Genomic DNA, 57,671 nt, shown 5'->3' with positions numbered 1-57,671 from the left:
CCCGGCAGCGAGGACTGAGCCGAGACATGATGTTTGCTCAAGTGACGGAAGGATTGGTGTCTGACTGGTTTGGGTATTGGGCTGACTCAGTACCGCGATTCAGTTGTCTGCATTAATACCCTTCCTCCGTCTGTCCGTAAATTTGACTCTCAATGAAACCTTGCGCACAGATTTTTTCTCCACCTTCCTACGTACTTCATAGATATGACGAGGTGAGAAGATGAAAGCTGTCGTATTCCATGGCGTGGGGGACATCAGGCTGGATGAAGTCCCAGAGCCAACAATCCAGTCACCCACGGATGCCATCGTAAAAATTACCGCGTCGGCAATTTGCGGAACGGATCTGCATTTTATCCGGGGAAGTGCTCCGGACATGCAAACAGGCACCATCCTTGCCACGAAGGCGTAGGTATCGTCGAAACGCTTGGGGCAGACGTGCGCAATCTAAAAATAGGTGACAGGGTCTTGATCCCTTCGACCATCGCCTGCGGTAACTGCTCGTATTGTCGTGCTGGATATTTTGCCCAATGTGATATTGCGAATCCCAATGGCAAAACAGCAGGTACCTCCTTTTTTGGCGTCCCTAAAAACACTGGCCCGTTCGATGACCTCCAAGCAGAGAAAGCCCGCATTCCTTTCGCCCATATAGGTTTGATCAAGCTCCCAGATGAGATCACCGATGACCAGGCGATTGCAATGTCGGACATTTTTCCGACAGCTTGGTTTGGCGCTGAAATGGCTGGGATCAAAGATGGCGATACCGTTGCTGTATTCGGTTGCGGCCCGGTGGGGCTTTTTGCAATTGTCAGCGCCAAGCTGATGGGCGCCGGCAGGGTGTTCGCCGTTGATTGCTTTGACGACCGACTCGCTCGTGCACAGGAGCTTGGTGCCGAATGCATCAATTTTGAAAAGGAAGACCCGGTCAAAACCATCGCTCGTCTGACCGCCGACATCGGCGTCGATCGGGTTATTGATGCGGTCGGTATTGATGCCAATCATGCTCACCATGGCGAGGTGCACGAGACTGCGCAGTGGCAGCCTGGCGATGAGCCCTCCCAAGCGCTGCAATGGGCCGTAGAAGCTGTGGCCAAGGCGGGTACGATATCGATTATCGGGGTATATCCTGCCGGGTTTGACGTTTTCCCAATCGGCGCTGCGATGAACAAAAACGTCCGCATCAATATGGGCAATTGTCATCACCGAAAATACATCCCCAAGCTCATCGAGATGACGCTCGCAGGACGAGTTGATCCTGCAAAAATCCTCACCCAGACCGAACCGCTGACGGATGCGATTTCCGCCTTCAAATCATTCGATAAACACCAATCGGGCTGGATCAAAGTCAAGCTCGAACCGTCTGCGTCTTCATAACAAGAACTCAGGATCAGATTTTTCGATAACCAATTGATGCGATGTTGAAGTGCATTCAATGAATGGCAGGCTGCTCATTCATGGCGTTGGCTCGGTCAAACGATGGCAGGAGGATTTCAATGAACAGTTATCCCGTGCCACCCTTCAAACCTCAGCAACAACCTATTCCCGGTGACCAAAGCAGAATGGAACCGTACCCCGATTGCGGAGAGAATAGCTATCGAGGATCAGGCCGACTTGGCAATAAAATCGCGTTGATTACCGGTGGTGATAGCGGTATTGGGCGCGCAGTCGCCACGCCTTTGCGCGTGAAGGGGCTGACGTTGCTATTGCCTATCTGGATGAACACGAGGATGCAAAGGAAACCGCACGCAGGGTAGAAGACGCTGGACGTCAATGCATTCTATGCCGGGAGAACTGGCGACCCTTACGAATTGTGCCGGGGTCGTGAACGGCACCGTGACGGAGTTCGGGCGCATCGATATCTTGGTTAACAATGCAGCATTTCAGATGACTCATGAAACGTTGGAAGAGATACCTGACGAAGAATGGTTAAAGACGTTCGACGTCAATGTCACGGCGATGTTTCGCATCTGCAACGCCGCGCTACCCAACATCGCAGCCAGCAGTTCCATCATCATCGCCAGTTCCGTCAATTCCGACGCACCAAGTCCCAGCCTGTTGGCGTATGCCATCACAAAAGGCGCCATCGCGCACTTCACCGCTAGTCTTGCCCAGATGCTTGGCAAGCGTGGTATTCGTGTTAATAGCGTCCCCCCGGGCCAGTTTGGACACCCATGATTGTGTCCACAATGTCCGAAGAGTCGGTGTAAAATTTCGGATCAACAACCCCTCTAGGTCGTCTAGGGCAACCTGTCGAGGTCGCGGCGATCTATGTCCTGCTTGCGTCAGATGAGGGCAGTTATATCTCAGGCGAACGCTACGGGGTAACCGGTGGCAAACCCATTTTGTGAGCTTCAGCGAGGGGCCTGTGAGACTTGATTGCATGCGCCGATTAGCATTTTCAGCGGGGGCAGTTAGCATAGAACGCATTCCGTTCCAAGGCCTCTAGTGCTGTACTGATGACTGCTGGCTCGCAAAACCCGCTACAGCGACGGCACTGCCATACCCATAAGACGTCCACTCAATACCGCCGACTCGTCCATCGAAGGAACCGGAAACAGATAATGAAACACCGAAACAAAACAATGAGGGCGATGATTGAACTTCAGCGCCTACATTTTCAGCATCATTTTTCAATAATCATTCGGGTAAGTCCCGTTGGGCGTGCCACCGGGACGAAGACGCATAATACTACTCATACAAAGGAGATGGCGTGACTCCGTCTTGAGGATGTAGGTAAATACTGACCTACAATCGGCGTCGGAAGCCGGTCGTGAAAAATGACTAATTTATTCTTTGTATTGGTTAGTGACGTGGCGCAGCGCACTAACTAGAACGGATGAAAGCTCATCTATTGAATAAGGTTTTCGCAAAACCTCAAATCCAAAGCTCCCCTCTTGGGCAAGAATATCGCTGTAGCCAGACGTAAGTACGACAGGTAAAAGCGGATAAAATTTTCGAATCGCCTTGGCTAAATCTATCCCATTCATCCCTGGCATGACGACATCAGTCAGTACAATCGCGAAGCGATTCTCACAGCCGGCCAATTGCTCTAAAGCCGTCTCAGCATTCGATGCCAAGACGGGCCGGAAGCCAAGTTCTGAAAGAATATTGAGGCAAAATGCACCTACGTCGGGATTGTCCTCAACCAGGAGGATGCACGTTCCATGGTTTGCGTTCAGGCTTGCGGGTTCAGAAGTTCTGTCTAACTGCACATCTGTTTGCGCGTCCACGCGTGGAAGAAAAAGCCTGAAAGTAGTACCTTCGCCAACCTGACTTTCCACCAAAATTTCCCCCCCTGACTGCTTGGCGAACCCAAAGACTTGAGATAAGCCCAAGCCAGTGCCTTTTCCTTGCTCTTTTGTGGTAAAAAAAGGCTCAAATATAGTCTCCAAAATATCTGAAGAGATCCCGCTACCGGTATCGGTGACTGATACAACAACATAGTGACCAGTTAAAACCGGCTGTCGTCCGTCTGCGGGAATATGGTCGACGGATTCTACGCGAATACAAATTTTACCTAATCCGCCCATCGCATCACGAGCGTTAAGTACTAAATTCACAAGCGCAGTATCAAACTGATTAGCATCTGCAAAAATGAAACATGGTTTTTCTGATATTTCCATCACGATCGCGATCGTACTGCCTGATAGAGTTTCGAGCATGTCTCCTAAACCTTGGATGCTTTCACCTGCGGCGAACACCTCCGGTTTCAATGTTTGTCGCCTTGCGAATGCCAGAAGCTGTCCGGTAAGTCTTGAGGCGCGGTCGACCGTACTGGAAATAGCATCGGCGTACCGTTGGCGCTTATCTTCAGAAATTGTGGGACGCTTAAGCAAGTCACTGCAGGATTTTATTACCGTGAGAAGATTATTGAAGTCGTGGGCCACGCCGCCAGTAAGTTGTCCCACGGCTTCGAGCTTTTGCGCTTGCCGCAGGGCTGATTGAACAGCTTCAAGCTCAACCCTGGATTTGATCTCGTCAGTTACGTCGTGCGCAAAATAAAATGCGCCGATCACCCTTCCTGTTGAATCCAAGAGGGGTGTATAAGAAAAGTCGAAGCTACGTTGGTTAATCCCTTTTTCGCCAAATTCAGCAATCACGCGAAAAGTCTCTCCGTTCAAAGCACGGGCCATATGCGCATGGAGGCTGGCTCCTTGTACCGGGGACATCATATCCGGTAAAACCTCTCCATCCTTGGGTCGCACTCCATGTAACCGTTCAAATACGTCGAGATGCGCACGGTTAAACGCAACCTGGCGGAAATTAGTATCAAATACGCAAGTTGGAACCGCGTTAGCTTCAATGACGTCTCTGAACAAACGTAGCTTTGCTGTCCTTTCGGTAATTATATTTTCTAAGTTAGAATTGAGAATTCGAAGCTGTGCTTCACTTTCTAGTAGCGCCGCTTCTGCACGTTTACGGTCAGTAATATTGGAGGCCGCGCCCAACCATCCGGTGATGGCGCCGTGCTGATCGATCAACGGCACGGCACGCACATGCGCCCAGCCGACCGTTCCGTCTACTTGATTGACCGGATGCTCTATATGGTAGGTCGTTCGGGTTTGAATCGCGCGTTCGTATTCTGTGCGCACGGCATCCCGCGCATCGGCCGGAATATATTTCTCGAGCCATTTAGAGTTCGTGTCGTCGGTATTGGGAATGAAATCGCCACCGGTCAGCTGATGCAGTTGGCTCCAATCGGCGCTAATAGAGAAGCGCACCTCAGAGGACGATCTGATCAGTGCATCAAGCCTTTGCTCACTATCCATAAGAGCAAGAGTGGCTCTAACGTGATCAGTGGTGTCTTTGGCAAAACAGAGGACGCCTTTGATGGATCCGGCGTCGTCCCGGATAGGTGAGAACGAATAGCTCCACCAAGTGGTTATCTCTGCGCCACCCCTGACTGTGATGCTGGGAGTATCTGTCATTCGGTTAGCGCGGCCCGCAAGCGCTTCCGCCATTGAGTCCTGAACCGAGCTCCATACATTCTCCATTGAAACGGGGAATGGTGTTCCTACGGGATCCTGTAACCGCATTTCCTGAGCAGCACGATACGCATCATTACAAAAAAATAACAGCTTAGGCCCCCAGACAAGATACATGCTATCGCAAGAGCTGAGCATGAGTCCGAGGGCGTTACGAAGCGCACTAGGCCAACGTTCTGGAATGCCTATCGAGGTAGCAGACCAATCGTGACGGCGGATAAGCTCACCACTTTTGCCGCCTCCGATCAAAAATTGCCGTTCATGTTCTGGATTCACGTTGATCAGTCCCTTGTTGTCGAAAAAGGTCAAAGTGAGTTCTACCCATTCTAAATGCAGCGACGGACAAGCTGTAGGTTTTGGGCCGGAAGTGGGCAGGTAAAGCGGTTGCCGCCATGTTTACTACGTGACATTTTGTTTTCGCAGCTCAGGTTGCAGCGAACAAAGATGGAGCGTGTAGTCTGGCTTGGGAGAGGAGCCCGTCGCTGCCGGAATCTGTAATCTGCGCTCTTGAGTAGCCAGACTGGAAGCTTAGCTCGCCCGCCAGCTCACATCAGTTATGCCGTATCTCTCGGCCAGAGGCTTGGATATCATTTTCAACGGCGCCTTTCCTGGCTTTGGTATCGGGGTGATGCCCGCATCGCAGCTTGCCCAATGCCAAGCGTCTGCATTCTGCATCGTTTTGCTGCGGATGATGAAAGACTTGGGTTTCCCATGGAGCTTGTAGTCAATATGAAAGTTACTGGTCATAAGCTTCCGTGTTCCCCAGACGCAGATAATTAGGTCTAAATGATACGGGTCGAGCTTAGTATCAAGCGGTGATCCAAAAAATCGTCCCATCACCGTTTTAGACCATTTTCTCCGTTGCGGCTATCAGGGCATTTGGCCACTATTTTTTCTATCTGACCTTATTTTTAAATCTCATGCGCTCTTCTCTGGATGGTGGGGTGAGAAGCTAAGAGGTGCGCATAGCGGACGAGTAGGTGTAAGCAAAAGTCGTCACGAGCTCTTTTTCGGGGGCGTTCAGGTGCTGAGCTAGGACGGCGAACGTATCAGGCCAAGTTCCGTTTATGTTACCGTTGCGGATCGTCACCAAAAAGCGACTTGAGACGGAGTAAGGGTGACGCGTGGGCCGAAGCCATGCCGCGTCCGACTAGCTGTCGACGTATCGTGTCGCTAAGCTGCGGTAAAATATGCGCTACGATTATAGGTGGTAGTCTTTCAGGCGCGTTGAATACCGGCGCTGCAGGTCTGGCGGCAAGCTGAGGGAACGTGTGTCGCGGGATCTGGGCAGATGCTCAGTACAAATAATGGTGCGATCAACTAATCGATGGATTTCCGGTGGCTCCGTCTTACAGACGAAACCGACCAGAAGCAGCTAACCACATTCAAGGCCTGGGAATAGTCAAACGGGGTGCAACATAAATGCGATAGCGCCTATCAGATCTTCCATCGACCAAGGCTTATGTAGATAGATGGCCGTTGCCGGTATCGTCGCCGGGTCTATCAGATATCCTGATGTCAGAATGGCAGAAATACTAGGCCACCTTCCTTTGATCATCTCGATAAAATTCAGTACCTTGAATTTGCCCTAGCACCCTATGATCTGCAATCACAAGTCTACACTGACCATGTGCCTGCAACAGATAGGTTAACGCCTCGTCCGCCGTTTCAAACACCACTGCGCTTGCGCCCAGCTCCACCACGATATCTTTCATCAACGAGCGCAAAGTCGCATCGTCTTCGATGACAATCACCTCCCTTAGATTGGCGGTAGGCCTTCCAAATTTAGCTTCATTTGTCATTCCTCAGTCTGAGAACGAATCGGCATCTTTGATCAACGCCAGAGTCCAGGCCCTATGCTGAAAAGCCACACTCAGAACGATTCGTTTCGGTGCCTAGGTCAACGGATCCGTATTTGTTACAAGCCGAAGGTTGCCACTCATTGTTGATTTACTCGCTACGGGCCGAGGTATGCCGGGTCAAAAGGGCGACTTTTCCTAAGCGTCATGCAGCGAGCCAAAATCTCAAAGGTCTCACATTTTTCATGCAATTGGTGCTCTCGTGACCGGGTAACGAAAAGATCTGCACCTTGGTCAGCCGTCTTCTTGGTCTCCTTAACGTCGTATCCATTGGTCTGGAAGATCTCAACCAGGAAGGCTTCAAACTGAAATCCATCCATGGCATCCACTAGGTACATGGTGATGAACTGGTTGGGATTGAAATGCTCCAGCTGGGATCCCAGCCGCTCGACGAGAATAGGGAGATCCATTCCGGTTGCCAATGGCAGTCCCTGATCACGCCGGTGCTGGCCACCGCGCTGGGTGTGAAAGAAGAACAGGTCACTATCCGCGCCTACATGCTGGGTGGTGGTTTCGGCCGTCGCCTTAACGGTGACTACACCATTCCGGCGGCGCTGGCGTCGAAGGCGCTGGGTGGCAAACCGGTAAAAATGGTCATGAGCCGTTCACAGGATATGCAGTTCGATAGCCCGCGTTCCGCATCGGTGCAGCAGTTGAAGATGGCGTTCGATGCGGACAAGCGCGTGATTGCCACGGAACACCACGCGACGGCGGGCTGGCCCACGCAAGTGATGGTCCCGGTCTTTATGCCCAAAGGTATCAATGGCCAACCGTTCGACCCCTTCGCCATCGCCGGTGCCGATCACTGGTACACGGTGGGCGCACAGAGGGTTCGCGCGGTATCCAACGACCTGGCCAACGCTTCGTTCCGTCCTGGCTGGCTGCGCTCGGTAAGCGCCGGCTGGACCGGCTGGGCTGTGGAAAGCTTTATGGACGAAGCGGCCCACCAAGTCGGCAAGGATCCGCTGGTATTTCGCCTGGATTTGTTGACTGCCGAAGGTCGCAATGCCGGCAGTGGTCCGATAGCCATTGGTGGTGCTTCCCGTCAGGCTGCCGTGTTGAAAAAGGCCGCTGCCATGATTGGCTGGGGGACGCAGCAGCCGACAGATACAGGGTTGGGTATTGCCTCGATCTTTGGCCAGGAAAGGGAGATGCCCACCTGGGTTGCCTGTGCCGTGCAGGTGCATGTCGATAAAGTCACTGGCCTGGTCGATGTACAGAAGCTCTATATCGTCGTGGATGCCGGTATTATCGTCGATCCCGATGGGGCCGAAGCCCAGTGTCAGGGCGCGGCACTATGGGGGCTATCGATGGCGTTGTTTGAAGGCAGCGAGTTGGTGAAAGGTAAATTCAAAGACTCCAACTTTGATACCTATACGCCGCTGCGTATGTTGCAGACGCCACCAGAGATCAAAATCGAGTTTATATCCAGCAAGGCAGCACCGTCCGGCTTGGGTGAGCCTGCCGTAACGCCGGTGGCCCCAGCCATTGCCAATGCCATTTACAACGCGGTAGGTGTACGTTTACGCAAATTGCACATGACGCCGGATGATGTGAAGGCGGCACTAAGCAAGGTGTAAACCAGTAAAGCCCGGTGATTTCATCGGGCTTTTTCATGGTGCGCCAGGCATGACGCGTAGCGCCGTGACTGGCGCTGTTCAGCTCATTATGGTGATGAGTTGGATGACTTGGAGGTGGAAGTCCTCTACACACCCGGCAAGGGGAAGTGTTAGCCGAAGGCAAGGGTGTCGCGGGCGACTGCGAATCTGAAGGAAGCCTTAGGCAAAATGCTGGCCTGACGAACAGGAAGCGGATGAGGCTGCGTAGCGGGGTGAGATGGCCATAATCATCAAAGCCCAATACTTGCACGGAACGCTACGACGTATATCCGACAGGCATAAGCAGGAAGGCCGCGCGAATTACCCTTGGAGATCTGCACGTTTGCCAGTGTGCTACCGAGCGCCGCGAGGCGACGGGATGAGCGTGCAGAAGTCAGCCGAGGCCGTGGTAAGTGGCAAGTAACTCTGCCACCAAGGGCCGCGCCAGTAGGCGTCAGAGTCTCGTCGAATACCGAAATGCAGAAATTTCTCCCAGAGAAGACTGTTACTCCGAATCCCGGACTGAATCCGAGGATGACGGCTGACAGCGCACAGGTATCGACGGCGTCTGTGACGTGGACGAACGCGGAGCCGGACACGCTGATGGAGCGGGTGCTTGCACCCGCCAACCTCAAGCGTGCCTATCACCGCGTAGTCAGCAACTAGGGCGCGCCAGGTGCCGATGGCATGACGAGGGTTGGCCGGGATTCGCGCCAAATTCGCCAAAATGCAATTAAGCTTATGATTTAAAAGCTAAAACTGAATTTTGTAATCAATCGGTTTGATCTTCCGATCGAGGTCCAGGGCGTAGTCGCCAAAACGATTGATGTGGCTTGTCCGGTACGGCGATAGCGCCTTTAGGGGAGCCCGCAGAATTCTGAAAAGTGCGACACGAAGTCGCTTGCAGAAGTTGTTCCCACTTAAGTGGAGGGAACCGTCCGTGTCACCGGGTGAACCTACGGGCCTGAATCAAGAGCGGCCCGGACAATGCAACGAAGCGCCGGAAGGCGTGGGGTACCAATCGTGAGATGCGTACCTTTCTGGTAGCCATAAACTGGATGAGTGCTAGGTAGTTGGTATGGTGAAAACATTTGAACCCGCGTTAAAGATCGTGAATTCTAACAAGCGGAAATGGCTAACACGCTTGAGCCAAACGGCAATGGAGGTGGGAAGAGCGCCTTTTTCCTGCGCCTTCGTGACCCATATACCTTCCGGTCAATAGCGGGCACCTAACCCGACACACTTCAGCAGGCGGAACGTGGAAACTCCGTATCGCTCCCATGTGGGACAGCGGACCGTAAGGTCTACTTATGGCGGTGCGGAAACAGGAATGAGGACAAAGCGAATGCCGCCCTGTAGCGGGGCGGATAGGGGTTGAAACATCATCCCACGCGAAAGCGGGCCCACTTCCTTATGGTCTTTCTTCACCAGAGAATCTGTAGAACCACCTTAGCGGAAGGAAAGCAAATGAAGGCTGCATCTCGAGCTTGTGCACCCTCCGGCGTGGCCTGGGACGGCATCAATTGGCTCGAAGTCCAGCGTCAGGTAAGGCGGCTGCAGACCCGTATGGTGAAGGCTGTACAGGCCGGCAGACACAATAAGGCGAAAGCCTTGCAGTGGCTGTTGACCCACTCATTTTGCGGCAAAGCACTAGCCGTTAAACGGGTGTCTGAAAACAAAGGCAAGAACACCCCCGGAGTTGACAAGGTCACTTGGAAAACACCGGCGGCAAAGACCAATGCGATCGCGTCATTGAAGAGGCGGGATTATTCGACTCTTCCGCTTCGGAGGGTAATGATTCCGAAGAAAAACAGCAAAAAGACGAGGCCTCTCGGCATACCCGTGATGAAGTGCCGCGCCATGCAAGCATTACATCTGCTAGCTCTGGAGCCTATCGCGGAAACCACTGCAGACCTGAATTCCTATGGATTCAGGCCAAAACGCTCAACCGCTGACGCTGGAGAGCAATGTTTTACTGTTCTGGCGCAAACCGCGAGTGCGCAGTGGGTGCTGGAAGCCGATATTAGAGGCTGTTTTGACGAGATCAGTCACGACTGGATGGCCGCCAACATCCCTACGGATATGGTGGTTTTTAGGAAGTGGCTCAAGGCGGGATACGTTTATCAGAACGAGCTCTTCCCTACCGATGCCGGAACTCCGCAAGGAGGACTCATTTCACCGGTGGCAATGAACATGACATTGGATGGCCTCGAAAGGAGACTGGCGGAGAAGTTCCCGACAGTGAAACGAAAAGGAAAAGGCTTGAAAATGAACATGGTACGGTATGCGGACGACTTCATTATTACCGGCAGCTCGAAGGAATGGCTGGAGCTGGAGGTGAAGCCCGTCGTGGTGGAATTTTTGGCGGAACGTGGGCTCGACCTGTCGCCTGAAAAAACCAAAATAACGCATATCGGGGAGGGGTTTGACTTTCTCGGATGGAACTTCCGCAAGTACAACGGCAGGCTACTGATTAAGCCGTCGAAAGCAAATGTCAAAGGGCACTTAGGAAAAATCCGGGAAGTCATCAAGGCCAACAAGACGTCTAAACAGGCAAATTTGATAAGACTGCTTAATCCCATATTACGGGGATGGGTCAATTATCACTGTCACGTAGTCGCTAAGGCAACCTTTCAATCGAGTTGATTCAATAGTCTGGTCAATGCTGTGGCAATGGGCATTAAGACGGTATCCGAACAAGGGAGAGCGCTGGGTCAAGAAGAAATATTTCAAGTCCCAGGGCACCCGCAACTGGGTGTTTTCTGCAACTGAAAAAGATGAAGATGGGACTAAGGGGGAGCGCAGTCCGGCGTTTTTCAAGGTAGTTGTCGCGTCCACCGTCGTGCTAAGCGACCTTTACGACCACTTTCAGCTCCCTCTCGGGGTTCAGGTACACCGTCCCGATCGGGTTCCAGTTACGTGTCTCACCTGACCATCGTTCCGGTTTTTTTTCCCGGGCCTGCCCGTAAATCATATCGCGCCGGGCCAGGATCTCCCGGTCTTTCCCCTCGTGACGTTGAGCCGGTGTCACGAAGCGGATTTTGCTATGACGATGCACGGTGTTATACCAGACCATAAAGTTTCTGACCCAGATACGCGCGTCCTCCAGGCTGCCAAACCCATCCTGCGGCCACTTCGGGCAGTACTTCAACGTCCTGAACAGCGATTCGGAGTACGGGTTGTCATTGCTGACACGCGGTCGCCCACGTGAAGGCGTGATGCCCAGGTCGTACATCTTGGTCAGCAGCGTCACTGACTTCATAGGAGCGCCGTTATCTGAGTGAAGCACCAGTGGTTGGCGCCAACACTGCTCTTGAGTCACGCTTCGTTGCAGTAACGCTGCTGCTTTTTCACCGCTCTCAGCTTTGTAAACCTCCCAGCCGACAGCCTTGCGGCTGTAGATATCCTCGATCAGGTACAGGTAGTAAAACTTCCCTCGAACCGGCGACGGCAAGTACGTAATATCCCACAACCACACCTGGTTGGCGGCTGTGGCCGCATAGGTGGTAGGCGCTTCATGACGATGCGGTCGTTTGGCCCGTGAGCGATGTTGCTGCTGACCTGCGGCATGTAATACCCGATAAAAAGTGGCCTCTGGAGGCCATGTAACAGCCCTCGTCAGCCAGCTGTGGCACGATCTGACTTGGCGGCAGATGGGCGTAGGCCTTGCTATTGCACAGCGTCACGATGTTCTGTCGCTCCAGCTCGCTCAAAGCATTTTTCGGCGTTGGCCTGACCGTTGTAGTACGTCCATCTGCCAGAATTTCCTGCGCCACACTCCAGCGCTGCAGCGTTCGTAGCGAAATGCCGACTTCCAAACAAGCAGGCGCCCTGCGGGCGCCCGCTGCGATGGCTTCATTGAGCCAACCGACGAGTAGATACCGTTCTGGCAACAAGGTCAGCTGTCCTCGTCGTCGCTCCCCCAGTAGGCATTGAGCTTTTTTCGCAGCACCAGCAAAGCCGCGGTTTCGGCCAACGCCGCATCCTTGCGACGCAACTCACGCTCAAGCTCGCGGATTCGATTTTTATCATTCTTCGACTGGCCGACGACTACATTTTTGACCTTTGTGTGCTGACTACTGCTGGCAATAAAGGCGTTGCGCCAATCAGTAATCTGCTCGGGAAATATCCCCTTGCGTCGGCAATACTCGCCCAACTCCAGCTCCGATAGGGCTGAAGCCTCGATAATGACAGCCAGCTTGGATTCGGCCGACCAATTGTCGACAGGTTGCTTGGCTTCGGACAATGGCGTACCTCTGGCAGCAGCTTGCTTGCGCCAATAATGGAGAGACATATCGCTGCAACCTTCACGGCGCGCGACCTCCGCCGCCGAAAGGCTCAGGGGCGGAAGCATCATTTTCAGCAGCGCAGCTTTACGTTCTTCTGAATAGAAAGGCATGACCATATTCTTGCCGCCCCCGGAATGCTTTTAAAAAGCGGGGGACACGACAACTACCCTGACACCGGGGGCACGAGTGGCACCTATAGGCCACTGAAAGACCCAAACCCTGGCATTTTTGCGCCATTAGAATGACCAATATTGGCATTCTTAAGTCAGCACAACGGGACGTGTGACCAAGGGGGCAGATATGAAGGAATCAGACCATGACCTGAGCACCCAAAAGCGCAATGGTCATTGCCCAACTTTACAGCTTGGCCGAGACGATAAACCCAACGGCGAGCCCTATGCATAGCTACGCCACGCACTCGACGGCTGCCAACGGCGACATCGGTTGAAGATTAGGAAGCCCTGCTGCCGTAGAGCTGCACACCAGAATCGCCCAGCCAAGCACGCAGCCGATTTTGAGGTCTCGGGGTTCATGGAGCGCTTACGTTTGAATTCATAGACAGACAGGCTATAACCAGTAGAGCAGAGCCTTTTCCCACGCTGTTTATCCATCGATTTCGACAAAAAATTATTTGAACCATCTCCCTTTAGCCAGACACTAACTCAGGTGCTTATAAATCGCACCACGCATTAAACCTTCAGGAGCACTACTAATGAAAGCCATTATTTATAACGGGCCTCACGACGTCAGCATTCAAAACGTTCCCGATGCAAAGATTGAAAAAGCAACTGATGTACTGGTCAGAATTACCACGACCAATATTTGCGGCTCTGACTTGCACATGTACGAAGGGCGCACCAGCTTTGAAACTGGCAGAATCCTGGGCCATGAGAACATGGGTGAAGTCATCGAGGTTGGTGCAGCAGTTGATCGCGTGAAAGTGGGCGATATGGTCTGTCTGCCGTTCAACATCGGTTGTGGTTTCTGCGAAAACTGCGAACGGGGCCTGACTGGCTACTGCCTGACCGTTAACCCCGGCAGTGCGGGTGGTGCCTACGGTTTTGCGGACATGGGCCCTTACCAGGGCGGCCAGGCTGAACTGCTGCGCGTGCCTTATGCGGACTTTAATTGCCTGGTGCTCCCTGAAGACGCCAAGGAAAAAGAAGACGATTACGTTATGCTCTCGGACATTCTACCTACCGGCTGGCACGCGACTGAATTGTCCGGGCTGTTACCGGGTGAGAGCATCGCCATCTACGGTGCAGGTCCCGTTGGCCTGATGGCAGCTCATGCAGCGATGATCAAAGGCGCGTCGCAGGTATTTGTTGTCGACAGCCATCCAGACCGTTTGGCACTGGCGGCCAAGCTGGGCGCGACGCCGATCAACACCGCACAAACGCAAGCCGTGGAGCAGATCCTTAATCTGACTAACGGCAGAGGCACTGACCGTGGCTGCGAGTGCGTGGGTTATCAATGCTGCGACAAGCATGGTCATGAAGCGAATCACGAGACTATGAATAACCTGGTCGCCTCCACCAAGCCAACCGGCGGTATTGGTGTCGTGGGTGTCTTCGTGCCGCAGGATCCGAACGCCGCAACCGACTTGGCGAAAGAAGGCAAAATGGCTTTCGACTTCGGTTCTTTCTGGTTCAAGGGTCAGCAGATCCGTACTGGTCAGGCTAACGTCAAAGCGTACAACCGTCGCCTGGCCGAACTGATTCATCATGACCGTGCCAAGCCATCGCAGATCATTTCCCACAGATTGAAGTTGTCTGAAGGTCCGGAAGCGTACAAGCAATTTGATGCGCGGGCCGACGGTTGGACCAAAGTCGTACTTAAACCATCGGCGTAAGCGTCCCGCACAATCAGTTGAGGTACCTTGAAGCCGGCATCTGATCGACGCCTCGTGGGCGGTCCGTGCAAGCGAAACTTTCGCTTTTCTCCGGATTACCTCCGCGAAATTCAGGGAACGCAGGGTAGGCACACACGGGTCGCTCTTTGCTAGGCGAGCCATTCTCAGCGGGTTGGCGGGCTATCAGGACCGAAGGGGCTTTATCTCCTTCGGTCTATGCTACGAGCGTCATTAATGCATCGTTGTGCACGGCGGATGGCACATCCGCTGAAAACGGCTGGCCTATATTAGTCACACCCGGCCCACCCAAGCAGTGCCCCATGCCTGGCACAAGAAACAGTCGCACAAAATCCTTTTGCCCCTTCCGCTTCCCAGTGCTGGCCACAACTCGATCGTAGTAATTGATGCCCAGGTCGTACATCTTGATCAGCAGCGTCACTGACTTCATAGGAGCGCCGTTATCTGAGTGAAGCACCAGTGGTTGGCGCCAACACTGCTCTTGAGTCACGCTTCGTTGCAGTAACGCTGCTGCTTTTTCACCGCTCTCAGCTTCGTAAACCTCCCAGCCGACAGCCTTGCGGCTGTAGATATCCTCGATCAGGTACAGGTAGTAAAACTTCCCTCGAACCGGCGACGGCAAGTACGTAATATCCCACGACCACACCTGGTTGGCGGCTGTGGCCGCATAGGTGGTAGGCGCTTCATGACGATGCGGTCGTTTGGCCCGTGAGCGATGTTGCTGCTGACCTGCGGCATGTAATAGGTGAACACCTCATCCTGGGTCCAGGTAGCGGTGTGGTATTGGCAGCCGTCAGTGCCGGCGCGAACCAGCCTTCGATCATCGCGCCCGCGTAGCTGTCGTCAGCGGTTTTCTCGGCACCCAACAGATTGCGTGGCGTGTGGCAGGCGGCGCAATGGCTCAAACCCTCGGCGAGATAGGCACCGCGGTTCCATGCTTCGCTCTTGCCGGCGACCGGCCGATAGCTACCCTGGTCCATAAACAGCAGCTTCCAGCCGGCTTGCAGGGCACGGATGTTGAACGGGAACGGCAGAGTATTCTGCTGCGCCGGCGCGCTCACCGGCTCCCGCGTCATGAGGAAGGTATAGAGCGCCCGCACATCCTCGTCGGTGACCTTGGTGAAGTGGTCGTAGGGGAATGCGGGATAAAGATGCGAACCATCGCGGGAGACGCCTTCGTGCATGGCCCGCATGAATGCCGCCTCGGACCAGCGGCCGATTCCGCTATCCGGGTCGGGCGTGATGTTGGTCGAATAGATGACGCCGAAAGGGGTAGGCATTCCATAGCCGCCGGCATAGGGCTGGCCACCCTTCACCCTGTGGCAGGTCGCGCAGTAGCCTGCGCCGGCCAAGGCTTCACCCTTGGCAACCAGCTCGGCGGGGAAGCCCGCAACCGAGCCCGGAGCGATGGGGGCGATGGTCGGCCGCCAGACCAGGGCGAAAAACAACACCGCACCCAGGACGACCAGAATTGCCAAGCCGATGGATATCCGCTTAATCAAGACCGACATCCTTAGCCCGGAGAGCTGATCTGGCTGAGTATAGCCGTGCTCGGCTCCTGTCCATTCAGGCTGACGTGTGGCAGCTAAATCTGAGGTTGGCGCAGCGCGGTTAAATCATGAAAACCAGCGCCGAATAGAGGCATACGCCGACTAGAAAAGCCGGAAAAGAGCTTGAGCGTGCCGCCGAAAACTCCTCCTGGATGACCATCAACACCATGCTGTCGGCCACAAAGGAGAGCAGAAATGTCACGATCGGTGGTGATATCACCGTCATCAGCCCAATGGCCCAGCCAAGAGGAATCGCTGCTGAGAGGACCCAGCGACCGGTACTGAGAAAAGAGCTCTTGTGCAGCTCCAACAAGCGGTGGTCGACGACGAGAAAGTGCATGGCGATCGAGTGGGTGAAGAGCTGTGTACAGAAGTAGCCAGACTATCCATTTACGTCGACCACTAAGCGGCCACGAAGCTTGCCCTCGATGATCTTCTGCGCCGCCCCCACAACTTGGTCCAAGGGAATGGTTGCGGCGAGAGACGAAAGAGTCTCTCGGTTGAGATCGCGGTCCAGGCGTTTCCAGGCCGCGTCACGGAACTCGTGGGGGGCCATGACGCTATCAATTCCCGCAAGGGTGACGCCTCGTAGAATGAAGGGGGCGACACTGGCGGGAAACTCCATTCCTTGAACGAGTCCGCACGCGGTGACTATCCCCCGGTAGCGGGTCTGGGCGCAGGCGTTGGCCAGGGTATGCGAGCCGACCGCATCGATCACGGCTGTCCAGCGCTCCTTCTGGAGTGGCTTGCCGGGAGCAGCCAGTTCCTCGCGCTCGATAATGTCCGTGGCGCCCAACTGCTCGAGGTAGTAGCGCTCCTGAGGTTTCCCAGTGGCTGCAACCACACGGTAGCCTTGGGCCGCCAACAGCGCTATGGCGATCGAGCCGACACCGCCTGTTGCACCGGTAACCAATACTTCACCGTCCTCGGGTTGTACGCCATGCTTCTGCACGGCATCGACCGATAGCGCGGCTGTATATCCTGCCGTACCGATAGCCATGGCTGCCCAAGTGCTTAAACTGTCGGGGAGACGAATCAGCCAGTCGGCTGGTACTCGTGCACGCTGGGCCAGACAGCCCCAGTGGCGCTCGCCGGCGCCCCAGCCATTGAGTACGACGCGCTGACCGGATAGAAAGCGCGGGTCGTCGCTTTCCAGCACCAGGCCGGCGCCATCGATTCCGGGCACCATGGGCCATTGACGTACCACAGGCGAGTGATCTGTCAGGGCTAGCGCATCCTTGTAGTTGAGGGTCGAGTACTCAACGCTGATGAGCACTTCACTACCGGCCGGTAAGTCCTCATCCTCCAGCTCAGTCACACGAGCAGAGAACCCCTGCTGGTCCTTGTTAAGCAATACTGCCTTGAAACTCATGAGCAATCCCCACGGATAATGATTTGATGCCTCACCACGCCGGCTTATGCTGACATGACGAAGTCAGGTAGAACGAACTGACCGAGTTCCTCAATGACCTCACCTGCGGGGCGTTGGCCGTATTTCAAATTGATGATCACATGGTTAACGCCGATCTCCTGCAAGCTGTGCAGCAGCGGGATCAGATGATGTCGCCCCAGTTGATAGCCCAGGTGGATCGGCCGAGGTGGTGTCTGCGGGTTATCTGTCAGATCGATGTATAGCGACTGGGTGAAGGGTTTGAACAGTTCACCACATTCGGCACGAACCGCCGTGCGCCAGTCCTCGATAATCAGCTGCTGAGTCTTCGGTGCACGCGGATAGCTGATCCAGCCATGACTGCAGCGGGCGATCCACTCCAGCGTCTGGCGGCTATGGCCGGTGACGAAGAAAGGAATTTCCGCCGTGGTCGGCTTGGGAATCAGATCGGCCCCCTCAAGCATGCCGCCGGACCAGGTCAAAGGCACGAAACTGCTGCGCTGAACCTCGCGAAATACCTTGAGGTATTCGCGGAACAGGCTGTCGCGTTGCTCCGGGTCGACACCGAATGCCGGAAACTCTACTGGACGGTCACCGGAAGCCACGCCGAGTAACAGGCGGCCACCGCTGAGCTGATCGACACTAGTTGCGGCCTTGGCGGTGTGTAGGGGATTGCGGATTGGCAGGATGACCGACGCGGTGCCCAGCGCAATCGAGCGAGTGTGTGCCGCCATAAAACCCAGGTAGACCCAGGGATCGAAGACCTGGCCCGAATCACCGAAGCTGGGGTCGCGTAACGGCACGTCGCGAAACCAGAGGGCGGAGAAACCCAGCTTCTCGGCGCGTTGGGCCAGGTTCACTTGGTCGAGCATACTCGGCGTATCGCCGGTAAAGGCTTCGAGGGGGAAGAAAAGACCTAGGCTCAGGCGGCCTTGGCGGTAGGTGTGCTGAAAGCCAGGTTGTTGCTGATAGGGAATGGAATTCGGAGTTAACATCTTCTCTCCTACATATTTCAAAATATAGATTTTGAAGGGCTGAAAAAACCCCTGCGAGCAGGCATCAAATCAGCGCTTTCAAGGCCACCTGGAACGCTGCGATGTTCTGCTCATGGCGTTTGTAATAAGTCCAGGGACCGATGCGTTGTGAGGTCACCAGTTGCGCCCGCTGCAAGGCAGCGAGATACAGCGAAACGGTCGACTGCGACAGGCCTACCCGATCCTGGATGATGCTCACGCAGACACCGACCTGCTCAGGATCCACCTCCTGCTCGGGGAAATGATGACGCGGATCCTTCAGCCAACTGAGGATGTTCAGGCGGGTTGGGTTGTCTAGCGCCTTCAGCGCTTCGCTTACGTCGATACTCATAGGTCACGCACGATAACTATTTTTTGCGATATTACGATATGCCCGCTCAACCGACAATGCGCCGACCCCCGAACCGTATCGCTCGGGGGCCGGCACCTCGAGCGGACTATCCGCCATAGGTCGGATAGTCGGTGTAGCCGACAGCGGTTCCGCCGTACATGCTGGCCGGATCGACCGGGTTCAGCGGCCAGCCATTGGCAATCCGCTTGGGCAGGTCCGGGTTGGCGATGAACGGACGGCCGAAGGCGACCAGATCGCCCCAGCCCGCCTCGAGCACACGCTTGCCTCGCTCGGCGGTGTATTTGCCGGCATAGAGGATGCGCCCGCTGAAGACCTCGCGCACCGCGCTGCGGAAGCTTTCCGGCAGCTCCGGTGCGTTTTCCCAATCCGCCTCGGCCAGCGACAGATAAGCGATGCCGACTTCTTCGAGCACCTTGACCGCTTCGACATAGGTCTCGTGTGGGTTTTCTTCGACCAGGCCGAGATATACGCGGGCCTCGTCGGTGCTGGCGAACAACGGGGCGAAACGCACGCCGAGCCGGTCTTTACCGACCACCGCGGCCACCGCCTGGGTCACCTCACGGAGGAAGCGCAGACGATTTTGCAACGAGCCGCCGTACTCGTCGTCGCGCTGATTGCTGTGCGCGGAAATGAACTGGTTGATAAGATAACCGTTGGCGGAGTGGATTTCCACGCCGTCGAAACCGGCGTCGAGGGCGTTGCGAGCGGCCTGTGCATAGAGCTGTACCAGCTCCTTGACCTCGGCGGCGGTCAGTGCACGTGGCATCGAAGGCGGCGCCAGGGCGCCGGTGCCGGGACCTGTCTCGATGAATACGCTGACGCCCTCGGCCGGGATCGCCGATGGCGCCACCGGGGCTTCGCCATTGGGTTGCAACGAGGTGTGCGAGACCCGGCCGACATGCCAGAGCTGGGCGAAGATGGTGCCGCCCTCGGCGTGTACCGCATCGGTCACTTTGCGCCAGCCGAGGATCTGTTCGGCGCTGTGGATGCCCGGGGTCCAGGCGTAGCCCTGGCCGCGCGGCTCGATCTGGGTGCCCTCGGTGACCATGAAGCCGGCACCGGTACGCTGGCGGTAGTAGGTCGCCATCAGGTCATTGGGAATGTTGCCTGGCTGCGAGCTACGCGAACGGGTCAGCGGCGGCAGGACGATGCGGTTTTTCAGGCTGTAGGGGCCCAACGTGGTGCTTTCGAAAAGAATGGAATCTTTCATGTGTAACTACCTATATATTTGCGTTTGTAGATAAGTAGATGCTAGTGCCTGGACAGGCACCTCTCGAGCGCTCCGTTTAGAACAGGCCGGTGGACGTTCAAGCTCAGTCGCCTCCCTGTCGCCGCAAAGCGGCAGGGACGCGACTGGAGCGCCTTGTTGGGTTTGCTTAGCCGGGTAGCTTGGCCGCCAGGACGTCAACCTTCTCGATTGACGGCGGTTTGGCAAACAGCTCGGCACCCTTTGCCATAAGCGCCGCTGCGACCTTGCCCGAAAGATGAGCCTGCCGACCTGCTTCATCCGGGAAGGCATCAAAGATGCCAAAGGTGGACGGCCCCAAGCGGATTCCGAACCACGCCGTAGTGGCTGGCTCTTCCTCCACTATTGGAAGGCCATCCAAGAGAAAGTTCTCTACCTCTTTCTCTTTCCCAGGTTTTGCTTCCAGACGAACGAACAACGCTACTTTGACCATGACGTGCCTCCTGTTGTTACGACGACATTACCATGCGTGACGCATTCCAGTAATGCCCAACGCGATATTCGCCGATTTGCCGCCCAGCTCCAGCGTGGCGGGGATGAAGGGGCAGCGTCGAGTCATTTCCGCAGTCGCGGGATAGGTGACTCTGCCCTCTCCTGGTCTTTCACGAACTGCCTCTACCGAGATACCGTGACGACGATCTTGCCAAACTGCTGGTTCGATTCCATGTAACGGTGCGCTTCGACGATCTGCTCGAAGGGGAAGGTCTTGGCAATGATCGGCTTCAGCTGTCCGGCCTCGAGGCCGCGCGTGATAAAAGCTTGCGCAGGCGCCAAGCGTTGCGGATCACCGGTCAGTTCGAACAGCGTGTAGCCGCGCACGCTCAGGGCCTTGTTCATCGCTGCCAAGGCCGGGAACGGCGTCTCCTGACCGCTGAGATTGCCATAGATGAAAAGCAGGCCCTGCTGACTCATCGCTTGCGCCAGTGTTTCGACTTGCGGCCCCGCGACCGGGTCGAAGGCGATGCGCGCGCCGCGGCCGTCGGTGATCCGCATTACCTCCGCGACCAGGTCCTGCTCCTCGGTGGCGATCACATGCGCCGCCCCCGCCTCGCGTAGCGCCGCCTCCTTCGCGCGCGTCCGGGTCGTCGCGATCGGAATGGCGCCGACGCTGTTGGCGATCTGGATCGCGGCCAAGCCGACGCTGCTCGAAGCCGCCGTGATGATCACCGCATCACCGCGCTTGAGTTGGGCAATCTCGATCAGTGCGCCATAGGCGGTCAGATACTGCATCCAGATCGCCGCCCCCTTCACCGCGCCGACGCCCGCCGGCCGCTTCAGAACCCCCGTGGCCGGCACGATCGCCTGCTCGGCATAGACGCCAAACTTGTTCATGGAAAAAGCCGGAATCACGCTGACCGCTTCGCCAACCTCGAAGCCGTGAACGCCGCTGCCCAGCGCCTCGACGATGCCGGAAGCTTCGTAGCCGAGCCGGGCCGGCAGCTGCGTCGGCTCCAGGTACACACCCGAGCGGAACATGGCTTCCGCGCGATTCAGGCCGATCGCCTCGACGCGGATGCGCAGCTCGCCGGAGCCCGGAGCGCCAACTTCGAGCTCTTCGATCTGCAAGACTTCGGGGCCGCCGATCTGATGAAAACGGACAACACGGGTCATTTTGGGTCACCTTCTATTGAGGGATGGGAGCAGTGAGCCAGCCCTTGGCTGGCGCAGGTTAGCCGCCCCGCGCGTTACAACGTCGCTTCGGTCTGTGTGTCCGGCGCGTGGTTACTTCACGGGTATGCAAATGCTATTCGCCATATCTAGATTTGTAAATATGTAATTTTAATAATTTTATGCCCGTCCCTGCTCCCCCTATCTACGCTGCCTATGAACTCTCCCTGTCGAAAAAAATGCTGCCATCCGCTAAGTGCGCCACGGGTGGTTCGCTCTTCGCCGGTCATCTGGTCGCTTATGTAATCATGCCGTTATTTGCGCTCGCCAATGCCGGCGTAAGCCTTGATGGCGTCAATCTGCCCAATGAGGCTCTTTGACGGTCATGCTCGGTGTGTCGTTGGCACTGCTCATGGGCAAGCCACTCGGCGTTCTTGTCAGCAGTTGGACGTTGGTTCGCCTGGGTTGGTGCCGTCTCCCAGAGGGCATGACGTGGTCCTGGATGTGGCTGATCGGTTGCCTGGCGGGCATCCGCTTCACCATGTCCATCTTTATTGCGTCACTCGCGTTCAACGATGACAGTCTACTGAGTGCGACCAAGCTGGGCGTGCTGCTTGCCTCGGCAGTAGCCGGAGTGATTGGCTTGGTGTTTGGACGTATTATTGTCTTGCGAATGAAAGTAGCCGAAGGTTTGCCAGGTACCCGGCCGTCCGAGTGAGGCAAACCTGCTGGGCTGGATAGCTGGCGCTCTTGCGCACATTCTGTTTCGGCGCAATTCTGACGGGCATCTTGGTGTTGAAACGGTTGGCCCGCGAAAACGAGAGTTCGATCTGAAAGTTGTTTTGAAAAGTGCCTGCTACACTGTCACTTCATCCGTGTAATACCCCTCAGGCCGCCTCAGTGCGGCCTTTTTTCATCACCCGTATGGGGTAAAAGGAAGCAACTAATCAGCAGCGGCTCTTTGTAGCAGGAGAGCCTACAGACGACTGACGAGGCTGCAATGGTAAGTGGCATGGGAGAGGACAGCGGGAAACCGGCGTCAGGATTGTCCTAAGACCAAAACCAGAGAAGATTGTCAGGCCGGAGTTCGGTAGCGCCACAATGCCAATACGAAAGAGCTCCATGGGAGAGTCGACATTAGGTAGTCGACATTAGGTAGTCGACATTAGGTAGTCGACATTAGGTAGTCGAAATTAGGTAGCGTATTTCGATTATTGTGAGCCGATCTTGTTGCGAATCAAGAAGGCAAACGCATGACAAACACCCACACTGACCACCACAGCCCGTGGTCTATCTTTCTCATCTTTCTGTGCCTTGGAATGAGCTCCTTCGGCGGCCCCATCGCGCACTTAGGCTATTTCCGTGATGAGTTCGTCACACGACGGCGCTGGTTGTCTGAACGCAGTTATGCAGACTTGTTGGCGGTGTGCCAATTCCTGCCAGGGCCTGCAAGCAGTCAGGTTGGTATGGCCTTGGGTCTGTCCCGCTCGGGCTACGCTGGAGCCATGGCGGCTTGGGCAGGATTCACACTGCCCTCAGCCATTGCTCTGGTCCTGTTCGCGCTGGGTATATCTAACTAACGCGATGCCGTCTCGTCGGGAGCGCTCCACGGTCTGAAAGTGGTGGCAGTACCTGTGGTTGCCCAAGCTGTATGGGGCATGGCACGAAACCTGTGCCCGGACGTATTGCGTGTCACCATCATGGCGATTGCTGCCTGCGTCGTCCTACTTATGCCATCTGCGTGGGGGCAGGTCAGCATGATTACTGCTGCTGCCATCGCTGGCCTGCTGTTCAAGCCTACTCAGCACTGCGCACACGATCTGCTGCCGATCGCGGTAAGCCAGCGTGCCGGAGTGATCTGGTTAGCACTGTTCTGTACGTTGCTGATGGGGTTGCCTGTCTTGGCCGAACTGCTGCCGAGTCATGCCGTAGCAATGGTGGATGCCTTCTTCCGTAGCGGGTCACTGGTCTTCGGTGGCGGCCATGTCGTGCTGCCGCTGTTGCAAGCTGAGGTAGTGCCCTCCGGCTAGGTCAACAATGACGCGTTTCTTGCTGGATACGGTGCTGCGCAAGCGGTGCCCGGTCCTTTGCCCCAGCTGTGTGAATCGCCCCTGATTTTCTAGACACTCTCCAAGCTCATTGCATAACGCCCATTCAAGATGCCAACGGCGGGTTCGGTGGCAACGTTCTGAGTTCCACAAGTTGGCTGTTTAACACCGCGTTGTCTTGGAGCAGACGTTGTTGCTCTCTGGCAAGTTCGGTCAACTGGGATTCTGCTTGGGTGAAACGGTCCGTCAGAAGACGCCGCTCCCGCTCGGCCACAGCCAACTTCGTCCGCGTATCAGCCAAGCACTGTTCGTCCTGGACATGCCGCTGCTCCAGTGCCTGATGGATCTGTTTCAGCTCGGCGAGTTGCCGTGCCAACTGCTCCTGTGCGCTGCGGCTGAGGATCAGCGACTCCTGGGACGTGTGCAGGGTGCTCTGCAGTCGATCGTGGTCCTGCGCCCAGCGTTGTTCCTGTGCGTGCAGTTCGCCCAGGTGGGTTTGTTGTGCGGGCAGGCGCTGGCGGAGCTCTGTCAGCTCCTGTTCCAGGTGCTGCTGGCGTTGTTCCGCGGCCTGGCGCTCGTCGGCGCGCTGTTGCGCGACCGCTGCCTGGTAATGCTCGAACTGCCCCTGCGCTTGCTGCAGGTGTTGGCTCAGTGTGGCTATTTCCGCGACGCGGTCGACCAGGCGCTGTTCGAGCCCGAGCTTTTCGCTGCCCAGACTGACCAAGGTGATTTCCTGCCGCTGCACGGTTTCTTCCAGCCCTTGGCTGCGTGCTTGGGCGGTGGCCAGCGCCTGACTTTGTTGCGCCTGTGCGTTGAGTAAAGCGACCCGCTCGCTGAAAACCTGCTGCAACTGCTCCTGCAGCACGGCGGTGGCTTCGCGATGGGTCTGCTCCGACTGCTCGACTTGGAGGGTCGCCTGCGCCTGCACTGTTTCGTAGACCCCTTTCAACGCCAGGACCAGCTCGGCAGGCAGTCCAAGCTCCGCGTGCGCCACCGTGTCTTGGTGGGCTGCTTTCCAACGTTTTAACAGCGGCGCGATGGTGCTCTTGCTGCCGGTTCCGCCCAAGGCTTCGCGGACGCTGTCGATCGTTGGATTTTTGCCTTAAGCAACGAGTTGGGCGGCGGCGGCGGCGACGTGGACATACATGATCCCTGGGCGGGCCATAAGCACCTCGGATTTTTTCGTACCGTAGTATGGAAAACGTAATACTGCAGTTTAAGTAGAATAGAACAGCCCGGCGAAACCCTCGGCGAACCGACGATAAGCGCGGTTATCGCGAGTTAGGCGTTCACGCTCGGCATTCGCTTCTATAATCCGCAGTACGCACGGCCTCAACAGGCGTTTTTGGATGACGGAAAGCAATCACGACGAAAGCCTCCCTACCAGGCGGCTCGACAAATCCGCGGTGCCAGCGCGTACCCCCGGTACGCTTGCCACGCCCGAGCAGTTGGCCCAGCAACACCAACGTTTTCTCGCGGCGGCCACCGCCGACAACACCCGGCGCACCTACCGCTCGGCCATCCGTCACTTTCTGGCCTGGGGCGGCCTGCTGCCCTGCGATGAAGCCGCAGTGATTCGCTATCTGTTGGCCTTCGCTGGAGCGCTCAACCCGCGCACCTTGGCCCTGCGTCTGACCGCGCTGGGGCAATGGCATCGCTTTCAGGGGTTTCCTGATCCCACCAGCAGCGCCACCGTGCGCAAGACCTTACGCGGGATTGAACGGGTGCATGGCCGCCCACGACAGAAAGCCAAAGCCTTACTGCTGGAGGATCTCGACCTGATCGTGACGCACCTGGCCACGCTCGACGGGCTCGCGCCGCGGCGGGACAGTGCGCTGCTGCAGCTCGGCTATTTCGGCGCATTCCGACGCAGCGAACTGGTCATGCTGGAAGTGCAATACCTGCAGTGGGAGCGGGAAGGGCTGCGGATCACGCTGCCGCGGTCGAAAACCGACCCCGCAGGGGAGGGACAGGACAAGGCTATCCCCTACGGCGACAGCGTCTGCTGTCCGGCGACGGCCTTACGGAGCTGGCTAGATATCGCGCAGATCGAACAGGGGCCATTATTCCGCCGTATCAACCGCTGGGGCGTCGTCGGCGAGGTGGCGCTGTCCGCGGGCAGCGTCAATGCCATCCTGGCGGCACGTGCCGCAGCCGCCGGGCTGTCGTATGTGCCAAAAATGAGCAGCCACAGCCTGCGCCGGGGCCTGGCCACCAGTGCGCATCGGGCCGGGGCGGATTTTCTCGAGATCAAGCGCCAGGGTGGCTGGCGCCACGACGGCACCGTCCACGGCTATATCGAGGAGGCCGGACTGTTCGAGGACAACGCGGCGGGTAAGCTGTTACGGCGGCAGCGTTCACCCTGATGCCTTCCTGCTTTAGCATCCGCCGAGGATCTGACAGTTGACCTTCTCTTTAGCAGAGTCCAGTCGAAGGCCTTGAGCGCGTGGACAGTAAGTAACTCTGCCCCATGAAAAACTAAGTAAAATCATGCTGTTGCAGAACGAATGTCCTAATTTTTCCCTTATCTCGGCATAACCCCCAGTACCGAATCGAGGGCGATTCCCTTCTGAGGAATCGCCACAGTTGCGCGTCAGTACTGGCCGGCCTGAAGAGACTGGAATTTCTCCACGCGCTCAAATTCCTCTAGTGGGCGGCGGGTGGTTATCTGGTTGTTCTGGAGTTCAGACATGAGGGCATTCCTGCAGTTGCGTTGAAAGAAGGCTCTCACGAAGCTGGGATATGCAAGCCTTCAACGGCGGCATCGATTGGGAAGGGGGGACGCGCGGTAACTCAGAGACCTCCGGGCCCCCGAAGGGGCCGAGCTGGTATCACGCTGGAACTTCGCCATCTTCGACGGCAGCCTTGGCTTCCATGGCTTTGGCTTTTTCGTCAGCCTTTTTCTCTTTGTTGCTGATTTCGTCGAGCAGCGCTTTCATCAAGCTTTGGTTCTCAGGGCTTAAGCCATTAAACCCTGGGTCTGCAATCACTTTCTTGGCGGCGTCATACAGCGGTTTAGCCTGCTTTTTAACGACCTTCTCCAGGCTGGCGCCGGCAATGAAGCTTTTCGTGACGCTCTTCTTACCCGCTCGCTTAGCGCTCTCCAATCCTTGCTTGAGCACATCTACGGCGCCGCCACGGTGTTTGCGAAGCATGTCCAAGGCAAGACCGACCGAACACTCGCCATTCTGGATCATGGTCACAATGCTGATGGGAGCACTAACTACTTCGAGCAATTGATCCACGTACTCAGCGCCGAATCCCAGCTTTTCGCCGATCTGCGCGGAAGTCCAGTTGAAGCCGGCCAAGCGCTTGCAAACCAGCGCGGTTTCGAAAGTCGTCAGTGGCTTGCCGGTATTGCTGGTGTACAGCCCAGCGATGATGTCCTGCAGTCCAATGCCTTTGGTTGGCAGCGTGACGATGGGAATGTTCAGGATCTTTGCGCCTTCGGCCAGCGCGATACGCCGTGCTGCCAGTCGACAATGACCATCTGCCAGATAGCAAACAGAACTCCCGTCAGATTGTTCGACGACGAAGACCTCCAGCGGCTTGGAAGTTTTGAAGCCGTTAACCTTCATGCTGTCGGCAATTGTGCGGATATGGGCCTGCAGGTCTGCATCGTTGACGCGGACGTTCAGGCCATCCATCACGTGGATTTTGTCGATCTCTGTAACCGATGGCATCCAGAGATCGCGGGCTTTCGCGCTCATCCCGCGTTCGAGAGCGCCTTTGATGGAACCGAGCACGAAATCCATTGAGTACTCGCTGGCCGGAATATCGGAGTCTTTGAGTGTGGCGACGTGTTCGGTCATGTTCTCGTTCCTATGGATGATTGGGTTTGAGGTTGTGCCTTTCATGATTCGAGAATACTCACGATCGCGAAACCGCAAGCGCCAATCCGGCTACAAATCTGGGGCAAACCTGCACATGTGAGAATCACCAGGCTGATCACCGATTGAATGCGAGGTGTAGCCAGTCGAAAAGAATCTTTTTGCGGGGAGTTGGTGGCCAGATGTCGCCGGACCTTGATGCGCCCCCGGGGATCGAAAAGCATGGATGGGTTTGTTTCCTCCCATTCAGGCCCGGGGTTGGTACCGCATATAGGCGTGAATTGAGGCTTACCGTATCGGTGCTTGTGGGAATATCTGCCAAACAGAAATGTCGTTATTTAGGGGGCAGGATGAGCACGCATATCGACAACGAAGTACGTGAGGTTCTCAATTCAACGGTTGCAAGCAATTGGCTCAAGGAGGCCCTTAGCAAGGCGCTGGAGCGCGATTGTGTTGATGCTGCAAACGATGCCGAGGTTCTGGCGGATCTGCTCAACAAGCGTTGCGAAGAAGCCCTTAAAGGGCTCGCTCCAGTTTCATAATCTCGGTCTCCGCCATTCACGCCCGGACCACCGCCAATAGGATGTCTGCGGTGAGCAAATCGAAGAGCTCTGTAGATCGGTTAAAGCCGGGCAATCGGCGGGAGGCGATCCTATTGGCGCCAACTGCCCTTAGCGGCGAATTATGCCCCTAAGATTTCATCGACCAGTCTTTTTTCTGCCAACCGATCCCTAACCGGCGCCTGTAGGCGATCGAAGAAAAGCCCCCGCTCATAAGTGACAATGAGTTGGGCCTTCCACTCAATGCCACTCTGAGTGGCGTCCGGCAGCTGCGCTTTGCGCGCACGCTGTCGTGCTTCGCGGTATGCGCCTTGCCACTCCTCTCGTGTTGAGTTGTAGCGACCCAGGGTTGGTTGGCGGGAGAAGGGGATTCGTCGGTAGATTTTTTTGGTTGAGCATGGAATCAGAGCCGCGGACACGTTTTCTTTGGTCTGTGTGGGGGAAGGATTCATCTATAGCTCCTGTTTCGGAATAGGGTTACCGAAATTTCCCATGAACTCTTCGAACTGCAAGACTAGGGCGAAGGGCTCTGTTTCACCTGGAGCAGCTCCCCGTTCTTTTCCCTGCCTCCTCAGCCTCTGTCAAGCTGGCGCGGTCTGCACTCAGTGATCATTCCTGGGTGGGGGCGTGAGCTGGAGGCGCAGAGGATACCCGTCCATATATCAGTGGACCTCAAGCGTTATCGAAATCACTGTGCCGGGCAGCCTGGAATCGGCGACTGAAAGAGGGCCGAACTCAACCCAAACCGTGTAACCAACCTGCGATCCTTTGTGGACTGGCTATAGAGCGCAGAAAAAAACCTGAAGGAGAACGTATGCCCACAGTGCAGTTCATGTCACGAATTGACGCGCAACGGTATCGGCCGGCAGGCCAAGTGCATTTGCTGTCCATTTCTGACGGTGAGGACGATCAAGCTTTGGTGGAGGCCAGCCATTGGCAGAGCGTTGAATTTCACTATTTCGTGGATGGTGATTTCGACGAAGAAAAAATGGCGATGTTCGGGACCAAATTTGAGCATCTGTTCCGCGACTATTTTCTGATGCCCCAGGCCGATCGTCTGCGCGAGTCTATCGGTAGGCTGACTACTACCGGATTGGACATTGTAGTGAACTGCCAGGCGGGCCGGTCTCGTAGTGCAGCTGTGTCGCAATTCATCAGCGAGACCTACGGTTACTCACTGAGCCAGGAAACCCCTGAGGCGAATCAGACTGTACTTCGTATGCTGCGCCGAGATAGTGCTCTGCTGGCTGCATATCGCGAGACGCTGGCGCCGGTTGCTGCAATACCTGATCTCCATCCCGGGGCGGTGAAAAGACTGCTGAATTTGTTCGCGCTGTGGAGGCCGACTAAGACCTGACCGTACTCGGCGAATTCCGAAGATAACCGCCCTACTCATTGATCACCCAAACCGGCTATACCGGGTTTTTCTTTTTAGCCGAGTTTCATGCTCGATCAATGTTTCTCTGGCGCGGGACAAATCGCCGGGGTAGGGATTGCTGCTGGGGCCGAGGGGGATCAGGAAGCCACCGAAAGTGGGAGCCAGATGGTTCTAATAAGTGGTTCGAATACGGGGGTTGCAGTTTACGAAGCGCCGGTATTCTGAATCTGCTCTCACCTTTCTAGCGTGAAAAAATAAAGCACATTCAAGGACTCTCGATGAATCGTATCTCCCTCCCGCTCTCCTTGCTGGCAATCGCCGTTGCGACCTCGGCAAGTTTCGCAAATGCAGAAAACTACGATGTCAATGCCGGACCCAAAGTGTGGAATGCCAGTGTCGCTGAAGATCTGACCATCACCGGTGGTCTGACTCTTGTCGACATCAACGGTGATCCGGTGACCCTGATTGAAGTCAATGGTACCGACACAAAGTCCATCACCAACCAGGGCATCTTGCGGGCATTCGCCGACGGTGGCGTTTCGTTCGCACTGAATCATGCGCTGGTTGACGGCAATGTGCTCAATGCCGGGCAGATTCAAACCAACGGGCCGAACAGCATCGGCATGCTGATCGACAGTAGCGGTGTCAGCGGCTCCTTGTCCAACGCAGGCACAATCACCGTAACCGGTCGCGTCTTCCCAGTAGGGACCCCGGCCACATACGGGATTCTCGTAAAAAACTCGGACATCGAAGGCAACATTGCAAACACCAACGAAATCTACGGCAGTGGACACACTGTTGTGGGGGTGGGGATCGTTGATGACGGCCAGCATCAGGTTGGCGGATCCGTTACTAACAGCCGGGTTATCTCGGTCAGCGGTGAAAAGTCCATTGCCCTTCAATTGGCCGGGGCCGATTTAAAAGGTGGCATTTCCAACTCTGGTCTCCTTTACGCCAGTGGTGCGGGCGCGAGAAGCGCTGTGCTCGAAAACTCTTCGTTCGGTACACTGGTCAACTCCGGTGTGATCAACGCCGTAGGCGCACAAGGCGTCCCGGACCGAAGTGTGACAGCCATCTATGTCGACAACGTTCAGGGTTACACCGACGGCAACCTTGGCACCGCTGTCATTCAAAACACTTCCACCATTTCCTCATCGGGCGTTGGCATCCTCAACACTGGCGCGTCTGATCTGGTAATCAACAACACAGGTCGAGGCACGATTATGGGCAGCATCGCCGCCATTGATGGTGGTGATCACACGACCCTGAATTTGGGGGGTGGGTCGGTAACCGGTGACATCCTTGGCCTTAGCCAATTGAATGTACTAGAGAACAAGTCTGCCATCGTGACTGCAAAGTCCATTGAGGCAGGCTCGCTGAACGTCGGCAGCAATGCCCGGCTGTACCTGCGCACTTCTCAAGGTAGTTTGAAGGGGGATTTGCACCTAGCAGGCGGATCGGCGATGGATCTGATGCTCGCCACTGACACCGACCCGAAAACGGGCTACCTCAATGTCACCGGTACCGCAACCTTCGACGCGGGTTCGGCGGTGCAAGTTTCGGCCAAGCCTTTTGACTTTATACCGACACAAGAAGGCGTCGAGTACGTCCTGGTAAAAGCAGGCTCTATCGCCGATAGCGGCGTGTCCGTGTCCAGCAGTTCCTATCTTTTGAACGTCAAGCAGTTCACCGTGGACGGCACGATTGTTAAAGCTGTCGTTCAGGCAAAGGCAGATGATGAAATCGGCGACATTGAAGATCCGGAAGGTGGCACTGACGTTGGCGGTGACAATGGCGGTTCACCGCATGGCAACGACAGCATTTTCAATGGCTCCACGGGCGCAATTCTGGTCATGAAGAACAGCATCCTCGGACAGTTGCAGCCAACCGACCCGGTGTTCCAGGCATTGAGCAACGCGCAAACCCGCGAGGAAGTGCTCAAGATCGCCAAGCAGTTGACCCCAGAGGTGAACGGGGGGAGCACAGTGGCTGCGCTCTCTGGCCAAAGCATTGTAGGTGGGGCAGTAAGTAACCGCGTGAGCAGCCTGCGCACCGGCCTATCGTCGGGGGATGTGCTGAAGGAAACCGGTGTCTGGGCACAGGCTCTGTCCAATAATTCGGACCAGAACAAACGTGGTGGTGTTGATGGGTTCCAGTCCAACAGTGGTGGTATTGCGATTGGCGCCGACGGCAAGCTCAGCGATCGAATCACGATCGGAGCTGCGTTGAGCTACCTGAACACCAACGTAACCAGCGACAGCGGCGATAAGACGGAAGTGCAGGGCTCTGCATTCACCCTCTATGGCAGCTACGAGATGGGTAACTGGTTCGTGGATGGGAGCGTGACTGCCGGTAAAAACGACAACGACTCCAAGCGCTTTATCGTGGGGACTCAAGCCAAGGGTAGCTATGATTCCGACCTGCTCGGTGCGAGTGTCCTGGGCGGCTATGATTTCCACTTCGATAACCTGGTTGTCGAACCTCGCGCTGGTGCCCGCTACACCAATGTGAAAATTGACGGCTTCACTGAGCACGGATCGTCGGCCGCACTTCAGGTTGGTGGTCAGCGCTTTGAGGTCGGTGAAGCTGGGGCAGGGGTTCGTGTTGCTGGTAACTTCCCTCTTGGTTTGGGTAGCATCGAACCTGAAGCGACCGTGATGGCTTGGCACGACTTCATCGGTGACAAAATATCCTCGACGTCCGCATTCGTTTTAGGCGGTAGCCCGTTCGTTACCACTGGTGCTTCGCCTGTCCGTGACAGCTACGAGGCAACGCTTGGAGCGAATTACCGTATCGGCGCGGTAACCGTGGGTGCGAGTTACACCTACCAGACCAAAACTGACTTCGACGGGCAAACGGTGCTGGGCCGCGTTCGTTGGGATTTTTAAAAAATGCTCAAAGAAAACCCGCTTCGGCGGGTTTTTTTTCGCCTAAAACTCGGCTCTGTAAGGTCATCCATGGGCACTGGATGGGTTCAACAAGGCCGTGGAGCGGTACTCTCCCTAGGGTAGATTTAAAGCAACAAACTGCCCCCCCTTGCACTTTAAAAAGATGAGTGAGACTGGGTTCACAATCGTAATCAGTGGTGAACCTATGGCCGCAAATCATCATGGCGCCCCGACAAAATGTAGTGGTCAACTAATCCCGGACACGACGTTAAGTTTTTTCTCGGCCTGAGCTGGGGCCAGTCCATTGTTGAATTGGTGCGGTCTAATCCAGTTGTACCGATGCATCAGGTAATGACTGATGTCGCGGTGCGCTTCTTGAGCTGTCATGTAGCCCACGGTCGGTATCCATTCAGTTTTCAAGCTGCGAAACACACGCTCCATCGGCGCGTTATCCCAGCAGTTTCCACGACGGCTCATGCTCTGGCGCATGCGGTAACGCCAGAGCCGTTGACGGAACTGGCGGCTGCCATATTGGGAGCCCTGATCCGAGTGAAACAAAAGCCCTTGAGGCCTGCCACGCTGCTCGTAAGCTATGTCCAACGCCTTGATGACAAGATCCGCATCCGGCCTGTTCGACAGCGCCCAGCCCACCACTCGGCGCGCGTAAAGATCCATAACGACAGCCAGGTAATGCCATTTCCCTTGAGCCCAGATGTAGGTGATGTCGCCACACCAGACCTGATTCGGCGCCGGCACATCAAACTCTCGATTCAAGATGTTCGGAATGTCAGGCCGCTCAACCGTCGCTTGTTTGTAGGCATGTGATCCAGGTTGTTTGCTGACCAGCTCCAGTTCCCGCATCAGGCCTCGCACCTTGAACCGCCCGATTTGCTCGCCGTCTTCCTGCATCATCGACACGATACTGCGGCTACCGGCGGCGCTTCGACTTTGCGTAAACAGTTCGTTGACCCGGCTGCGCAACCGAAGCCGCTCAACGTCTGGAGTTCGGCGCCTGAGGCGGTAGGCGTAGTAACACGAACGAGTGACATCAAAGACTGCGCAAAGCCAATCGACCGGCTCTTGGGTACTTAACTGATCAATCAGCGTGTGCGCTCGTGCTCTTCCGACATCAAGAGCGCGGTAGCCTTTTTTAAAATGGATTTCTCCCGCTCAAGGCGAGCAATGCGCGCTTCCAGTTCTTGGATTTTCTGCTGCTCAGGCGTCAGCGCTTTGCTTTGCGGAGTAACGCCGTTGCGCTCCTGCTGGAGTTGGTTAACCCAGCGACGCAACGCGGACTCGACAACCCCGAGCGAGCGGCTGGCTTCGATATGGCTATAGCCTTGATCGAGCACGAGGCCTGCGGCCTCGCGTTTGAATTCAGCGGAAAAGGAACGACGTTGCTTGGTCATCAGACACCTCTATCTGGCGAGCATTCTCGCCTAAATGGGTGTCCGGTTTCATTAGACCACTACAAAAACGTGTCTGCGCTCACACCGATATATTCAAGTTCCACTACAGGAATAAAGGTGGGCTACGCAGTGATCTGAACTATGCCCACGCTACCTTGTGCGGTGCGTGCAGTCAGAAAGTAAAGGATTGGTTAGCTTTTCAGGGCAAAGGCTTCCATAAGGTTGAGCTCCCCAAACTTCAGGGGCGAACCGCCGGCTTGATCAGTTGGGGAAATCGAGTTCGCATCGAACGACTGCGTACCCTCGGTCCGTTGATGAATCATCTGCAGGCGTCGAGTGATCCATTGGCCGCCGTCGTGCTAAAGGTTCTGGAGTTGATGTTCAAAGTGCCCAACGCGAGTTACTGGGTTGATGTGGAAAAGCAAAATTACTCTTCGTACAACCTGCAAGGGGACGTCTCGCTATTGCTTCGTGGTTCTGAGTGCCGCGACAACCCTCAGCGAAGTCCGTCCGCGGTTGGCTTCTGGATGGAGGCTCGGCCAGTCGTTGCGCAGGAAGCGATTGCCTTTGTGAGGGATAACCTAAAGGCATCCATCGCCGCGCATGGTCCAAGCAGCGATCCTGAAAAAGCTACTGCGTAACAACCTAAGGGATGAATGACCCGCGTCAGGGCAAGCTAGAGGTCCCACCCTCTGCTGTAGCTATGTGGGGGATAGACTAAGGTTCGCCCCTAAACTGAGGTCAAATTGGTGCCCGCACAGTTCGCGCTGATTGGAGAATGAGGCATCACGATACGGAGATGCACCATGCTTGGAAAACATTTTCCATTGGCCCTAATTCTGTTGGTCGGGGTTTTCCCGGGGGTGGCGCTTGCCGAACCAGTACTACAAAACATGGCCGATAATCTGGACGAGTTGATGAAGTTCATCCCTATGGTCATGGGCCCGATGTTTCTGTTAACGGCCATTATGTACTTTTTCTCAGGAAACTCTGGGCGATCTGTTGAGCGAAAAGCGGGCGCTGAAACACCTTCACCGTTACCGTCCTCAGTAGGGCAGCTCCAAGAAACTGCGAATGGGCCTGATCCGGTTGCGATAATAAATACAGATCGCATGGAGCCCCTACAAGCGGAGCAGCCCTGGAGGGTGGGGCGGAAGCTACATTTGGACTGAATATGGGAACACAGCAATGAACAGTCCAGGCAGCCCGGCGAGTCGGGCTTATCGATCGGGTTCTTACCCCAAAATCAGGTCTTCAAGCCGAATATCGGAAATTAAGGTCCTAAAAAACCGAGTGGTTCGTCCTGAAGGTCTACCAGAGCCCATTTACCTGACTATGGGGTAAAAGGGGCGAGCTCGATGGATCTCTCAGCTATGACCTGGTTTGGCAAACATTGCCAGTTGTTCGATAAACCTGCTCGGCGTCCTGTCAACGTGAGCTTTCCTAGCCTGCTTAAATCATACCTTCGGGCGACATGATGGCCAACGCCCCCCTACTTCCACCATCCCAACTCCTAATGCGCCTCCAGTCGTCTGCACTTTCTTACAAGCTTGCATTTCTGCCCTTGGTGGCATGCTGATATGGTTTGTTGCCCCGTCTCCTGGTTGGGCTAGCCATCCCAGCGCAAGTGGGGTTTGCCCCAGCTTCCGGCTCAGATGAAGCACCAGTTGACCGTGGCCTCGTGAAACACTGAACCCATAGATTTTTCAATGGAGATGAGATTGATGTCTGTATCTGACACCAACAACGATCGCATCAGCATCCCGCTAATGCTGGCTTTTCCCGTGGTGGCCATCAACACGTTTGAAATGAGCCGGGCTATTCAAGTCGTCGATGCGGCAGCGAAGGAGCGGAAAAAAACGTTTGAAAGCATGCCTTTCAAGCAAGTTCCTTCGCCCGATTACATCAAGAACCTGGCTGGCAAGGCTGATAAAAACGGTCGAGGTACGGTGATTTTTGACCAGTACTTTTTTGACCGCAGTAAGGCCAATCCTGAAAACCTTCCAAGCTTGAAGGCGTCCTTAGCCACAATTGAGGAGCTCGGTGTGACGTATGTCATCGCCGGCCGAGATGCGCTGTCCGAGGAGTTTGTCTATCACATCGACCTACCTCCGATGGATCAGCAGGAGGTGATTGACGTACTGCTGAGTGCTGAGCGCGATGTCCAATTTGCCAGCGAAAGTTTAGCCGGTCGGGCAGACATGACACCCACAATCTTCAGTGAAGCCGAACGCGCGATTATCGCGAACCACGCGATGGGGTTGTCTCACAGCCAAATGCGTAACGTGTTCATCTACTCGGCCTATCTGAAGCGCAAAGGGCATGAATATCTTGGGGAAATCCGGCGGGAGAAAAATCACATCCTGCGTGATGTGGGGCTGGATGTGCTCGAGCCCGTGGCTATCGAGACTGTAGGTGGATTAGGACCGCTTAAGGAATTTCTGAACATCCGCAAAGCTGGATGGGAAAAAAATCTTTCGGTCAAAGGGCTGCTGTTGGCCGGTGTGCCTGGCGGCGGGAAAACGCTTATGGCTAAGGCAGCCGCAGGTGTATTCGGAACGACATTGGTCCGTCTGGACATGGGGCGCTTCTACTCGAAATATCTCGGTGAGACTGAGGCCAAGTTCACCCGTGCGCTGCAGACCGTCGAGCAGATCGCGCCGGTAGTGGTACTGATTGACGAGATCGAAAAGTTTTTCGGTAGCTCGGAAGGTGAGCATGAAGTTTCGAAGCGTCTCCTCGGTACCTTCCTGTACTGGCTCCAAGAGCGGAAGGGCAAAATTTTCATCGTGGCGTCTGCTAACCGGGTGAGTCAGCTACCACCTGAACTGATGCGAGCAGGGCGGTGGGATCGGTGTTTTTTCATCGACTTGCCGAGCATCGAGGAGCGCTCCTCAATCTTTCAAATCCATATCAATAAGGCCAAGGCCAACCCCGCAGAATTCAATCTGCCGGCGTTGATCGACGGGAGTGATGGCTACACCGGGGCTGAAATTGAACAAGCGGTGGTTGATGCCTTGTACATCGCCAACGCCAAGGATACGGCGCTGAGCCAAGAAATTTTGCTGGCAGCATTGGGTGATATCACACCTACAAGCGTCACCCGCAAGGCCGACATCGACAGCATCCGGCGCCTGGGTGACCAAGGGTTTTACCCTGCCAACACCTACGACAAAGTTCCGGGCTCGACGATGGGACGTCAGCTTAGCGTCGACTAACAGGAGAAAATCAATGAGTCATATCGTTAAAGGAAAGGTATCAGTTTCCTACACGGACCTGGATGTGCTGGTAAAGGCACTTTCCGGGCTAGGGGAAGTTCGCGAAAACGAAAAGCTGTATCGAGTGGGCGTTGGGTACACGGATGAGCGCTACTCGCTGGTCCTGCTCGATCCCCAAGACCACCAGCGCCGGATCGGATTTCGACTTGAGGGCGGCGTTTTCAACCAGTACCAGGAAGACTACGGGTCGTATGGGGCCTGGACTGCCCAGACCAGTAACAAGATCGTCGATCGCTATCTGGCGTACCACTACGAGAAACAACTCAAAGCTGAAAACTATAACGTGACGGTGATGACTCAGGCCGATGGCACGCTCGAGGTTGTTGCTGAGGAGGTGGTGTGGTGAAGAAAGTCGTTATCACGATCAAGGGCGGCCGTATCAATGGCGACTTCCAGGGGTTCCACGGCAAGACCTGCGAAACGCTGGAGCAGCGTCTGCGCCCCGAAGGCCTCGAGATGCAGGAGGTCGAAAAGAAACCGGAATACGACTTTCAGCGTGAAAGTGATCAGGCAGAGTATGTCTCCAGCTAATAGCTCGACAAACCCCAGACCGTATCCAAACCGAGCTAGTGCGTCGACGTGTGGCTGGCTCGCAGTGGTGGGTCTGGAGTTATGTGTTGATGTAATCGGATTCATGGCTGGTAGAGCACTGGAGTTTTTGGATGAACAGCGCAAAACAAATCTTTCTCATCGCCGCTGTAGTGGTGCTAATCGGTTGGATTGCAACGGGCTGGAGCGCTTTTCTGTTCCTTGCCCTTGCGTTAGGGCTGTTCGGCTCGATCGGATCGTTCGAGAGCTCAAGTGTTAGCCCGACCTTGGAAGCTGAGGGTACTCGAAGCTCTGTCGTTGTTACGGATGTAACTCCCATGAAACCAGCCGAGTTGGCTTTGCCAGGGCGAGCAATAGTGGCCCCAACAACTGAAGGGGCTGTTAGACCTTCAGGTAGACGTCTTTTTTTGGATGATGTCACCGACAAGTGACGGAGCAGAGAAGAGCGCTTATGTCTCATAAAAGACGAATCGTCATACGCAATGGAACCGTTACCGGCTTTGCCGATGAGGTCAGTTTTGCGGGGCTTACCGTAACGGGTTTCGACAAGAAACGTGTCTCACGCATCCTCCCCACGGGCCGCTTTCAGCGCGGTTGCTTTCTAGCGCTTCGCGCACTGGTCAATGATGAGTCAAGAGCCGCGTCGTGGACCAGGCGCTGGCACTGCCAGTGGAACGTCCAGATCGATAAAGAATCGCATGGACCGTTCGAAAGTCGTTCGGCAGCAATTCACTTTGAAAAAGAGTTCATTTACAGGCAGGGGAAACTTGGCAGCCCAGTGCAGTTGGGAGCGATAGATAGTGCTGATTGATAATTTCGTCCGGGTTGCGGTTGTTTTGTTGGCTGTTTCATTGGGTAGTTTTGTCGGGATTGCGTCAGCTGAGGAAGGCGCGTCCCCGTCGCAACCGGTGAAACAGGATGTTCTGTCGGTCAAGACATTGAACCTGCGATGGGATCAGTGGAATCATGAGGCAGGAAGTGAGCTCAGGGTCTGCCCGGGGCGCTTTCGTACAATTAACGGGGAGATACGGTGCCGGGTTCCCGATGGTGGTCTCAATGGCTTTCTGGGAGGCATGGTCACGGGTGAGTCCATGACTGCTCAGGAAACAATCCTTAAATTGGCAGGCAATACCGCCAAAATTGTTGATGTCACTCAGAACGGCGACGAGAACAGGTTGCAGATCAAGTTCTCTCATCAGGCCACTGGTGGCTCGGTATCGTCCTTCACGGATCTCAGTTCGATTGCCACTCGCACTCCCACCGAGGATGACGGCGTCGCCAAATCAGTCCTTGGTTGGGTTTTTGGGGTAGCGTTTGGGATTGTCCTTATCATCGTGATAATTGTGGCCCACTCTGAGCGCAAAGCCTCAGCTGCCGAATTTGAGCGATCTGCCAGCCCAGCCCGGTTGTGGGTCGAGCAGGCATCCCAACAACCTGCGGCCCGGGTAATCACGCCTCCACCACTTGTTTTACAGCCAACGCAGCCAGCGCCTCCGACGACTGAGTCAGCTCCAGAATCCACATCAGCTTCAGGTCGCCGGCTCTATCTGGATTGATTAATCGTGGAATCGAAGCAACCGATAGGCTGGCTATAGCCAACCCTGCAATTCGACCCGATACATTCCATCCCCACCCTAAAACGCCGAGGCAGGTCGGTTGAAACACGCCAGTTTCGCGTCCTCGGGAACACAATCAGGAGCAAGCAGAAATATGACTCAAGTCTTTATCGTAGTTGCAGCGGCTGTGTTCGCTGGTTTCTTGTTTTGGGGCGTGTTCACAGCTACAAGGGTCTTGGCCTCCACTACCTTCGTGGTTCTCGGATTCAACGTTCCAGCTCTCTTTGTTCTCATCGTCTCCCTTACCCTCGGTTCTACGATGTGGATGTTGTTCGAGGCTTTCGGAATAAAAACCGCAGCTGCAGCCGGGGCTGTGACCATCGAAGCGTTGGCCTTTTACTCCCTGAGTCGTTCCGGTGCGTCAAATGGCAGCGCGTCGCTCTGGCTCTTTAACGCCTTTGTTCTCGGCGGGTTGTTCATCTTGTGTGTAGCTCTCTTGGCTTAGGGCAAAGCTAACTCTTGTGACCGCCTGGCATTGGCGCCCTCACTCTAGGGCGGATCAATGCCTTTTTCGCGCCTGAATACTTGACCCTTTCACCCTACAAAGGCGAGTCGAGGGTCCGACACTTGAAGTTCTTAAAGCCGATAATCATCTGTTCCGCGTTCTGCATCCTGGTCCAGCTTTTTTCAATCAGGCCGGGCATTGATGGCGTGACGTATATGGCAGCAGGTTTCTTTGAGTACCTGGTTGCCGCATTAGTAATCATGTGCGGCCTATATCTGGCTCACAGTCTCACCGGTACGAAAGTCCTGACTGTTCTAAAACTCCTTTTGATGGGTGTTCTGGCCCCGGCGATTTCCATTGGCGCGTATGCGATGTGCGGCCATCTGAACTCACTGATCAGCCTGCATCTTCTGGCAGTTACCTCGGCCATCGTTGTGCTGTCGGGTACTGGCATTTACCTGATAGTCATAGCTGCACTGCTGGCCAAGGAGAATGCACCTACAGGGATCGATTAGCGCGTTAGCCATGGACGGGCCTGCTCCCTTGCAGCATCAATGGTGCTCAAGATAGCCCCGGCTATTGGGGCAAATTGACGGATCAATGACCAACTGGTTGATCAGAATGGAACATATAGCCAAGCAGGATGCTGCCATGACAGACCTTAGTAATTTCAGACCCGCTCAAACTGAGTCAGCAACGGGACCGACGGTTTGGTTGTCAATTCTCGAGAAGTGCTTGTCAGCTCATCAAGTAAGGTCGGTGCTCGATCGTGCTCATCGCTTGACCTGCCAATTCCTCCCTGATCGCCTTGATTCAGAAGACTCTTCTGGAGAGTTCCGAAGCCAGCAGTTGAACGGCACTGCCCAACCGGTGACGCACGACTCGTGCGATCCACGGGCGGCGCTGAGTTCGACGAGCGCACGGGTGCAACGATTCGACCGTCTGTACAAGAATGCCGGTATGACACATCGAGTTGAGGCAGTAATTTATCTGGAATTTGGCGGGGCCGAAGCGGCGACTTTTTGGATGAGAAAGCCGAGCGAGGAGGCAATTCAAGCTACGCTCAGAAAGCGAGGGTCACTGAGCGTACAAAATTACCAACTTATTGAATTGTAAGGTTTTCACCGTTCCCATCGTGGGAATGCACACCTGATTATGGAGTAAATTCAGGTGTTCACGTCGATCACTTGCATTCAATAACCGTTGGGTATCATGGGACTTCGATCACAGTAAATTGAGAACCTCGATGCCCTTCACTGATCTCCGACTGTGTGCACGTATCAGCGTTGTAATGGTGGGGGTGGCCTTGAGCACGGGCTGTGTAAATTACACCGCTCGCCTCGAAGGCGATGCTCAAGCTGCGGGCCGCACGACCGTGATCTATACCGGAGGAATCTACCCTGTCCAGGCGGTACTGCCCAAGGCCGTGAAAGGGGATGTGTTGAGGGTCTACGTCGAGGGCGATGGCCACGCTTGGGCGACTGCAAGACAACCCAGCACAGATCCAACGCCTCATGAAAACCTTGTAGCAAATCTCGCTGCTAACGATCCTGGCGGAGCTGTGTACCTCGCCAGGCCCTGCCAGTTCGTCTCGAACGAGCATTGCAATACCAAGATGTGGACCGATCAGCGTTTCAGCCCTCTGGTCATTGCATCCATGTCGTCCGCTCTTGACGCTCTGAAAGTGCGGTATACGGTGACGCGCATTGAGCTGGTGGGTTACTCAGGTGGCGGCGCAGTAGCCCTACTTCTGGCTGCGAAAAGGGATGACGTAGTCTCAGTTCAAACCCTTGCCGGCAACATAGCCGTTACGGCTTGGACGCAGCTGCAGGGGTTGACGCAGTTAAGTGGTTCGCTTGATCCCGTGAGCTATGCAGACAAGCTCAGGACGATTCCTCAGCGGCATCTGGTCGGGGACCAGGACAGTGTGGTTCCCCGGGCGGTGTCATCGGCGTACCTGTCAAAGCTGGGCAGTACGCAGTGCGTGGAGATAGTCACTGTCCATGCGAACCATCAGGATGGGTGGCCCGCTGCCTGGGCTGGCTACAGTCGTCGGCGTACTAGTTGCGTGAAATAGCGTTTTTGTCAGATCCGAGAATCAGTAAGCCGGCGTTAAGCGCCGGTTTTTATTATTGGGGCAACACTCAACTGGTGGGGCCTCAACGGGCGGGGAGCGCTCAAGGGGCGCGTCCGATTTGACTGCCTTGGAGGTGGTAACCCCGCTAACAGCAACTCCTTAATCGCCCTCGACCGTCGGCAGTCAAAGGGCAGATTGGAACGGGGGAGATCACGAGCGAGGCTGGAGATGCGCGCGGTTCTTGCGCGGAGCCAGTTGGCGTCGGCAGTCAGTTGTGCATCCGGATTTGATATAAGGATCGCGAGCACCTTTTCAGCTAGTTCAACGGTGAGCACGACCCGGCCCAAGATGTGGAAGTCACCATGCGTGATCGTCGCGGCGTCGTTCGCAGTCATTGCTGCAAGGTTCGACGGCACCCCCGCACACACCTTTCGAGTACCAAAGAGCTTAATCGCCTCCTCAAGAAGGTCCCCGGCACTCAGGCGTCCTACCTGCAGGGGAACAATAACCCGCGCTCCCGCCGCAACCCAACTCTGCACGCGTTGGGCATATTCAGTCCATAGCTCAAGGGTGGCTACCTGGTCCCCAACCACGTCGGGCGCAACTATAGAAAGATTCTCACAATGACTGGTCTGATTAATGAGCGTCTCGTAGGTTTGAAAAACCTTCTCCCAGTCCATTGTGGTGCGCTTCTGGAAGGCGCTGAACGGACCCGAATCCACGAACAGTTTGCCGCCGGCGTCGAGGTGTTTGGGGAGCGTAAGGAAAATCTGGCGCGTGGTGAGTAATGTGGCGACCACGCCAACGGGGAGGCCAAGATCTGTAGCGGCTCTCAGATCAGCTGATGAGGACATGCCGGAATGAAATGCATACTTCCATGGAGTATTTGAGACGGACATCGAGTAGTACCTGAGAGAATTCAGACTCCATCCTCGCGCGTTTGGGAAATATGCAAGCCCGGTCTATTTACCTCGTACAAAAAAGTGCAGGTTGCGGTACAGCACGGATAATTTGGGCCATTCGTAGGGGCGAATACCAGTCACAGACAAGATGCAGATCTGTAATTCTTTTGTGAAAGTCTCGTGGGAGAATCGCCGTGACAATTCGATCGCTTTTCAATGCACTCAATGAAGTTGGCATTATTGCCGTAGTCATTGACGATAATTGCTTAAGTGCAGTCCTTGACGGAAGCCTAAGCAGCCAATCTTTAATTGAAGAGATGAGTTCGTCCTCTCGAAAAATTGGCTATTTTGTTCGCCTGCCTGGGGCTAATGAATTGCAGGTCGACCAGTGCCTCCGGAAATGGGGGGACGAAGTCGGGGCCAAAATCTACCCCCTTCCTATACTTGAAAATGCCTTTACAAGCGGCGAGGAACGGATGTTTCTGGGTGCGGAAGCTGCTCATGTGTTGCACGAAGGGTTGGCTAAAATTCGCGGTGCCGCCGGCAATGACCCAGCATTCGTTGAGTCAATATCTGACGTTCTTTATAATTTACCAAACAATATAGTTGCAGATTGCCAACGCAGTCTAGAAAACCTGCGAGAGCTTATTGGTCCTGCGAAGAAGGTGCTTGTAAAGCAAAGGTCAAATAATAAGAAATATGCTAACTATTATCAAATGATCCCATCGCCAGCTGTAATGTATGCGATGTCAGCAATCGCAGCAGTTGACGGTGTTACGTCATTCGCTCGAGGTAAGTTTCTGTATGGTTGCGTTGTTAGTGTTCTTTCTATTGTATGTGCACTGGTTGGGCTTGAGTCATGGCGTATAAAGAAAGCTAAAAAATTCAATTGAAAATTTGCCTGGTGAAAGCCTTAATATACAGAAGTTATTGGATGGACCTGTTTTTTAGATCTAGTTGTCAGCGTATTCATAATTTACTTGCATGTGGCGGTCCTAGCGGATTAGAAGAGGTGGCTTATATAGCTTGTGTTTCTTACTCCAGTTGCGCCTCTAGCAGGTTAGCCGGGAGGTCCAGCAGGCCGCTGTAATGGTGGCAATCACATTTTCGTTAATTGCATTTTGCTATCGTAATGCCGCGATCCAGTCATTTCCGTTCACATCGCTAGAATGCTACTTGCAACTAACGTCCTTGCTAAAGCTACCGTAGAAAAGGTTTAAGGGGTAGGTAGCGCACGTTTATTCATGGACTAAACCGATATCATTTAGTGATGCCCAGGCTCCACTAAACAAAGATAAATATGGCAGGCAAAAGATTTCTTGCGGTGAAGCCTGTTATTAATCATAAAATGTGCTGCCGAGCCACCAGCATGGAGAGCAATGGAGGGCGATTTCACCGTAGTGGAGCCCGGTCTTGCACATTGAGAAGTCCATGAGAGGGTCATACCAAAGACGCGAGGTGTTTGGTATGACAACTAAAGATAAATACCCTGATTTTCAAATGGCTATTCGTTGGCATGCAATCAAGGTAGCGCTGTTGGCGAAGGGGATATCCCTCTCATCACTTTCCAAGTCCTCAGGTGTGACCGGCATCGCTTCGGCTGGGAATCGTAACTATCCAGCAGCGCAAACTGAAATTGCCAAAGCGCTCGGAGTTTCCGAAGGAACCCTTTTCCCTGAGCGCTACGATGTCGTCTGGAATGATGAGCTCCAGGCGAAAATTGAGTCGACGTTGCCAGAGCTGTTTGGTCTGCCAGTTACGGTCCCGGCACGGCAGCTCTTCACCGATCTCATGAAAAAGCACTCAGGCAGTCCAATTGATCTAGAAGGCTTGCCGATTGAGGAACCTGCGCGTTTGACGTGGCTTAAGGCAGCCTTGCGAAACCGGGGTTTCGTTCTGATTAGCCTTACGTCGCACCTTGGTATCAGGCGGTCTGCATTGGATACCTTGGGCTCCACCAGATTGGATAATCTGCAGCAACTGGTGGCCAGATGCTTAGGAGTCAGGCCAGAGAAGATTTGGCCAGAACGCTATGATGTCTTGGGGCGGCCAATTCCAAAGGTTAGGTCGCGGGCTAAGGGGCCAGAGAACCGCGAACCCCAAGTGGTTTATCGGCTTGATCTCACGAAAGGCCTATGGTTGCCGGTAAGGGACCTGGTCGGGTTGCCAGGTATGGCGACGGATGAAACGTTCATTGAGCACCGGGCTCACGTGCAAGGGTGGCAAATGCGGCAGCGTTTCGGTGTCAATGAGATCGCCTTTGGATCGCTCCCGGAAGCGACCAAGCAATACCTCCTCACTCCAACTGCTCTTGGGGCAGAAGAGTCAATTGTTCGTTCGCGTAGACGGTTGAGCGGGCCAGTATCGGTTGAGGCAACCGGTAAGCATGAGGCGGCCTCCGTCACCGTTGTTAAGGTCGATGTGGTTGATAAAGCGGTGCACCTACAAATGGGAGTGGAGGGTGATCTGGCTGTCCTAAACAGAGAGCAGGTTTCTCTGCTTGCGGCTGCACTCATCGATGCCAGTCAAGAAATCCCAGATTGAGCAATTGATTCTGGGCTCAGTTGCTCTGGGCCTGCTCTTGCCCGGCCATCAGGTAGAGGGGGCTTCTCGGTTGTTGCCCCTTCAACTGCGGTAATCCATTTTTGCACTGCGAGTCATGGCCCCAAGGTTGCAGTTTGGGGTTACGACGTATCTTGAGCTCAAACATTTCAGGATCTTAACGATGTCGCCATTTTTGAACCTTGCTCCTCACATGACTGCATTGTCGGCTTCGCTGTCTATGGAGGTGATGTCAGTATCAACTGAAGAACTTCAAGGTCTTTTCGTTGATGCCTTAAATGAGGCGGAATGCCGAGTGCTTCATCGGGTCAGCGCTGGCCAGCTATACGTGCACCCATTTGCAGCCATGGCCGTTCACTCATCTTGGCTGGCCCTGGTTGCTGATTTGCTCTGCGTTGACGTAGACGAAGAAGATGGTTCATTTCTAGGCCCTCACTGTGAGCTTTCTGAGGCGGCCCTCGCCGATCTCATGCGTGGCTGCGCTGTTGCACTTATGAAGGCATCGGATGACATGAGGCGAGTAACCGGCGCAGGGCTTATTGATGCAGTCAGGCTTTCATCAACGTCCGGTGAGCCCCTGGCGCAATCTCAAGTGCGCTTGGCACACATGCAGCGTGGACTGCGTCTCGTCTCGGCTGCTTGAACCTCAAGAAGGATCAATTGTTTGGTCATGGTTGGGGCTGGGTAAGCTGACTTCTTAGACTCAGCCTATCTGTTTGCCCCCCGAACGGGTACAAACCTGCCCCTTTCGGATCCGCCTGCTGTTTACAGTTGCTTCTATCAATGGCCTAGCGTCGCTAGGGTAAAAAAAGATAAGGCAATTCGTAGATGCAGATTCGATTCGGCCTCGACGCCCAGGAATTGAAGTTGGGCAAAACAGTCCCTGTCATCTGGGACAGTTCAAAGCTTGTCAATGGCCATACTTTGATTGTGGGTATGTCCGGCTCAGGTAAAACTTTCACGCTTCGGAAAATGATTGCTCAGGCACTAAGAACCGCTGGGCACCAGATCCCGCGCGTTCACCTTTTTGATGTGCATGGTGATCTGGAGATTCCTGGTGCTTCCGAAGTCCGATTCTCCGAGCAGACGTGTTGGGGACTCAATCCACTGAAGGTCAACCCTGATCCTCATTTTGGCGGCGTCAGAAAGCGAATCCAGTCCTTCATGTCCACCATGAATCGGACCATGCGCACGATGGGGCCCAAACAGGAGGCCTGCTTGCGAAATATCTTGACCGACGTCTACGCCCAGTATGGGTTCAAGCAAGATGATCCATCGACTTGGTACGTTCAGGACGAGACCGCGGTTCTGATGAGCGATGGTCATGAGGAGCGGTTGTTCATCGATGTACCAAAGGCCGAAAAAGACGAGGCAAAGGCCCTGGGTGCGCGTTGGAGTGGCGGACCTCTCTACTCTTGGTACATCAATCAGGATCAGTACGAAGGAGCTGTTACTCGGTGGCCTCCGAAGCTCATGGCCAGAACCAACCCTTCGATTAAAGATGCCCTGCGAATGGCACAGAACATCCTACAGCAGTCATTCCTGGGATCTGGAGCCGACGCAGTCACCTATCTTGAGCTTGCCAACCGATCCGCACAGGCCTACCGCAAGAAGGCGATCCAAGCTCTCCGCAAAGGTGAGGCAAACTTTGAAGATGAGGCTGGAAAGCTCGAGCTGGACAAGGCGAAGAAGAAGGCAATTGACGCCTTCGCTACCTATGTCGAGTCCATCACCACGGGCCGCGAGCTGAACTCCCTGATGAAGTACGACAGCACTGACGTGCTCAAGTCTGTAGTCGACCGGCTGCAAAATCTCGATGCGATCGGTATTTTCAAACCGACGCCACCGCCGTTCGAAATGAGCAACCCTATTTGGCGTTACAACATTCACGCGCTGTCCATGGAGGAACGGAAGCTTTTTGTTCTCTTCAAGCTCGAGGAGTTGTTCATGGCAGCGGTGGAGCGTGGCCCTCAGGACCATATTCAAGACGTGATCATCTTGGACGAGGCGCATATCTACGCCGACGATGATCCTGATAATCCAATTAACACCATCGCTAAAGAGGCGCGAAAGTTTGGCGTGATGCTTGTGGCAGCATCCCAGAGCCCGACGCACTTCCCGGAGGACTTTGTCGCTTCTGTGGCCACCAAGATTGTTTTGGGTATCGACGAGATTTACTGGAGGCCAAGCGCGACAAAACTGCGCCTGCGCGAAGAAGCATTGGCTTGGGTCACGTCGACCAAAACGATGCTGGTCCAGCTTAAAATGAAAGGCGAAACGCAGAACGACTGGGCTTGGTGCTCAATAGCCTAATGGAGATTGCAAATTGAAAATTCTACCAATCGCACTGATTGCTATTTTGCCGCTTTTGGCATTTGCGGACCAGTCCCCAGTTCCACAGGAGCCACTACGAGATCCAATACCAGATGTGGCGATGCTGGATCGGTTGGAACGCATCTCCCTTCCCATTGGCAAGGGTGCCATCTTGCAGGATCGCCGTGGCTGCCTGTGGAGTGTCATGGAAGGGGAGAGGGCACCTCGCCTGGTTGCCCTGACCGATGAGGTGAACAAGCCCCTGTGTCGCACCGTGGAGGTTGACCTAGCTCCTGAAAGTCTGCGGCGAGGACCAGCCCAAGAATAAAGCAAACCATGGGGAAGGCAGGTGCCGGTGCCTCAATCACGATGGGCCTCGGTCTTTTAGCCAATCTCTAGGTCGCCGATGAAAGTCTGCTCTGGCACAATTAGCGGCATGACTCCCATGCCGAGCCTAGACCAACTGTCCTCAGAACAGCAACGAGCCCAGGCTGAATAGGTCATGCAGTTGCTGTCCTAATTCGATGCCAAGCGCAAGAGAATCAACCTCTTGAAATTACTGTTGAGTGACACTTCTAACCGAAAGAAATCACATCTAAGAAACGATGAATGAGCGACCGATCCAAAGAGAAGATTAATAGCCCCAAACTTGTTGAGATCCCCGAAGCTGTGATTCAGCAACTCGGCAAGCGTTCGGACCGCGACCTTTCGCTTGAATGTGGGATCTCGGCTTACTTCTTAAAGCAAAAGCGTCTTTCCTTGGGTATTGCTCAATTCAAGCGTGGTGAATACCCAGAAGAAATGCTTCAGCTGCTCGGGAAGGTCACTGACCGGGAGGTCGGTGAGCGGTTTGGTTATCACATCGCAAGCGTCTGTGCTCTTCGAAAAAAACTGGATATCGCATCCACGGTTAAACCTGCAATTCCAACATTTACGTCATCCAAAAAAAAACGCGAGATAGTTAACCTACCGCAGGAACTAGTCAGTCAACTGGGGGTGCGTTCCGATCAGGACCTAGCCACTGAGTTTGGTTACACCCTGCACTACCTGAAGAAGGAGCGCAAAGCCCGGGGTATCCAAAGTGTAAATGTGCCTAGGTACCCTGAAGAAATGTTGTCCTTGCTGGGGAAGGTGCCCGATCGTGCGCTGGTGGCCAGGTTTGGCTACTCATCAACCACACTTTCGGTACTCCGTAAGAAATTGGGGATCAAGCGACACCCCAAGGTCTGGACTCCCGAACGCATTGCCTTACTCGGCAAAATTAAAGATTCTGAGGTCGCGGCCTTGCTCGGCGGCGCATTTACAGAAGGAGCGGTCAGTCAACGTCGCCGCTCCCTAGGAATACCTATCTGCCGAAGTCCAAGAAATGGCGCCCCAACTGTCCGTTTCCTCATTCTCAGTCAGGGCTTAATTGGAGAAGGGGAGGCTGAGGATAAGGTCGATGCTCCATGACCAAACCAGCTCTCTTCAACCACTCTCCGGCGGTACTCGCCGCCGGCCCTGAATACGCGGATCGGAAACTCGCAGGCTATCTATTATCTGTTCGGGCCCTTGTTCGGGATGTTCGTTTTTCCTGGCCATCAACTTTGCGATGATTTTATCGAAGCTCTGATGATGGCATTTCAGCCGCTCAATCATGCTCAAGAGGTGCTGACTATGCCCTGGAATCAAGAGTCCTCGATGGACCATCACATCCAGATCGGAAGGTAAGGCGGCCGATGGCATTTCGCTGCCATACACCCATCTCTCCTCACCAGCTATCCTGCGCACCCGGCGAATAATACGAATCAGTCGTTCTGGCACAGCTTTTTAGGCTTTGTCCTACAGCCAGCCCTTTGCTGTTTCGATAGCCTCTGATTGTCAAAACCCCGTTTCGAGATTCCCCAGCTAGACAAGGATGAGTCATGAGTGAATATGGAAATGTGCCAAGGCCCGCACTACCTAACCCACCACGAAAGAAGATTTACCGTGGCGTAGAACCGATCGATCTGCACGCCAAGTACTGGGCAGAATATCCTGAGGCACCAGCGGAAAAACCGGCTGCTGCAAAAACACCGGCGGAGCCAGGGTTTTATATCGTTCAACAAGCCATGCCCCGCTCTGCGTTAGAAATGGCACTGTTCGATAAGCCGGATAGTGCAGCGCTTGAGAAATTTGCTCGCCTCAATCCTCACGTTTCCGGTTATGCCAAGCCCGGTCAACTCATCGTTTTGAGTGATCCGAATAATCCTCAATGCACACGTGAAGAAGCCTTGCTCATGGACGCGGCTCAAAAGGTCGATGCGGCACTCAAGCCCATGACCGACGAAGAAGCCAGTTTCATGGTTCGCCATCGCAGCGAGATAGAATCCATGCTTTCGCAAGGATCTACGTCAATAGGCGTCGGGGAGTCGATCTTCGCCAAAAACCTGGACGACGTGAAAACGTCTCTGAAGGAAATCGAGACTCTGCACCAGAAAAGCTTTCAGCGTGACGGTCACTTGCGTAGCTCAGAGTTTTTTGATGAGCGTGCACGACTTTTTGCCAAGCTCGATAGACAGCTCAACGGGCTAACAAAAAAAGGCATCGGCTTCCCTGATCATCCAAGCCTGAAGTCAGCGCTGGGTATCTCAAGCAAAAGTTTGGTGCACCACTGGAGCCTGGCTGGCGCTCCGGGACAGATTCCCGGTTATGCCACTCACGCGGAGGGTGTCGCTAGAGCTGCAAAGGTTGTGAAGTATGGCGGCTGGGTGGGTACAGCAGTTGGGGGTGGTGCATCTTATCTGAAGGTTCAGGAAGTCTGTGCGGCTGGGAATAAAGAGGCCTGCGAAAAGATTAAATATACCGAGGGTGGTAACTTCGTCGGAGGAGTGGCTGGCGGTGCTGCTGCCGGGGCGTTCTTGAGCGGTTCCACTGCAGGAGTCATCTGCGTTGGGTTGGGCGTACCTACCGGCGGAATGGCAACGTTAGCTTGTGGCGTCATCGTTGTAGCAGCAGGTTCATATGCGGGCGGCGCACTTGGAGGCGCTACAAGTGAATGGGCCGGTGAAAAGATTTATGAGGCAATTAAATGAGTCTGAACATCGTTGATAAGGTACTCCTGCTCATCGCCGTCGTTGATATAGCAGGGCTCATTCTTTGGATAGGCGTCTGTTTGCACCTGGCCTATTCGAAGTTGGATCTGATGTTGGAGCACCTGAAAAATTGCTCAGCCATTACGACTCGCGCTCCCCTTAGGCATGGAGGGCCTTGGGGTAAGCTTTTGCTCGTCGGGGGCATTTCAGGAATTGTGACCTTTCCTGGGTTTCATTTGAAAAGGGGCGAGCTGAGCTCCGAAGATTTAGCCAGTTTTCCAGCTCCACTCAAACGAAAGCTCGCCGTGCTGCAATGGAGCGTGATTGGTCTGCTACTGGTCATGATCTGTTTTGGTATAGCCGTGAAGTCTGGTTTTATTTAGCCCTGCCGTACTGCCTGGTCCACACCGGTGCCACGGGAAGCAGTCATAAACATCAGCGTTTAAAAATACATCCTCAAACACTCTCCTAGGCTACATATCCTTGCGCCTTTCCATACACCTACGCAAGAGTCCGCCAGCTTGTGCGCCTTGGTCATTTTCCGCTTGTCCCGGGTTCGGGAGCAAACTCGAATTATGTTTAAACGACACTCGAATAAGAAAACCCCGGCTCACGCCGGGGCTTATTGTTTTAGCGCCTAAAGTTTAGAACCGATACGTCAGCCCCAGACCTAGACCGTGCGCGCTGTTTTCGTACTTGGCGTTGTAGGTGCTATTGACGCCTGGGACAAGCGGCCTCGAACTACTGACTTTTACGTCTTCTTCCATAAGGTAGGAGTACGCCATGTCAACAGTAATGTCGTCAGTTGGGCTCCAACCAGCGCCAAGGCTGAACACTTTGCGGTCGCCAGTTGGGATTCGCGGCGAACGGTCTTCGTTGTTGGTAGGTGACTGGTCGACCGAGAAGCCTGTACGGAGTGTCCATTCCTTGTTGAACTTGTAGGTGACACCGATAGCGTGGGCCCAAGTGTCGTGCCAGTTCTGCGGCTCACTGATAGTGCCAATTGGGCCAGCGCTGCCGCCCAACAGTGCTGGAACGCCACTATTGTTGACTGTGATGTCCTCTAGGCGGCTCCAACGGGTCCAAGTACTACCGATGTAAAGTGTCCAGTCTTGGTTAAATTCGTGGGTAACCGAGAAATCAACGGACTCTGGAGTCTTAATTTTCAGTGAGGCATCAAACTTGCTACCACTGAAAACGCTAAACGGAGCACCGGAGATCCTGGTCTTGCCATCGAGCTTGTAATCCACCATCGAGTGATAGGTCAGACCCAGACGCGTGCTGTCGGTAGCCTGAACCATCAAGCCGATGTTGTAGCCAACGGCAGTGTCGTCGCCGCTAATTTTCACTTCACCATCGTTGGTGCCAGCAAGGTTACCGCGGACGTCAGACTTCAATGTGCCGTCAATACGGTTGATGGTCGGACCAAAACCGATCGAAATCTTGTCGTTGAAGGCGTAGCTGACGGTCGGCTGAAGAGTCACGACCGAAACCTTGCTATAGCTACCGAAGTAACGGCCGGCAAATCCGTTCTCATAGTCGGTGACCAGGCCAAACGGTGCATAAATGCCAAATCCGACTGCCCATTGATCATCAATCGGCTTGACGTAATAGCCCATCGGCACGCCTACGGTAGGAACCATGTCGCCATCGAAGCTGCCGCCTGGAGAGTTGCTGCCGTCTCTGCTGATATCGGTTTTGGCGAGAATGGCTGCTGCGCCGACGGTCACTTGTTCCCGCTTAAGGCGTGCCATGCCAGCTGGGTTACCAAATACAGTGCTGGCGTCATCGGCAGAAGAAGAGCGGCCGGCAAAACCAGTGCCCATGCCGCTGATGCTTTGTTCGTTAAGAGCGAATCCAGAGGCGAAAAGTTGAGTGGATGCCACGGCCACAGCGAAACCGATCGTATTCTTGAGAAGCACTTTTTTCATTATTATTAATCCTTGGTGGTCAGCGCCGAGGAAATTACCAATAAAATGCACGCAGCGCCATAGCCCGCATTGACTGTATTGCCGGAGATAGAGCGGTTTTGTAGGACAATCAAACACAGATTTGTGAATCTTTAGAAAAAACTTTCAGAAGATTCTTTTGTGTTATTGGCGGGACCAACGGGGTAGCGAACGTTTGCTGAGTGCTCAGCGCGACCGGTCTCGGTCGGTTATAGACGACCAGACCTTTTTGGTGGGTTGAAGCAGTAACCGCCTGACGTGCCATCCATTAGCATTGGCTCGGAGTGGACTAGAGCGCGTGATAATTCCGCCCATTGTGCTGCATTTTGCCTTAGATTGGTCAGGCAACCCGGCGCGTCGCCCACCTGTCCGTAGAGAGATGCGGGTATAGTCCCCGCCATCATTCCGGTGCTGATTGAAGCGGCAAACCCTAGGGCCAAGAGCGTAGCAACGCCCAATCCGGTAGCGATCTGTTTTTTAGTAACCATAACGTCGGCCTCGTCGAATCAACATCGTCAAGGCTACCCATTAGTCCCGGTTCTATTCGCTCAATCTGTGCCATATCAGGGGCATCGGTCGCCAATCATTATGAGGTGTGACGTTCGCGCCGGTGTGTGACCTGATCATCCACTTGTTGCCCAAATTTTGCGATGGACCGCTGTCCATCGCAAAGCCCGTATTAGGCAATGGTGCCTACGCAACTAACTAGGCAGAGTTGCCTACTCGTTCAGTTTCTCGGTCTGCATGTAGAAGCCACGGGCCGCTGATTTACGCTTCTGTCGCCTTGAAAGCTTCCTCTAATGCCGGATTGATCCAGAAGCCTTGGAATGAACGAAAGAGCTCGGCCGCTCCACGCACGTATTGCAGTGCGCTCTCGACGCAGATCCACCTACGTTGATTCTCTTCAGCTGCACGGCCAGTCATTGCGCGGCCAGAAAAAATATCTGCTACCAAATCCCCAGGCTCTGTCAGGAATTTGATAAAAAAATCTGGCACAGCGAATGGCCAGCCGGCACCGTGCGGGGTAAGGCCCAAACTGTTTAAGGCCTTGCGATGATCCCGGCCGCGGGCACAGGAGTGGCCGATCTGGAGGGTGTTCTTTGGAATGGCTCCATCGGTGATTTCGCCAAAGCTACCAGGGCGGAGCCGATAGGCGTTGTCGCCATAACTGGTGCTGCGTTGCTCACCGCCTTGATTCAGAAGCTTGGCATGGCGCGCAGTGTGAGGTCTAAGCACCCTTCGATTATCTGCCTTACACAAAATGGGATCGCGGGCGAGCCACAGGCACGGCTCCCAGGAAACATTCAGCTGTTGGCGTGTCCGACTTGCCCACTGCAGTGGACCGGGCGGCTTCGATAAATTAACCCATGGAATTCGGTCCATTAGGGTGAGCCCCAATCGGTCTTCGAGAGCAATAATCGTGCGTTCCAAATAGGTCGACCTTCCTGGCGATCTGTGCAGGAAACTTTCGTTTGTGAGGTTTAATACAAGGCTTCCAGTCGCCGAAATTTTCGGCACGATGGGTTCAAGTACCTGGCAGATAAAATCGACAAATTCACTAGCCGTAGGGTTGCCGTAGGCTCGAGAAATTTTCAGGGGGAATGGCGGCGACGTTAGGACGAGTTCGATCGGCTCATCGAGTCCGGCCAAAGCGTCTGGAGAAGTTCCCCACAAGGCCAGACCGAGGTTGGTACTGAACCCAAGCAGGGTGACACCGGGCGAAGGCTTGTTGAGACCCTTTTTAGCCTTCTCGGTGAGCTGCCATAGCCCTCTGGCGCCCTCGACCCGCTCAACAACTCCAAGTGCTTTGAGCGACTGCTGTTGCCAACGGATCGATCGGCGGGTTGTTGAGTGTAAATCGCCGGCTGCGCCAATTGGGCTCCGAGCATTCATCACATGGTCAGGAATCTCGGCCGTGCGGGCCACGATTCTATAAAGCTCATCGTTGCTTAGCGCTCGATTAGGATTTGCCTTAAAGGCATTTTCAACGTGCTCGAACAGATCGAGCTGGTCTTTTGCCGGGGGAACAGTCATTGGGTTGCGGCCTCGGGTTGCTAGGCTGAAGGTGCAGAGATAAATAGCCCGCCGCGGCGACCGATGCGGGCAGTTTTTGATGGAGAAGGCAGCACCTTTGATGGGGGGTGGCACTGTCTCGCCGCCATGAGGTCGACGAAGGGGGTTAGAGGTTAAATGGTTCAGTCGATCATACGAAGGATGGCAATCCGCTCCGGATGCGGTTTCGCTTCGGACTGGATTGTGGCAAGTTCATTCTCGTTGAGCGGTCGCGTCCCATCATCTGCGCTGGCGTCAATGATGAAACCGTATCTGCCGCTTACTACATCTTTCAATGCAAAGTAGAAATCGTGCAGCATCAGGTTGCCGGCTTCGTCTTCAGTATCAATGGCAGTGGAATTGCAGGCGGAGAACGCCATAAGATTTGCGACGAACGAGGCGGCCTCGAGGGTCATGCTTTCCTCACGGTGTCCGTATTTGGCGACCTTCTTCGCTGCTTGATCCGGAATGATCATCGCAAATGCGCCGTTTAGGTACTCACGGATTTCATAGCTTCCCCCTTGATACTCACCACCCAAAAGATACGTCATGGCGTTGAGCACCATCTGCTCCCAGGCAACGCAATACACACCCAGTTTTTTATAGAGCGCTTCGGGCGTGGTCGGTGTGTTGGTGAAAGGAAGTGCAGTATCGAGTGGTTGAGACATAGGTAGACTCTCTTGAGCAGTAATAGTGGTACCACGCTCTCACAGCTTTCCAATATGCAAGTGGCACAGACTGGAGAAGCATCACTTGCGCTTTTCGCTTCTGGCCGTAGTCTTGCCTCGAGATTGTTTCGCGTGGGTCCTTGTACGTCTGGTACGCACATGGAGAAAAGGTCGGTATCTACACCACCTATGATTTGAGGGAATTTGAGATTGACAATGATCGAGCAGCGGACGGTACCCGCGATCACAATTGCCCAATGGCGGACTTGGTTAAATGGTGCGCTCCCAATATTTCTCAGGGTGTTGCCACTCTATTTTCTGGTCACCTTTCTGGCCGCACTGATTGCGATTGGCTTGTTGCTGACGATGGGCAAGACCGCCTTTCACATCTTCAGTTTGGGGAGCCCTCTCGTTTTCTTTGTGTTGGCGCTGTGCTGTTGGAAGGCTGGGGCGATCCCTGGTTCGCTGTTGTTTAGAAAGGCAATCGGCCCAGGCTCTCCTTGGCGAAACTTTTTCAGGCTGGCGACACCCCTCGCACTGATCATTGGCGGTTTGCTAAACCTCATTGCATTGGGGGCAATGCTTAGCTCGGACATTTCGGCATGGCAGGCAGGGACGCTCCCGCGGTTTGAAATTCCTGACCAGTTGCTTGGGGAAGGGAAGAGGAACCTCCTAGTTATCCTCTACACCAGTGCAGTCGAGCAGCAGCTCAGCATCATGCCACTGTTTATCATCATGGGAGGTAAGGTCGAGCCCTATCTGGTTGCGGCGATGATGTCCGGGCGTGTCACCTGGGAGAAGGCCAAGCTCTTGCAGCAAGGGCTTTCGAAGCGCGACAAATTGATTCTCGGCCCGATGCGTCTGTTAGTAATTTGTGGCGTGCTCCTGCAGGCTTCTGCGAAATGGCTTGACGCTACAACGAACTCACTAGGAGTGGCTCTGTTGTTAGCGAGTATTTGCGGTTGGTTGTTCTATTGCAGCCTTGTGGCATCAGCCTCACAGGATCTAGTACCAGCAGAGCGTTGAGATTCCGCAGGCGAAAAAAAACCGACACAGTGTGCCGGGTTTTTTACGACCACGCTTTCGCAGGGGTCTGTGCTTTAGCCTGATATGCCAGTTGCCTGGAAGAAACTCTGCAGTGCAGAGTGGAGGCGAGTTAGTCCTTTCGTTCGGGAGAACCCTACTAGATGTAACTATCTCTCATACCATCTGCAGCTGCAGTTGTTATATGGGACTGAAAACTTCCCGAGGCACCGACTGCGGACCTCGCTGACCAGGTTTAAAAAAACTTGGCCCGGAACCACACCGAAGTGTTGAGTTCCCGCTTACTGACAGCGGCAGCCATCTGGACGTCTAGAATTTGTTCCTGCTTGAGCAGGAGCAATGACTCGATTTGAGGCATTGCTAATAGGGGGCCGGTAAAATGCGGCACACCTGAAGCCTGCACTTGGAATCGGACCAAGTCATGGCAAGTGTGTATGGGTTGTTCGGTCTGCTGTATGAGCGAAGCGCTTTTGGTACGGCGAAGATCAAACAGCTTAAGAAGAGTGGTCCGGGCTGAATCCTGAAGGTCCAGGTAGGGCCATAACGGTCGAATGAAACACAGGGTAGGTGCTGCAAGCAGCTTGGCTTTCGCGATCTGGTAAGCAAGTACCAGTGAAAGAGTGATCATAATGCCAGTGGGCCCCTCTGTGAGCAAGCAGTGCCCAGCATATTTCGATGGTTCTCCAACCTGTACGCGTCATCCAAAAAAAACCCCTGAGGATTTCAGGGGCTATGGCTTCATGTCATCGTGGGCGTTAGCCGCGCAGCCAGGAGTCAACCGTGTCTGCACCGTATTGCTCTTTCCAGGCCTTCAGACCGCGGTGGTTGCCGCCTTTTGTTTCAATTAACTCGCCGGTATGCGGATTCTGGTAAACCTTAACCATACGTGCGCGGCGGGCCTTAGGAGCTACTTGCTTCAATCCGGTTTTTGCAGGGGTAGGGTCAAGCAGGTTGATAATGTCGCGCAGACTCTTCTGATACTCACCCATCAGCGCGCGAAGCTTGCCCTCGAACTCCAGTTCCGTTTTCAGGCGGTTATCGCTGCTGAGCTGGGTCAAGCGGTTTTGGAGCTCCTTGATAGCATCTTCAGTCGCACGGTACTCGTTGATCAGGGACATCTTTATTCTCCAAGATACCTTCAAACCAATATTGAAGGGCGGCCGCAAAAACTGAGTGCAACACCTGACCTTTCCGGTACGGTGCTGCCACTATGTCCTATCACGAACTCAGTATCCCCGAACGTGCGACCCTTCAACTCGGCCTTGCCCAAGG

47 protein-coding genes and 9 pseudogenes are annotated in these 57,671 nt (G+C 54.7%); 31 read left to right on the top strand and 25 right to left on the bottom strand.

Going from position 1 to position 57,671, the window contains the following annotated elements; genetic code table 11:
* Positions 1-220: 220 nt before the first annotated feature.
* Both ACP7D9_RS13365 and ACP7D9_RS13360 read left to right on the top strand, forming a co-directional pair.
* A pseudogene (locus ACP7D9_RS13365) lies at positions 221-1,371 on the top strand (zinc-dependent alcohol dehydrogenase).
* Between the two features lie 119 nt (positions 1,372-1,490).
* A pseudogene (locus ACP7D9_RS13360) lies at positions 1,491-2,345 on the top strand (SDR family oxidoreductase).
* Positions 2,346-2,783: 438 nt separating this feature from the next.
* Here ACP7D9_RS13360 and ACP7D9_RS13355 read toward each other — a convergent pair.
* The 4 genes and pseudogenes from ACP7D9_RS13355 to ACP7D9_RS13340 form a co-directional block, all read right to left on the bottom strand.
* Entirely contained in the window at positions 2,784-5,291 is a 2,508-nt protein-coding gene (locus ACP7D9_RS13355; protein WP_426157945.1) for a PAS domain-containing protein, read from the bottom strand.
* A gap of 219 nt (positions 5,292-5,510) precedes the next feature.
* Positions 5,511-5,729: a DUF6555 family protein gene (locus ACP7D9_RS13350; RefSeq protein WP_083263080.1), complete on the bottom strand. Its 219-nt coding sequence runs from the start codon at positions 5,727-5,729 to the stop codon at positions 5,511-5,513.
* Positions 5,730-6,517: 788 nt separating this feature from the next.
* Positions 6,518-6,784 carry a hypothetical protein gene (locus ACP7D9_RS13345; RefSeq protein ID WP_256557791.1) on the bottom strand — a complete coding sequence of 89 codons (267 nt, stop codon included), beginning with the start codon at positions 6,782-6,784 and terminating at the stop codon, positions 6,518-6,520.
* 263 nt (positions 6,785-7,047) lie between these two features.
* Positions 7,048-7,242: pseudogene (locus ACP7D9_RS13340) on the bottom strand (restriction endonuclease); the annotation flags it as partial.
* Between ACP7D9_RS13340 and ACP7D9_RS13335 the strand changes: the two are divergent.
* From ACP7D9_RS13335 to ACP7D9_RS13320, 4 genes and pseudogenes are all read left to right on the top strand, one after another.
* Positions 7,204-8,421, top strand: coding sequence for a xanthine dehydrogenase family protein molybdopterin-binding subunit (locus tag ACP7D9_RS13335; protein WP_426157943.1), 1,218 nt, complete (start codon positions 7,204-7,206; stop codon positions 8,419-8,421). The pseudogene ACP7D9_RS13340 and the gene ACP7D9_RS13335 sit on opposite strands and share 39 nt — an antisense overlap.
* Positions 8,422-8,916: 495 nt before the next feature.
* Positions 8,917-9,102 (top strand): annotated as a pseudogene (locus tag ACP7D9_RS13330) (group II intron reverse transcriptase/maturase); the annotation flags it as partial.
* 804 nt (positions 9,103-9,906) lie between these two features.
* Entirely contained in the window at positions 9,907-11,085 is a 1,179-nt protein-coding gene (ltrA, locus tag ACP7D9_RS13325) for a group II intron reverse transcriptase/maturase (protein WP_426157941.1), read from the top strand.
* 16 nt (positions 11,086-11,101) lie between these two features.
* Positions 11,102-11,371 (top strand): hypothetical protein, encoded by a 270-nt coding sequence (locus ACP7D9_RS13320; RefSeq protein WP_426157939.1) that lies wholly within the window; start codon positions 11,102-11,104, stop codon positions 11,369-11,371.
* Here ACP7D9_RS13320 and ACP7D9_RS13315 read toward each other — a convergent pair.
* A pseudogene (locus ACP7D9_RS13315) lies at positions 11,285-12,838 on the bottom strand (IS3 family transposase). The gene ACP7D9_RS13320 and the pseudogene ACP7D9_RS13315 overlap by 87 nt on opposite strands.
* Before the next feature lie 602 nt (positions 12,839-13,440).
* Between ACP7D9_RS13315 and ACP7D9_RS13310 the strand changes: the two are divergent.
* On the top strand, positions 13,441-14,580 hold the full coding sequence (locus ACP7D9_RS13310; RefSeq protein ID WP_069557589.1) for a glutathione-independent formaldehyde dehydrogenase: 1,140 nt from the start codon (positions 13,441-13,443) through the stop codon (positions 14,578-14,580).
* Between the two features lie 403 nt (positions 14,581-14,983).
* Here the strand turns inward: ACP7D9_RS13310 and ACP7D9_RS13305 are convergent.
* From ACP7D9_RS13305 to ACP7D9_RS13265, 9 genes and pseudogenes are all read right to left on the bottom strand, one after another.
* Positions 14,984-15,343, bottom strand: a pseudogene (locus tag ACP7D9_RS13305) (DDE-type integrase/transposase/recombinase); the annotation flags it as partial.
* Positions 15,282-16,109: a c-type cytochrome gene (locus ACP7D9_RS13300; protein ID WP_426157937.1), complete on the bottom strand. Its 828-nt coding sequence runs from the start codon at positions 16,107-16,109 to the stop codon at positions 15,282-15,284. The pseudogene ACP7D9_RS13305 and the gene ACP7D9_RS13300, both read right to left, overlap by 62 nt.
* A gap of 100 nt (positions 16,110-16,209) precedes the next feature.
* Positions 16,210-16,488: a hypothetical protein gene (locus tag ACP7D9_RS13295; RefSeq protein ID WP_069557591.1), complete on the bottom strand. Its 279-nt coding sequence runs from the start codon at positions 16,486-16,488 to the stop codon at positions 16,210-16,212.
* Between the two features lie 42 nt (positions 16,489-16,530).
* Positions 16,531-17,520 (bottom strand): MDR family oxidoreductase, encoded by a 990-nt coding sequence (locus ACP7D9_RS13290; protein ID WP_069557592.1) that lies wholly within the window; start codon positions 17,518-17,520, stop codon positions 16,531-16,533.
* Positions 17,521-17,564: 44 nt separating this feature from the next.
* Positions 17,565-18,533 (bottom strand): LLM class oxidoreductase, encoded by a 969-nt coding sequence (locus ACP7D9_RS13285; RefSeq protein ID WP_069557593.1) that lies wholly within the window; start codon positions 18,531-18,533, stop codon positions 17,565-17,567.
* A gap of 64 nt (positions 18,534-18,597) precedes the next feature.
* Positions 18,598-18,903 carry an ArsR/SmtB family transcription factor gene (locus tag ACP7D9_RS13280; RefSeq protein ID WP_017735055.1) on the bottom strand — a complete coding sequence of 102 codons (306 nt, stop codon included), beginning with the start codon at positions 18,901-18,903 and terminating at the stop codon, positions 18,598-18,600.
* A gap of 106 nt (positions 18,904-19,009) precedes the next feature.
* Positions 19,010-20,134 (bottom strand): alkene reductase, encoded by a 1,125-nt coding sequence (locus tag ACP7D9_RS13275; RefSeq protein ID WP_044275549.1) that lies wholly within the window; start codon positions 20,132-20,134, stop codon positions 19,010-19,012.
* A gap of 166 nt (positions 20,135-20,300) precedes the next feature.
* On the bottom strand, positions 20,301-20,603 hold the full coding sequence (locus ACP7D9_RS13270; RefSeq protein WP_426157933.1) for a putative quinol monooxygenase: 303 nt from the start codon (positions 20,601-20,603) through the stop codon (positions 20,301-20,303).
* Positions 20,604-20,785: 182 nt separating this feature from the next.
* Positions 20,786-21,781 carry a zinc-dependent alcohol dehydrogenase family protein gene (locus ACP7D9_RS13265; RefSeq protein ID WP_069557595.1) on the bottom strand — a complete coding sequence of 332 codons (996 nt, stop codon included), beginning with the start codon at positions 21,779-21,781 and terminating at the stop codon, positions 20,786-20,788.
* A 290-nt stretch (positions 21,782-22,071) separates the two neighbouring features.
* Here ACP7D9_RS13265 and ACP7D9_RS13260 point away from each other — a divergent pair.
* Positions 22,072-22,496, top strand: a pseudogene (locus tag ACP7D9_RS13260) (Na+/H+ antiporter NhaA); the annotation flags it as partial.
* A gap of 535 nt (positions 22,497-23,031) precedes the next feature.
* Positions 23,032-23,868, top strand: a pseudogene (gene chrA, locus ACP7D9_RS13255) (chromate efflux transporter); the annotation flags it as partial.
* Positions 23,869-23,932: 64 nt separating this feature from the next.
* Here chrA and ACP7D9_RS13250 read toward each other — a convergent pair.
* Positions 23,933-24,916: pseudogene (locus ACP7D9_RS13250) on the bottom strand (DNA-binding protein); the annotation flags it as partial.
* Between the two features lie 259 nt (positions 24,917-25,175).
* On the opposite strand from ACP7D9_RS13250, the gene ACP7D9_RS13245 reads away from it, so the two are divergent.
* Positions 25,176-26,192 carry a site-specific integrase gene (locus ACP7D9_RS13245; RefSeq protein WP_273878235.1) on the top strand — a complete coding sequence of 339 codons (1,017 nt, stop codon included), beginning with the start codon at positions 25,176-25,178 and terminating at the stop codon, positions 26,190-26,192.
* Positions 26,193-26,657: 465 nt separating this feature from the next.
* On the opposite strand, the gene ACP7D9_RS13240 is transcribed toward ACP7D9_RS13245, so the two are convergent.
* Positions 26,658-27,638 carry a hypothetical protein gene (locus ACP7D9_RS13240; RefSeq protein WP_426157930.1) on the bottom strand — a complete coding sequence of 327 codons (981 nt, stop codon included), beginning with the start codon at positions 27,636-27,638 and terminating at the stop codon, positions 26,658-26,660.
* Positions 27,639-28,006: 368 nt separating this feature from the next.
* Between ACP7D9_RS13240 and ACP7D9_RS13235 the strand changes: the two genes are divergently transcribed.
* Positions 28,007-28,198: a hypothetical protein gene (locus ACP7D9_RS13235; RefSeq protein WP_426157928.1), complete on the top strand. Its 192-nt coding sequence runs from the start codon at positions 28,007-28,009 to the stop codon at positions 28,196-28,198.
* A 140-nt stretch (positions 28,199-28,338) separates the two neighbouring features.
* Here ACP7D9_RS13235 and ACP7D9_RS13230 read toward each other — a convergent pair whose 3' ends face one another.
* A complete protein-coding gene (locus ACP7D9_RS13230) occupies positions 28,339-28,668 on the bottom strand; it encodes a hypothetical protein (protein WP_426157926.1) in 330 nt (109 codons plus the stop codon).
* 362 nt (positions 28,669-29,030) lie between these two features.
* On the opposite strand from ACP7D9_RS13230, the gene ACP7D9_RS13225 reads away from it, so the two are divergent.
* Together ACP7D9_RS13225 and ACP7D9_RS13220 are read left to right on the top strand one after the other, a co-directional pair.
* Positions 29,031-29,573 (top strand): hypothetical protein, encoded by a 543-nt coding sequence (locus ACP7D9_RS13225; RefSeq protein WP_426157924.1) that lies wholly within the window; start codon positions 29,031-29,033, stop codon positions 29,571-29,573.
* Between the two features lie 299 nt (positions 29,574-29,872).
* The gene (locus ACP7D9_RS13220; protein ID WP_426157922.1) at positions 29,873-32,482 is read left to right on the top strand and encodes an autotransporter outer membrane beta-barrel domain-containing protein; all 2,610 of its coding nucleotides are present in this window, start codon (positions 29,873-29,875) and stop codon (positions 32,480-32,482) included.
* A gap of 246 nt (positions 32,483-32,728) precedes the next feature.
* On the opposite strand, the gene ACP7D9_RS13215 is transcribed toward ACP7D9_RS13220, so the two are convergent.
* Positions 32,729-33,891, bottom strand: a protein-coding gene (locus tag ACP7D9_RS13215) for an IS3 family transposase (RefSeq protein ID WP_138763349.1) whose coding sequence is annotated in 2 segments (ribosomal slippage) — positions 32,729-33,636 and positions 33,636-33,891 — 1,164 coding nt in all. Because the reading frame shifts where the segments join, the coding sequence is not laid out codon by codon here.
* 314 nt (positions 33,892-34,205) lie between these two features.
* Here ACP7D9_RS13215 and ACP7D9_RS13210 point away from each other — a divergent pair.
* From ACP7D9_RS13210 to ACP7D9_RS13165, 10 genes are all read left to right on the top strand, one after another.
* A complete protein-coding gene (locus ACP7D9_RS13210; RefSeq protein ID WP_426157920.1) occupies positions 34,206-34,532 on the top strand; it encodes a hypothetical protein in 327 nt (108 codons plus the stop codon).
* A gap of 1,083 nt (positions 34,533-35,615) precedes the next feature.
* Positions 35,616-37,109, top strand: coding sequence for an AAA family ATPase (locus ACP7D9_RS13205; RefSeq protein WP_426157918.1), 1,494 nt, complete (start codon positions 35,616-35,618; stop codon positions 37,107-37,109).
* 13 nt (positions 37,110-37,122) lie between these two features.
* Positions 37,123-37,515 carry a hypothetical protein gene (locus tag ACP7D9_RS13200; protein WP_426157916.1) on the top strand — a complete coding sequence of 131 codons (393 nt, stop codon included), beginning with the start codon at positions 37,123-37,125 and terminating at the stop codon, positions 37,513-37,515.
* Positions 37,512-37,700, top strand: a complete 189-nt coding sequence (locus tag ACP7D9_RS13195; RefSeq protein ID WP_426157914.1) for a hypothetical protein — start codon at positions 37,512-37,514, stop codon at positions 37,698-37,700. Before ACP7D9_RS13200 ends, ACP7D9_RS13195 begins: the two co-directional genes overlap by 4 nt.
* 131 nt (positions 37,701-37,831) lie before the next feature.
* Positions 37,832-38,149 (top strand): hypothetical protein, encoded by a 318-nt coding sequence (locus ACP7D9_RS13190; RefSeq protein WP_426157912.1) that lies wholly within the window; start codon positions 37,832-37,834, stop codon positions 38,147-38,149.
* 20 nt (positions 38,150-38,169) lie between these two features.
* Entirely contained in the window at positions 38,170-38,529 is a 360-nt protein-coding gene (locus ACP7D9_RS13185) for a hypothetical protein (protein WP_426157910.1), read from the top strand.
* Complete coding sequence (locus ACP7D9_RS13180) at positions 38,519-39,274, top strand: hypothetical protein (RefSeq protein WP_426157908.1); 756 nt, start codon at positions 38,519-38,521, stop codon at positions 39,272-39,274. Before ACP7D9_RS13185 ends, ACP7D9_RS13180 begins: the two co-directional genes overlap by 11 nt.
* 154 nt (positions 39,275-39,428) lie before the next feature.
* Positions 39,429-39,779 (top strand): hypothetical protein, encoded by a 351-nt coding sequence (locus ACP7D9_RS13175; RefSeq protein WP_426157906.1) that lies wholly within the window; start codon positions 39,429-39,431, stop codon positions 39,777-39,779.
* Positions 39,780-39,901: 122 nt separating this feature from the next.
* The gene (locus ACP7D9_RS13170; RefSeq protein ID WP_426157904.1) at positions 39,902-40,294 is read left to right on the top strand and encodes a hypothetical protein; all 393 of its coding nucleotides are present in this window, start codon (positions 39,902-39,904) and stop codon (positions 40,292-40,294) included.
* A gap of 85 nt (positions 40,295-40,379) precedes the next feature.
* Positions 40,380-40,895, top strand: a complete 516-nt coding sequence (locus ACP7D9_RS13165; protein ID WP_426157902.1) for a hypothetical protein — start codon at positions 40,380-40,382, stop codon at positions 40,893-40,895.
* 996 nt (positions 40,896-41,891) lie between these two features.
* On the opposite strand, the gene ACP7D9_RS13160 is transcribed toward ACP7D9_RS13165, so the two are convergent.
* On the bottom strand, positions 41,892-42,755 hold the full coding sequence (locus tag ACP7D9_RS13160; RefSeq protein ID WP_426157900.1) for a hypothetical protein: 864 nt from the start codon (positions 42,753-42,755) through the stop codon (positions 41,892-41,894).
* A gap of 197 nt (positions 42,756-42,952) precedes the next feature.
* On the opposite strand from ACP7D9_RS13160, the gene ACP7D9_RS13155 reads away from it, so the two are divergent.
* The 5 genes from ACP7D9_RS13155 to ACP7D9_RS13135 all read left to right on the top strand — a co-directional run bounded on the left by ACP7D9_RS13155 (position 42,953) and on the right by ACP7D9_RS13135 (position 49,085).
* Positions 42,953-43,651: a hypothetical protein gene (locus tag ACP7D9_RS13155; protein ID WP_426157899.1), complete on the top strand. Its 699-nt coding sequence runs from the start codon at positions 42,953-42,955 to the stop codon at positions 43,649-43,651.
* 574 nt (positions 43,652-44,225) lie between these two features.
* Positions 44,226-45,302: a helix-turn-helix domain-containing protein gene (locus tag ACP7D9_RS13150; RefSeq protein WP_426157897.1), complete on the top strand. Its 1,077-nt coding sequence runs from the start codon at positions 44,226-44,228 to the stop codon at positions 45,300-45,302.
* 181 nt (positions 45,303-45,483) lie between these two features.
* Positions 45,484-45,963, top strand: a complete 480-nt coding sequence (locus ACP7D9_RS13145; protein WP_426157895.1) for a hypothetical protein — start codon at positions 45,484-45,486, stop codon at positions 45,961-45,963.
* A 185-nt stretch (positions 45,964-46,148) separates the two neighbouring features.
* Positions 46,149-47,633: an ATP-binding protein gene (locus tag ACP7D9_RS13140; RefSeq protein ID WP_426157893.1), complete on the top strand. Its 1,485-nt coding sequence runs from the start codon at positions 46,149-46,151 to the stop codon at positions 47,631-47,633.
* A 609-nt stretch (positions 47,634-48,242) separates the two neighbouring features.
* Positions 48,243-49,085: a hypothetical protein gene (locus ACP7D9_RS13135; protein WP_426157891.1), complete on the top strand. Its 843-nt coding sequence runs from the start codon at positions 48,243-48,245 to the stop codon at positions 49,083-49,085.
* A 15-nt stretch (positions 49,086-49,100) separates the two neighbouring features.
* Here the strand turns inward: ACP7D9_RS13135 and ACP7D9_RS13130 are convergent, their stop codons facing one another.
* Positions 49,101-49,373, bottom strand: coding sequence for a hypothetical protein (locus ACP7D9_RS13130; RefSeq protein WP_426157889.1), 273 nt, complete (start codon positions 49,371-49,373; stop codon positions 49,101-49,103).
* A gap of 164 nt (positions 49,374-49,537) precedes the next feature.
* On the opposite strand from ACP7D9_RS13130, the gene ACP7D9_RS13125 reads away from it, so the two are divergent.
* Both ACP7D9_RS13125 and ACP7D9_RS13120 read left to right on the top strand, forming a co-directional pair.
* Complete coding sequence (locus ACP7D9_RS13125) at positions 49,538-50,686, top strand: hypothetical protein (protein WP_426157887.1); 1,149 nt, start codon at positions 49,538-49,540, stop codon at positions 50,684-50,686.
* Positions 50,683-51,069, top strand: a complete 387-nt coding sequence (locus ACP7D9_RS13120; protein ID WP_426157885.1) for a hypothetical protein — start codon at positions 50,683-50,685, stop codon at positions 51,067-51,069. Before ACP7D9_RS13125 ends, ACP7D9_RS13120 begins: the two co-directional genes overlap by 4 nt.
* A 261-nt stretch (positions 51,070-51,330) precedes the next feature.
* Here ACP7D9_RS13120 and ACP7D9_RS13115 read toward each other — a convergent pair whose 3' ends face one another.
* The 3 genes from ACP7D9_RS13115 to ACP7D9_RS13105 form a co-directional block, all read right to left on the bottom strand.
* Complete coding sequence (locus ACP7D9_RS13115; RefSeq protein ID WP_426157883.1) at positions 51,331-52,617, bottom strand: OmpP1/FadL family transporter; 1,287 nt, start codon at positions 52,615-52,617, stop codon at positions 51,331-51,333.
* 786 nt (positions 52,618-53,403) lie between these two features.
* Positions 53,404-54,669 carry a DNA methyltransferase gene (locus ACP7D9_RS13110; RefSeq protein WP_426157881.1) on the bottom strand — a complete coding sequence of 422 codons (1,266 nt, stop codon included), beginning with the start codon at positions 54,667-54,669 and terminating at the stop codon, positions 53,404-53,406.
* Between the two features lie 161 nt (positions 54,670-54,830).
* The gene (locus tag ACP7D9_RS13105; protein ID WP_426157879.1) at positions 54,831-55,355 is read right to left on the bottom strand and encodes a hypothetical protein; all 525 of its coding nucleotides are present in this window, start codon (positions 55,353-55,355) and stop codon (positions 54,831-54,833) included.
* Between the two features lie 210 nt (positions 55,356-55,565).
* Between ACP7D9_RS13105 and ACP7D9_RS13100 the strand changes: the two genes are divergently transcribed.
* A complete protein-coding gene (locus ACP7D9_RS13100) occupies positions 55,566-56,381 on the top strand; it encodes a hypothetical protein (protein WP_426157877.1) in 816 nt (271 codons plus the stop codon).
* Positions 56,382-56,634: 253 nt separating this feature from the next.
* On the opposite strand, the gene ACP7D9_RS13095 is transcribed toward ACP7D9_RS13100, so the two are convergent.
* Together ACP7D9_RS13095 and ACP7D9_RS13090 are read right to left on the bottom strand one after the other, a co-directional pair.
* Positions 56,635-57,027 carry a hypothetical protein gene (locus tag ACP7D9_RS13095; protein ID WP_426157875.1) on the bottom strand — a complete coding sequence of 131 codons (393 nt, stop codon included), beginning with the start codon at positions 57,025-57,027 and terminating at the stop codon, positions 56,635-56,637.
* Between the two features lie 127 nt (positions 57,028-57,154).
* Positions 57,155-57,517 carry a histone-like nucleoid-structuring protein, MvaT/MvaU family gene (locus ACP7D9_RS13090; RefSeq protein ID WP_426157873.1) on the bottom strand — a complete coding sequence of 121 codons (363 nt, stop codon included), beginning with the start codon at positions 57,515-57,517 and terminating at the stop codon, positions 57,155-57,157.
* Positions 57,518-57,671 lie beyond the last annotated feature (154 nt).

Origin of the sequence: Pseudomonas sp. TSRC2-2, assembly GCF_049897785.1 — a bacterium.
In the GTDB taxonomy this organism is placed as follows: Bacteria; Pseudomonadota; Gammaproteobacteria; order Pseudomonadales; family Pseudomonadaceae; genus Aquipseudomonas.
This window is presented reverse-complemented; position numbering and strand designations above follow the sequence as displayed.

Coding starts and splice junctions, on each gene's coding strand:
- ACP7D9_RS13350 (WP_083263080.1), bottom strand. CDS start 5,729: ATGACCAGTAACTTTCATATTGACTACAAGCTCCATGGGAAACCCAAG.
- ACP7D9_RS13345 (WP_256557791.1), bottom strand. CDS start 6,784: ATGACAAATGAAGCTAAATTTGGAAGGCCTACCGCCAATCTAAGGGAG.
- ACP7D9_RS13335 (WP_426157943.1), top strand. CDS start 7,204: ATGCTCCAGCTGGGATCCCAGCCGCTCGACGAGAATAGGGAGATCCAT.
- ltrA (WP_426157941.1), top strand. CDS start 9,907: ATGAAGGCTGCATCTCGAGCTTGTGCACCCTCCGGCGTGGCCTGGGAC.
- ACP7D9_RS13320 (WP_426157939.1), top strand. CDS start 11,102: ATGCTGTGGCAATGGGCATTAAGACGGTATCCGAACAAGGGAGAGCGC.
- ACP7D9_RS13310 (WP_069557589.1), top strand. CDS start 13,441: ATGAAAGCCATTATTTATAACGGGCCTCACGACGTCAGCATTCAAAAC.
- ACP7D9_RS13300 (WP_426157937.1), bottom strand. CDS start 16,109: ATGTCGGTCTTGATTAAGCGGATATCCATCGGCTTGGCAATTCTGGTC.
- ACP7D9_RS13295 (WP_069557591.1), bottom strand. CDS start 16,488: ATGCACTTTCTCGTCGTCGACCACCGCTTGTTGGAGCTGCACAAGAGC.
- ACP7D9_RS13290 (WP_069557592.1), bottom strand. CDS start 17,520: ATGAGTTTCAAGGCAGTATTGCTTAACAAGGACCAGCAGGGGTTCTCT.
- ACP7D9_RS13285 (WP_069557593.1), bottom strand. CDS start 18,533: ATGTTAACTCCGAATTCCATTCCCTATCAGCAACAACCTGGCTTTCAG.
- ACP7D9_RS13280 (WP_017735055.1), bottom strand. CDS start 18,903: ATGAGTATCGACGTAAGCGAAGCGCTGAAGGCGCTAGACAACCCAACC.
- ACP7D9_RS13275 (WP_044275549.1), bottom strand. CDS start 20,134: ATGAAAGATTCCATTCTTTTCGAAAGCACCACGTTGGGCCCCTACAGC.
- ACP7D9_RS13270 (WP_426157933.1), bottom strand. CDS start 20,603: ATGGTCAAAGTAGCGTTGTTCGTTCGTCTGGAAGCAAAACCTGGGAAA.
- ACP7D9_RS13265 (WP_069557595.1), bottom strand. CDS start 21,781: ATGACCCGTGTTGTCCGTTTTCATCAGATCGGCGGCCCCGAAGTCTTG.
- ACP7D9_RS13245 (WP_273878235.1), top strand. CDS start 25,176: ATGACGGAAAGCAATCACGACGAAAGCCTCCCTACCAGGCGGCTCGAC.
- ACP7D9_RS13240 (WP_426157930.1), bottom strand. CDS start 27,638: ATGACCGAACACGTCGCCACACTCAAAGACTCCGATATTCCGGCCAGC.
- ACP7D9_RS13235 (WP_426157928.1), top strand. CDS start 28,007: ATGAGCACGCATATCGACAACGAAGTACGTGAGGTTCTCAATTCAACG.
- ACP7D9_RS13230 (WP_426157926.1), bottom strand. CDS start 28,668: ATGAATCCTTCCCCCACACAGACCAAAGAAAACGTGTCCGCGGCTCTG.
- ACP7D9_RS13225 (WP_426157924.1), top strand. CDS start 29,031: ATGCCCACAGTGCAGTTCATGTCACGAATTGACGCGCAACGGTATCGG.
- ACP7D9_RS13220 (WP_426157922.1), top strand. CDS start 29,873: ATGAATCGTATCTCCCTCCCGCTCTCCTTGCTGGCAATCGCCGTTGCG.
- ACP7D9_RS13210 (WP_426157920.1), top strand. CDS start 34,206: ATGAATCATCTGCAGGCGTCGAGTGATCCATTGGCCGCCGTCGTGCTA.
- ACP7D9_RS13205 (WP_426157918.1), top strand. CDS start 35,616: ATGTCTGTATCTGACACCAACAACGATCGCATCAGCATCCCGCTAATG.
- ACP7D9_RS13200 (WP_426157916.1), top strand. CDS start 37,123: ATGAGTCATATCGTTAAAGGAAAGGTATCAGTTTCCTACACGGACCTG.
- ACP7D9_RS13190 (WP_426157912.1), top strand. CDS start 37,832: ATGAACAGCGCAAAACAAATCTTTCTCATCGCCGCTGTAGTGGTGCTA.
- ACP7D9_RS13185 (WP_426157910.1), top strand. CDS start 38,170: ATGTCTCATAAAAGACGAATCGTCATACGCAATGGAACCGTTACCGGC.
- ACP7D9_RS13175 (WP_426157906.1), top strand. CDS start 39,429: ATGACTCAAGTCTTTATCGTAGTTGCAGCGGCTGTGTTCGCTGGTTTC.
- ACP7D9_RS13165 (WP_426157902.1), top strand. CDS start 40,380: ATGACCAACTGGTTGATCAGAATGGAACATATAGCCAAGCAGGATGCT.
- ACP7D9_RS13160 (WP_426157900.1), bottom strand. CDS start 42,755: ATGTCCGTCTCAAATACTCCATGGAAGTATGCATTTCATTCCGGCATG.
- ACP7D9_RS13150 (WP_426157897.1), top strand. CDS start 44,226: ATGACAACTAAAGATAAATACCCTGATTTTCAAATGGCTATTCGTTGG.
- ACP7D9_RS13145 (WP_426157895.1), top strand. CDS start 45,484: ATGTCGCCATTTTTGAACCTTGCTCCTCACATGACTGCATTGTCGGCT.
- ACP7D9_RS13140 (WP_426157893.1), top strand. CDS start 46,149: ATGCAGATTCGATTCGGCCTCGACGCCCAGGAATTGAAGTTGGGCAAA.
- ACP7D9_RS13135 (WP_426157891.1), top strand. CDS start 48,243: ATGAGCGACCGATCCAAAGAGAAGATTAATAGCCCCAAACTTGTTGAG.
- ACP7D9_RS13125 (WP_426157887.1), top strand. CDS start 49,538: ATGAGTGAATATGGAAATGTGCCAAGGCCCGCACTACCTAACCCACCA.
- ACP7D9_RS13120 (WP_426157885.1), top strand. CDS start 50,683: ATGAGTCTGAACATCGTTGATAAGGTACTCCTGCTCATCGCCGTCGTT.
- ACP7D9_RS13115 (WP_426157883.1), bottom strand. CDS start 52,617: ATGAAAAAAGTGCTTCTCAAGAATACGATCGGTTTCGCTGTGGCCGTG.
- ACP7D9_RS13110 (WP_426157881.1), bottom strand. CDS start 54,669: ATGACTGTTCCCCCGGCAAAAGACCAGCTCGATCTGTTCGAGCACGTT.
- ACP7D9_RS13105 (WP_426157879.1), bottom strand. CDS start 55,355: ATGTCTCAACCACTCGATACTGCACTTCCTTTCACCAACACACCGACC.
- ACP7D9_RS13095 (WP_426157875.1), bottom strand. CDS start 57,027: ATGATCACTCTTTCACTGGTACTTGCTTACCAGATCGCGAAAGCCAAG.
- ACP7D9_RS13090 (WP_426157873.1), bottom strand. CDS start 57,517: ATGTCCCTGATCAACGAGTACCGTGCGACTGAAGATGCTATCAAGGAG.